Genomic DNA, 56,520 nt, shown 5'->3' on the forward strand with positions numbered 1-56,520 from the left:
CGGTCCCGTCGAACAGCCCCGCACCAGTAGCCGTTCACCATCTGGTCCGGTCCCGTCGAACAGCCCCGCACCAGTAGCCGTTCACCATCTGGTCCGGTCCCGTCGAACAGCCCCGCACCAGTAGCCGTTCACCATCTGGTCCGAGTCGGTCGCGCGGCCCCCCGACGGTAGCCGTTCCCAGGCTGGTCCGGTCGCCTCACCGGCGCCCGCGGGCGCTCGGCAGCACGGTCGGGGCGAGGACCGACGGGGCCGCGTAGAGGCGGGCGGAGCCGAGGGCCGCGAGGCGTGGCTCACCGCGCGCTGTTGAGGCGTTACCGGCGAGCGTGCCATGGGTGACTGGTGCCATGGGTGACTGGTGCCACGGAGCACTGACCATCCCCCCGGCACCGGGTGCTCAGGCGTCGCCGGCGACCAGCGCGTGCAGATGCAGATCGTGCCAGCCGTCCGCGTGCAGCAGGGCGCTGCGCAGGGTCCCCTCGAACGCGTAGCCGACCTTCTCCGGCACCCGGCAGGACGCCGGATTGGCGACCGAGTGGCACAGGGTCAGGGGGTGCAGGCCGAGGTCGTCCAGGGCCCATCGGCTCAGGCGCCGGGTGGCCTCGACGGCGGTGCCGCCTCCGCGCGCCTCGGGCAGCACCCAGTAAACGACCTCGGCCCAGCCGCCCGCGAGGTCGACGTCGTTGAGTCCCGCGAGCCCGACGGCCGCGCCGCCGAGCGGGGCGATGGCCCAGATGGCAGCGGTCTCGGCCCGTCGGCGCTGGTGCAGGCGCTCGATCCGGCCGCGGGCCTCCTCGCGGCTGCCGACGCAGAAGAGGTTCCACCGGCTGATCGCCGGGTCCTGCCCCGCGGTGAGCAGGGTGTCGGCGTCGGCCTCGTCCAGGCGCCAGGGTCGCAGTTCCAGGCCGCCGGGCAGCGCGAGTACGGGCTGGCTCTCGTCGGCGAGGCGGCCTTCGGGTACGACGGCGGGTATGCGGGAACCGGAGATTCATCGCGGCAGCGTGCCACAGGCACGCTGACGCTGGGGCAGGCGGTGCAGGGTGAGGTCGGTGAGCGCGCCGTCGGCGAGGGTCGCCGTCAGGTAGGTGCAGTGCGGCTGGCGGCGGCGGTCGGTCGGGGAGCCGGGGTTGAGCAGCCGCAGCCCGCCGGGGGCGACGGTGTCCCAGGGGATGTGGCTGTGCCCGAAGACCAGCACGTCCAGGTCGGGGAAGCGGGCGGCGCAGCGGGCCTCACGGCCCTGCGCGGCGCCGGTCTCGTGCACCACGCCGAAGAGCAGGCCGCCCAGTTCGGCGTACGCCACCTCGGGGAGCCGGGCACGCAACTCGGGGCCGTCGTTGTTGCCGTACACACCGATGAGCCGGCGGCTGCGGCTCTCCAGCAGGTCGAGGGTGGCGGTGTCGACCCAGTCGCCGGCGTGGAAGACGACGTCCGCGTGCGGGAGTTCGGCGAGCAAGGGGTCCGGGAGCCGCTTGGCGCGCTTCGGCAGGTGGGTGTCGGACATGATGAGCAGTCGCACACCGCCAGCCTAGGGACTTCAGGAGGCCAGCCGGCGGATTCCGCGCACGGCGCCCAGTACGGCGACGCCCGCGCCGAGGGCCGTGGCGGCCGGGTGCCGTACCAGGGTCTCCAGCCAGGAGCGGGCGTGGGCGCTGTCGTCGAAGGAGCCGTGCGCGCCCTGGTCCTCGGCAGGCTCCCGGTCGGCCGGTTCGAAGAGGTTGCCGACGCCGGTGGGCGGGATCCGGTCGGTCTGCTGGGAGTCGAAGCCGGTGCGTGCCAGGTAGCGGTCGAGCAGGGCCGGCGCCAGCCGGTTGGCCCAGATGGTGGCCACGGTGGTCGCGCCTATGTAGTACTGCTTGCGGCGCGGGTGGTCGGCCGCGTACGCCACGCCGCGTGCGGCGACCTCCGGCTGGTAGATCGGCGGCACCGGCATCGGGTGCTTGGACAGCCGGGAGCGGACCCAGTCGAACTGGGGTGTGTTGACCGCCGGCATCTGGGCGACGGTGACGTGCACGTTGCTGCCGCGGTGCAGCAGTTCGACGCGGAGGGCGGAGGTGAATCCGTTGATGGCGTGCTTGGCGCCGCAGTACGCCGACTGCAGCGGGATCGACCGCTCGCCGAGCGCGGAGCCGACCTGCACGATGGTGCCCCGGTCGCGGGGCAGCATGCGCCTGAGCGCCGCGCGGGTGCCGTTGACGAAGCCGAGGTAGGTCACGTCCGTGATCCGCTTGTACTCCTCGGCACCGATCTCGTCGAACGGTGCGAACACGCTGGAGAAGGCGCAGTTGATCCACAGGTCGATCGGGCCGAACTCCTTCTCCGCTGCCTCGGCCACGGCCTCCATCTGTGCCGGGTCGGCCACGTCGGCGGTCTGGACGAGCGGGCGTCCGCCGAGCGCCGCGACCTCGTCGGCCGCCGACTCCAGTCCGCCCCTGCCGCGGGCGACCAGCACGACGTCGGCGCCGCGTCGGCCGTAGAGGCGGGCGGTGGCACGACCGATGCCGGCGCTGGCGCCGGTGATGACGACGGTGGGGGGCATGGTCCTCTTCTCCCTTCGCGCGACTCTCGCACGATTCGCGTTGCTCACGGTGATGCTCACTCCACGCGGTACGGCCGCGCCCGCTCCTCTGCCAGGGTGAGGCCGAGTCCCGGCGCGCCGTCGGCGCCCGGCGTGATGCTGCCGCCGCCGGGAGCGAGGACGCCGTCGAAGAGGAGCCGTTCGATGCGGACGTGGTCGTGGAACCACTCCAGATGGCGCAGGTTGGGGACGGCGGCGGCGACATGGGCGTGCGCGTGGGGTGCGCAGTGGCCGGAGACGTCGGTGCCGCGCGCGTGGGCGAGGGCGGCCGCGCGCAGCCAGACGGTGATGCCTCCGCACCGGGTGACGTCCACCTGGAGGCAGTCGACGGCGCCGGCGGCCAGCATGTGCTCGAAGTACGGCAGCGTGTAGCCGTACTCGCCGGCCGTGACGTCCATCGGGACGCGGCAGCGGATGTCCGCGAGCAGGGTGGGGTGGTCGGAGGAGACCGGTTCCTCGAACCAGGTCACGCCCTCGTCCGCGAGCGCGTGCGCGACCCGTACGGCCTGCCCGCCGGTGTAGCCGCCGTTGGCGTCCACGTACAGCTCGACCGCGTCACCGACGCTCGCCCGGGCGCGTGCGACACGTTCGAGGTCACGGGCCTCGCGGGCGCCCCACGACTCCCCGATCTTGATCTTGACGCGGGGGATGCCCTCGTCCTCGGCCCAGCCGCGCAGCTGGCGGTCCTGGCGGTCGGCGTCATAGGTGGTGAAGCCTCCGCTGCCGTAAACGGGCACGTCGTCCCGGGCGGCGCCGAGCAGGTCGACGAGGGGCAGGCCGAGGAGGCGGGCCTTCAGGTCCCACAGGGCGATGTCGACGGCGGCCACGGCCTGGGCGGCCACGCCCGGCAGTCCGGCGTTGCGCACGGCCCGGCACATGGCCTCGTTGGCACGCGGTACGTCGTGGGCGGGCGTCCCGGTGACGGTACCGGCGAGAAGTTCGCGGACGAGGTGGGCGGTGGCCGCGGGCGCGTAGGTGTACCCGAGCCCCGTGGTGACACCGCAGCGGACGGTGACCAGGACCAGCGTGGTGCTGTCCCAGGCGAGGGTGCCGTCGGCCTCGGGGGCGTCGGTGGGCACGGTGTACACGGCGGTGTCCACCGCTTCGCCGGTCGGCCGGTCGCTCATGGTCACCTCCTCAGGTACGGCGCCGCAGCCGCAGGGCGGCCCCGGTGCCGGCCGCCGCGGTGACGGCCGCGGCGACGGCGGTCGTCGCCCACCGGGCGGTACGGGACGGCTCGGGCGGACGCACGGCCAGACGTTCGGGGTGGCTGCTGGGCAGATTGCCGTCGAGCGCGAGGGCCAGGGCCTCGGCGAGGTGCAGGGCGCGGCGGCCGGTACCGCCTTGCTCGATCTGGGTGCGGCAGCTGAAGCCGTCGGCGAGGACCAGGCTGCCCGGCGCGGTGTCGCGGACGGCTGGCAGGACGCCCAGCTCGGCGACGGCCATGGAGACCTCGTGGTGGCCGCGTTCGAAGCCGAAGTTTCCGGCCAGGCCGCAGCAGCCCTCGTCGAGGACGTCGGCGTCCAGGTGGGCGCGGCGCATCAGTTCGCGGTCGGCGTCGGACTTCATGACGGCGTGCTGGTGGCAGTGGGTCTGCACGGTCGCTCGCCGGGCGAGCTGCGGCGGGCGCCAGCCGTCGGGCGCGTGGTGGACGAGCTGCTCGGCGAAGGTGCGGACCTGTCCGGCCAGCCGCTGCACGTCCTGGTCGGCGGGGAGCAGCTCGGGGGCGTCGGAGCGGAAGACGGCGGTGCAGGAGGGTTCGAGGCCGATGACGGGGGTGCCCGCCTCCAGGTAGGGGCGCAGCGCCCCGAGGGTGCGGTGCAGCACCTTCTTGGCGACGGTCAGCTGGCCGGTGGAGATCCAGGTCAGGCCGCAGCACACCGGCTCGGTGGGGACGGCGACCCGGAAGCCGGCGTCCTCCAGGACGCGTACCGCCGAGATCGCGATCGAGGGGTGGAAGTAGGTGCTGAAGGTGTCGGGCCACAGCAGCACGGTGCGCGGGTCGGCCGGGTCGGGCTCCTCGCTGTCGCGGGCCCGCCACCACTGCAGGAAGGACTGCTCGGCGAACACCGGTGCCGTGCGTGCCTCGGCGATGCCGGCCAGCCGCTTGCCCGCGCGGGCCAGACCGGGGGCGTGCAGCGCGGTGTTGACCAGGGCCGGGGAGACGCGGGACAGCCGCGCCCACACCGGGAGCCAGCCCATCGAGTAGTGGGCGGCGGGGCGCATCCGGCCCTCGTAGTGGTGGGAGAGGAACTCCGCCTTGAGGGTCGCCATGTCGACACCGGTCGGGCAGTCCGACTTGCAGCCCTTGCAGGCCAGGCACAGATCGAGTGCGTCGTGGACCTCGGTGGAGCGCCAGCCGTCCTTGATCGCCGAGTCGGCGTGTCCGTCGAGCATCTCGAACAGCAGCCGGGCGCGGCCGCGGGTGGAATGCTCCTCCTCCTTGGTGGCCCGGTAAGAGGGGCACATCACGCCGCCGGAGTGGCCGCGGCAGTTGCCGACGCCGACGCAGCGCATCACCGCGCGGTTGAAGGAGTGCTCGTCCTCAGGGAACTGGAAGTGGGTGGCGGGCGTCGCGGGGCGCCAGGAGGGGCCGAGGCGCAGTTGGCCGTCGAAGGGGTTGGGGTGGACGACCTTCCCGGGGTTCATCCTGTTGTTCGGGTCGAACAGGGCCTTCAGCTCGCCGAAGGCGGTCACGAGCCGCTCGCCGAACATCCGGGTGAGCAGCTCGCCCCTCGCCTGGCCGTCGCCGTGCTCGCCCGACAGGGAGCCGCCGTAGGAGGCCACGAGGTCGGCCGCGCGTTCCAGGAAGCGGCGGAAGTCGGCGACGCCCTCGGCGGTCTGCAGCCCGAACGGGATACGGGTGTGGACGCAGCCCTGCCCGAAGTGGCCGTACAGGGACGGGTGGTCGTAGTCGAACTCCTCGAAGAGCTTCTTCAGGTCCCGCAGGTAGTCCCCGAGCCGCTCCGGCGGGACGGCGGAGTCCTCCCAGCCCTCCCAGGTCTCCCGGTCGTCCGGCGGGCGGGCGGTGACGCCGAGTCCGGCCTCGCGGGCCTTGAGCATCTTCTGCTCGCGCTCGGGGTCGTCGGAGAAGGCGACGTTCGCGTCCTTCTCGGCGCGGCCGACGGCGCGCAGCAGCGCGTGTGCCTGCTCTTCGACGTCCTCCTGGCTGTCAGCGCTGTACTGCACCATCAGCCAGCTGTCCCCCTCGGGAAGGTTGTTGAGGGAGTCGAGGTAGGCGCCCTCCTCGCGCATCAGCTGGGCCATGCGCCCGTCCAGGGCCTCCAGCTGGGAGGGTGAGCAGTGCTCCAGCAGGTGCGGTACGTCGTCGGCGGCGGCGCAGATGTCGTCGTAGCCGAGGACCAGCAGGGACTGGTACGCCGGCACGGGGACGAGGTCGAGTTCGGCCCGCAGGACGGTCACCAGGGTGCCCTCGCTGCCGACCAGCGCCCTGGCCACGTCGAAGCCGTTCTCGGGCAGCAGGGAGTCGAGGTTGTAGCCGGAGACGCGGCGCGGGATCTTCGGGTAGCCGCGGCGGATGTCCGCCAGGTACACGGTGGCGATGCGGTCCAGGCCGGCGTAGATCTCGGCGAGCCGGCCGCCCGCGGCGGCGATCCGGGCACGCTCGTCGGGCGGCGTGGGACCCACCCAGGCACGCTGGCCGTCGTAGGTGAGGATCTCCAGGCGACGCACGTTGTCGACGGTCTTGCCGTAGGCCTGGGCCGAGGCGCCGCAGGAGTTGTTGCCGATCATGCCGCCCAGGGCACAGTGACTGTGGGTGGACGGCTTCGGCCCGAACTGCAGCTTGTGCACTGCCAGTTGGCGGTTGAGTTCGTCCAGGACGATGCCCGGCTCGACCACGCAGGTGCGCCGGTCGGGGTCCACGGACAGCAGGGTGTGGCAGTACTTGGTCCAGTCGATCACCACGGCCGTATTGGTCGACTGCCCGGCGAGGCTGGTGCCGCCGCCCCGGGACAGGACCGGGGCGGCGAAGCGGGCGCACACCGACACCGCCCGGGCGCCCGCCTCCACCGTGCGGGGTACGACGACGCCGAGCGGGACCTGACGGTAGTTCGAGCCGTCCGTGGCGTAGGCGCCGCGGCTGCCCGCGTCGAAGCGGATCTCGCCGTCCACTTCGGCGCGAAGGGCCGCCTCCAGGCCGGACGTGTCCGGAGAGGTCATTCCGCGCTCCCTGAGATCACCGACGAGCTGCGCTGGCTGCGGCGAGCCGGGTACCCGGGAACTGTCCAGGCAAAACTGAACAGGTAAACTCAGCAGCCTGGGCTGGACAGTTTGGGCTGACGGTCCTAGGCTGACGGCATGGTGCACATCTCCGACTCCGCGGTCCACGCGGCGCGTGACCTGCGCGTGGTGTTCAGCCGGCTGCGGCGCCGTATCCGGGAGGTCGCGCAGGACTCCGACCTGACCCCGTCGCAGGAGTCGGCGCTCTCCCTGGTCGGCAAGCACGGCGCGGCCACGGCCAGCGCCCTGGCCGCGGCGGAGGGCGTGCGGCCGCAGTCCATGGCGGCCACGCTGGCCGCCCTGGAGCAGCACGGGTTGATCCGGCGCGCCCCCGACCCCGACGACGGCCGCCGCCAGCTGGTCACCCTCACCGAGACCGGCCGGGCCCGCGTCGAGGGCAACAGGCAGTTGCGCGAGGAGTGGCTGGCCCGCGCCTTCGAGGACCGCTACACCGAGGAGGAGCGGCAGACGGTCCTGAAGGCGCTGGAGCTGATGGAACGGCTCTCCCGGCCGTGATACCGAGGCTCACCCGGCGCACCGCACGCACCGTACGCCTTGCCGAGCCGCTCGTGGACTCCGTGCCGCAGCTCGCCCGCAGCGCCGTCCTGCTCCTGGTCGGTGGGGACAGCCCGCTGTGGCTGCTCCTCGCGGTCGCTGCTCTCCTCGGCACCCCGCGGTGCCTCATCGGCCTTGCCGCGCGGAACGCCCTGTACCGCCGGGCCCACCCCGAGCGGATCGCCTCGGCGCCCGGGCTGCCACGGACCTTCATGTGCCTCCGCGCGCACAGTGCCTCCGCCGCCACCGCGGCGTTCCGTCCGCACCGCGCGGGCACGGCCGGGCTGCACGGCCCGGCCGCGTTCATGCTCGCCGACTCGGACCCGGCCCCTTCATGCTCGCCGGCTCGCTTCTGCCGGCGTTGACCCTCCCCGACCGTTCACTCGGCCGGCCCACCTCTCGAAAGGCCTGACCGACCCATGTCGCTCACCACCCTCGACCCCCGTACCGCCCTCGTCGCGATCGACCTGCAGAACGGCATCGTAGGCATGCCCACCGAGCCGCACGCCGCGGCCGACGTCGTGGCCCGCACGGCCGAACTCGCGGCGGCCTTCCGGGCCCACGGCCTGCCCGTGGTCCTGGTCCGGGTCTCCTTCGCGCCCGACTGGGCCGACGCCGTCCCCGGCCGGACCGAGCGCCAGGCACGCGGTCTCGCCTTCCCGGACGGCTGGGACGTCCTCGTCGACGAGCTGTCCGGCCACCCCGGCGACATCCGCGTCACCAAGCACAACTGGAGCGCCTTCCACGGCACCGACCTGGATGTCCAGCTGCGCCGCCGCGGCATCACCCAGATCGTGCTGACCGGCATCGCCACCAGCATCGGCGTCGAGTCCACCGCCCGCGACGCCTACGCCCACGGCTACCACGTCACCCTCGCCACGGACGCCATGGCCGACAGCGACCCCGAAGCGCACCGGGGCAGCGTCGAGCGGATCTTCCCGCGGCTCGGCGAGAGCGGCACGACGGCGGAGATCCTGGAGCTGCTGGCCAAGACGCACAACTGACCGGCCGGTCCGGCCCCTTGTGCGTGCGGGCGCTCGCCCGCACAAGGGGCCGCGTTAACATTCGGCCACGCGCACCGTGCCGCCCAGGCCACGGAATGCGAACCAAGGGGGCTTGGAAGCCGGATGCCGGTCAAGGTCAGCGTCGTCGTACCCGTGTACAACCCCGGCCCGTACATCGAGGACTGCGTCGCCTCGCTGCTGCGGCAGTCGCTGCCCCCCGACGAGTTCGAAGTGATCTTCGTGGACGACGGCTCCACCGATGCCACCCCGGCCCGGCTGGACGCTCTCGCCGCCGAGCACCCGCACCTCAGCGTCATCCACCAGGAGAACTCCGGCTGGTCCGGCACGCCCCGCAACGTGGGCATCGAGGCCTCCCGGGGCGAGTTCGTGATGTTCGTCGACAACGACGACCACCTCGGCGACGAGGCCCTGGAGCGGATGTACGAGTACGGGGTCGCGCACAAGGCCGACGTGATCGTCGGGAAGATGGCCGGGAAGGGCCGCCCGGTGCCGGTGGAGCTGTTCCGCAGCAACCACCCGCACGCCACGGTGGACAACACCCCGCTGATCGACAGCCTCACCCCGCACAAGATGATCCGGCGCTCCTTCCTGGACCGCACCGGACTGCGCTTCCCCGAGGGCCGGCGGCGCCTGGAGGACCACGTCTTCATCGCCGAGGCCTATCTGCGCGCGGACAACGTGTCGGTGCTCAGCGACTACGTCTGCTACTACCACGTCAAACGCGAGGACGCCTCCAACGCCGGCTTCCAGCGCTTCGAACCGGTCGGCTACTTCAAGAACCTCCGCGAGGCCCTCGACGTCGTCGAGCGGTACACCGAGCCGGGCCCCCTGCGCGACCGGCTGCTGCGCCGCTGGCTGCGGGTGGAGATGGTCGAGCGGATGAGCGGGCGCCGGCTGCTGGCCATGCCGGACGACTACCGGCGTGAACTGTTCCGGGAGATGCACGCGGTCGTCGTGGAGCGCTTCGGCCCCGGCGTCGCCCCCGGGCTGCGGCCGGACCAGCGGATCGTCGCCGCGCTGATCCGGCAGGACCGGTACGACGACCTGGTCGCCTACGCCGAATGGGAGACCGGCGTGCGGCCCAAGGCCGCGCCGGCGGACGTCGAGTGGCACGAAGGGGCGCTGCGCGTCCACTTCACCGCCGAGTACCACGGCGCCGACGGCGCCCTGACCGTGGACCCGGACGGGCCCCGTCCCCCGGCCGACGGCGCGCCCGCCGACCTGGCCGAGGCGGCGGCCCGGCTGGCCGCGGCGGCCGCAGACGGCTTCGACCACGCGACCGCCGATCTGGTCCTGCGCGACCGGGAGACCGCCGCCTCCTTCTTCCAGCGGGTGGAGGTCACCCGCGAACGGCTCCCGGCCGGGGACGGGCGCACCCGGCTGGTGCTGCACGGTACGGCCACCGTCGACCCCGTCACCGCGGCGGGCGGCGGACCGCTGTACGGCGGACTGTGGGACGCCTGCGTCCGGGTCTCGCTCGGCGGCTGGACCAAGGAATGCCGTCTGGGACCCGCCCCCGCGCAGGGACCCGCGCTGCCGCCGGCCGGCATCTTCGCCGGCCGGGTGGTGCTGCCGTACTGGACGAAGCAGTACCTCAACCTCTCCCTGGACGTGGACCGGGCTGTCAGGTCGCTCGGCCTGCACCGGCTCACCGCGGCGGACGCGACGGTGTCCGACGCCGAGGTGCTGACCGTCGCGCTGCCGCTGTACGTCCCGGACACCGCCCGGGTCACGGTCCGGCTGACCGACACGGCTTCGGGCCGGACGCACGACCTGACGGCCGTGCTGACACCCGTCGACGGCGCCCACTCGCTGCTGGAGGCCGGGCTGCCGTCGCACGAGCTGCGGAACACCACATGGCGGACGCAAGTGCGCCAGGCCGACGGCCGGTTCCTCGGGCTGCCGTTGCTGCTGAAGGTCGGCCGCACCCCTGGTGCCGTCGAGGTGACCCGCACCCCGGCGCCCGGACCGCTGCGGCGGGTGGTGCGCGGGGCGCGCCGCGTGCTGGGCGCCGTACTGGGCAAGACGACGACACGAAAGGCCTGACCGCATGCGGCAGTTGGAGATGGCGGACGCCTGGGTGCTGGAGCCCAAGGTGTTCCCGGACGAACGGGGCAGCTTTCACGAGTGGTACCGGGGCGAGGAGTTCCGCGAGGCCACCGGGTACGACATCGGGCTCGCCCAGGCCAACTGCTCGGTCTCCCGGCGGGGAGTAGTGCGCGGCATCCACTTCGCCGACGTACCGCCCGGGCAGGCCAAGTACGTCACCTGTGTGCGCGGTGCCGTCCTGGACGTGGTGGTGGACATCCGGGTCGGCTCACCCACCTTCGGCCGGTGGGAGGCCGTACGCCTCGACGACGACACCCGGCACGCCGTGTTCCTCGCGGCGGGCCTCGGGCACGCCTTCATGGCGCTGACCGACGACGCCACCGTGGTGTACCTGTGCTCGACCGGGTACGCGCCCCGGCGCGAGCACGGGGTGCACCCCCTCGATCCCGGCCTGGCCATCGCATGGCCGCAGGACATCGAGCCGGTACTGTCGGCGAAGGACGCCGAGGCGCCCACGTTCGCCGAGGCGGAGCGGTCCGGGCTGCTGCCGAGCTACGCGGACTGCTCCGCCCACTACGAGCGGCTGCGCGGCCGGTAAGGCCGCGGGGTTCAGCGGCTGACGCCGTACGAGGACACCGCGCGCCGCAGCGGTTCCCAGCCACGCGAGCGCCCGGTGCCCCGGTTGCGGGCCGCGACCAGCGGCTTCCAGAAGCCGGCGCCGAGGAACTCCTCGGGCGCGATGGCGGTGGTGCGCTCCAGGACGGACTCGGGGACCTTCTGCGGGTCGGGGACCTCGAACTCCGCGATGATCTCGTCGTACTTGTCCTTGAGGACGGTGCTCCCCGGGTCGGCGCCGAACACCACCAGCTGGCCGGTGGGCGCGGTGTCGACCAGGACCGTCACCAGGTCGGGGCGGTACCGGTCGAGGATCTCGACCAGCTTGTAGACGTCACCGGTCCAGGCGTTGGTGTGCCGGTCACGGGCGGCCTCGTCGACGTTGCGCGGGAGCATGTCGTCGAAGACGACCACACTCGCCCAGTCCGAGTGCTTCTCGATGTTGATGAAGTCCCGCAGCGCGTACTCGAACAGGTGCATGCCGTCGATGAACGACAGGTCCAGCGTGGTGCGCCTGAAGTACCCGAACGGGCTGCGGTTGCGGGCCAGGTTGCGCAGGGGGTGGCGGCCGCCCCTGAGGTGCGCGAGGGGATTGTCACGGGCGAAGAAGTCGTCACTGGTCGCCTTCGCCAGATGCACGTCGCAGCGGATCTCCGTGACCACCTTGAACGCCGGGTCGATCGCGATGCTCGGCACCCGGGACAGCGTCAGGCTGCGGCCGTCGTTGACGCCGATCTCCAGGTAGTTGCGGTTCGCGGTGACCTTGTGGAGCTCCCGCAGGAACTCGTGCCGTTTCACTGGGACATCTCCTTGCGGATGTGAGGCAGGGCTTCGTACAGGTCGGAGCGCCAGTCCCCCCAGGTTCCGGACCCGCCACACACGCGCCACCGGGCGTGCCCGAGGGCGCTGCAGGCGGGTCGGGGCGCGGGCCGGGGGAAGGACCGGCTGCCGGTGCGGACGGTGTCGTGGCCGAGCATCCCGCCCGTGCCGGTGACCAGCCGCCTCATCGGGCGCTCCGCTGCTTCAGCGGCTCCCACCAGGCGCGGTTGTCCCGGTACCAGGCGACCGTCTCGGGGAGCCCGCTGGTGAAGTCGCGCTGCGGGCGGTAGCCGAGTTCGTCGCGGGCCTTGCTCCAGTCCACCGAGCAGCGCAGGTCGTGGCCCTTGCGGTCGGGGACGTACTCGACCCGGTCCCAGTCGGCGCCGCACGCCCCGAGGAGCAGCCCGGTCAGTTCCCTGTTGCTCAGCTCCGTGCCGCCCCCGATGTTGTACACCTCACCGGGCCGGCCCTTGGTGCGCACCAGGTCGATGCCCCGGCAGTGATCCAGTCCGGAGCACAGCACGGGTTTGTCGGCCACCGGCACCAGCTGTCTCGCCGATGTGTGCGTGATCGGACGCGGTCGGGTACCGGCCCTGCCGGAGAGCACCAGAGCCTTCATTGGCCATACCCTAACGGCGATTGTCCGGATCGGACCTTTGTTTGTCCTACTGGCTTGCTACGCCGTGTGGCTCTGGTGCCGCTACGGGTTCACCGGTCGGTGTTCCGCTGCCACGGGGTGCGCTGATTCGGGCCCATAGCGCTGTGCGTCTCCCCGCCGTTCAGTCCTCGCCCCGGACGATGTTGTCCTCGGCCACTGTTCCCGGCTTCGGAGCGGTGGTGCGCTCCACCACGGCCGCCAGGCAGGTACGCATGCCCTTGCCCCGTCGGCGCCGGGCCTTGGACCAGCCGGTCTCGGCGTAGGGAAGTGTGCTTTTCTCACCGGTGTGCGCGGTCACGGCACTTCATCTTCCTTCTGTTTCCTGCTGCTCCTGCTCGTTCCTTCTTGCTCCCGTGCCGGTCCGGCGAAGCCGCCCCGAGCCCGGCCCGTCGCGCGGGGGTGTGCCGCCCGGGTCCCCGCGCCACGGAGCACGCAAACCCGGGCGTGCTGCACCGTCTCAGGTCCGGCCGCCGCCACCGCCGCCGAAGGACCCACTGGATCCGGACGACCAGCGCGGCCGCCGCTGGTCCTCGGCGCGCCTGGTTCCGGCGTTCCCGAGCTGATGGGGGGTGAGCCGCTCGCTCTCGTCCGCGGCGCGGGGCACCTCGTCCGGTTCCCGCATCTCCTGAGTCTCCCGCACCGGCCCGGACGGCGGGGGCTTCGGCTGCTCGTCGGGCCGGGGCGGGGCCGGTTCACGCCGGCGCACCCTCATGCCCAGCCGGACGGCCCACACCAGCCCGGCGGTGATGGCGACGCCGGCGACGAGGATGAGGACGTACCCGAACACCTGACCGCCCGCGGCTGCTTCGTACGTGGCTGCGTTCATTCCCGCCGGGTACCCGAGGGTGCCCGCCGGATGCCTGTTCGGGGGCGCTTCAGCCGATCGGCGTAGTGGGCGGCGGACGCGACCGGGGGCGTACAGGGCGTGGCGCGGGCGGGCCTCCGGCCCCCGGGAGTAGCGTCGACGGCGATGACCGAGTCACCGGAAATGTCAGAGATCAGGGAGATCACCGCACGGTACACGGCCCCCGCCCAGCGGCCCGGCCGGGCCTTGCTGCGCTGGGCCTCCACGGCCGACCACAAGGTGATCGGCCGCCTCTACATGGTCACGGCGTTCTGCTTCTTCCTGGTGGCGGGGCTGCTCGCGCTCGGCATGCGCGCCGAACTGGCCCGGCCGGGCCTGCAGTTCCTCAGCGAGCAGGGCTACAACCAGTTCTTCACGATCCACGGCACCATCATGATGCTGCTGTTCGCGACGCCGATGTTCGCCGGGTTCGCCAACGCCATCATGCCGCTGCAGATCGGCGCCCCCGACCTGGCCTTCCCGCGGCTCAACGCGATGTCGTACTGGATGTACCTCTTCGGTGGGCTGATGGTGGTCTCCGGCTTCCTGGTGCCCGGCGGGGCGGCGGCGTTCGGCTGGTTCGCCTACGCGCCGCTGAACAGCGCCTACTTCTCCCCCGGCGCCGGTGGTGACCTGTGGGCGATGGGACTGGTGGTCTCGGGTGTGTCGACGACGCTCACCGCGGTGAACTTCATCGCCACGATCGTGTCCCTGCGCGCGCCGGGCATGACCATGTTCCGGATGCCGATCTTCACCTGGAACGTGCTGTTCACCTCGGTCCTCGTCCTGCCCGCCTTCCCGGTGCTCACGGCGGCACTGCTGGCGCTGGAGGCGGACCGGAAGTTCGGGGCGCACGTCTTCGACGCCTCGGACGGCGGCGCGCTGTTGTGGCAGCACCTCTTCTGGTTCTTCGGCCATCCCGAGGTGTACATCGTGGCCCTGCCGTTCTTCGGGATCATCTCGGAGATCATCCCGGTCTTCTCCCGCAAGCCGCTGTGGGGCTATCTGCCGATGATCGGGGCGACGATCGCGATCACCATGCTGTCGGCGGTGGTGTGGGCGCACCACATGTTCGCCACCGGCGCGGTGCTGCTGCCGTTCTTCTCGGTCATGTCCTTCCTGATCGCGGTGCCCACGGGCATCAAGTTCTTCGCGTGGATCGGGACGATGGTCAAGGGGTCGATCTCGTTCGAGACGCCGATGCTGTGGTCGCTGGGGTTCCTCGTGTCCTTCCTGACGGGCGGTCTGAGCGGGGTGCTGATCGCCTCCCCGCCGCTGGACTTCCATCTGACCGACTCGTACTTCATCGTGGCGCACCTGCACTACGTGCTGTTCGGCACGGTGGTGTTCGCGATGTTCGCCGGGTTCTACTTCTGGTGGCCGAAGTTCACCGGGAAGATGTTGGACGAGCGGCTCGGCAAGCTGCACTTCTGGCTGCTGTTCCCGGCGTTCCAGCTGACCTTCCTGGTGCAGCACTGGCTCGGCGAGGAAGGGATGCCCCGGCGGTACGCGGACTATCTGCCCTCGGACGGGTTCACGCTGCTCAACAGCATCTCGTCGGCGGGGGCGTTCCTGCTCGGTGTCTCCACCCTGCCGTTCCTCTGCAACGTCTGGCGCACCGCCACCAAGGCGGAGAAGGTCACCGAGGACGACCCGTGGGGATGGGGGCGTGGCCTGGAGTGGGCGACGTCCTGCCCACCGCCGCGGCACAACTTCGTGGCGCTCCCTCGGGTGCGGTCGGAGTCACCCGCCTTCGACCTGCACCACCCGGAGGTCGAGAACCCGCCCGGGGAGGTGGAAGCGCGATGAAGGCGGAAGCGATGCTGTTCGGCGGCGTGGCGCTGTTCTTCGGTGGCTCCGCCGCCCTGTACGGGGCGTGGTCGCATGACGAGACGGGCACGACCGCGCTGGTCGTCGCGTTCGGGATGGCAGCGCTGGTCGCCTTCTTCTGCCTGATCCAGTACCGGCGCCGGGGCGCACGGGCGCAGGACCGCACGGACGCGGAGGTGGCGGACGCGGCCGGGCCGGTGGCGTTCTTCCCGGACGAGAGCGTGTGGCCGATCGTCACCGCGCTGGGTTTCGCGGTGACGGCGACCGGTGTGGTCTACGGGCTGTGGCTGTTCCTCATCGGTCTGGGCGTTCTGGCTCGCGGTGTGTTCGGGATGGTGTTCCAGTACGCGTACCGGTGAGCGGCCTGCGCGGCGCTCCGGGGCGGAACGTCTCGACGGACTCGTGGTCGGTCTCGTAGCCGCCGGTGACGCTCTGACGGATCTCGCCGGTGGGCACGCCCTCGGCGAGGCGCTCACGCTCGGCCTCCGTCAGTGCCCGGCACAGCCAGCGGGTCACCAGGAAGGCGAGTACCGGCGCCGCCACGAGCGCGATGCGCAGCACCCAGGTCAGGCCGTTGACGGAGATGCGGAAGCTCTGGGCGATGACGTCATTGGCGCCGGCCAGCAGCAGCACGCCGTAGAAGACGGTGCCCGCCACCCCGAGGCCGGTGCGGACGGGACGCTCGCGCGGCCGGTCGCACAGGTGCTGCTCGTGGTGCCACTCCCCGGTCAGACGCTGCTCCACGAACGGATAGGCGTACAGCACGGCGAACAGCAGGCCGGGCAGCACGACCGCCGGAAGCAGCACGTTCCACATGAGGGTGTGCCCCGCGACGTTGGTCTCCCACGGCGGCACCAGCCGCAGCGCACCCTCCAGGAAGCCGACGTACCAGTCCGGCTGGGATCCGGTGGAGTCCACGTCCGGGCGGTAGGGGCCGTAGTTCCAGACCGGGTTGATCTGGGCGATGCCGGACAGCAGCACCAGGAGGCCGGAGACGCACAGGGACAGGCCCACGGAGGAGGCGGTGAACTGCGGGACGAGCGGCTTGCCGAGGACGTTGCGGTTGGTGCGGCCGGGGCCGCGCCACTGGGTGTGCTTGAGGTGGAACACCAGGATCAGATGCACCGTCACCAGGGCGAGGAGCGCGCCCGGAAGCAGCAGGATGTGCACCGGGTAGAGCCGGGTGATGATGTCGTGGCCCGGGTACTGACCGCCGAAGACGAAGAAGGCCACGTACGTCCCCACCACGGGCAGGGACGCCATGATGCCCTGGGCGATGCGCAGCCCGGTGCCGGAGAGCAGGTCGTCGGGGAGCGAGTACCCCGCGAAGCCCTCGGCGAGCGCGAGGACGAACAGGGTGAGCCCGATCACCCAGTTCAGCTCGCGGGGCCGGCGGAAGGCGCCGGTGAAGAAGATCCGCAGCATGTGCAGGCCGATCGCGGCGACGAAGACGAGGGCGGCCCAGTGGTGGGCCTGCCGGATCAGCAGGCCGCCGCGCACGTCGAAACTGATGTGCAGGGTGGAGTCGAAGGCGGCCGACATGAGCACGCCGCGCAGCGGCACATAGGGGCCGGCGTAGACGACCTCGCGCATCTCCGGCTGGAAGAAGAACGTCAGCCACACCCCGGTCAGGATCAGCACGAGGAGGCTGTAGAGGGCGATCTCGCCGAGCAGGAAGGACCAGTGCTCGGGGAACGCCTTGCGCAGCAGCGCGCCGCCCTCCAGCACGGGCAGCCGGGCGTCCGCCGCGTCCACGAGCCGCTCCGCGCGGCGGCCGGCTCGGCTCACGTGTCCTCCGGTGCCGCCGCCCGGGCCACCTCGGCCTCCACATCGGCGCGCGGCCGGCCCGTCTGCCTCGCGTACTCGCTGACCGCGGTCTGCACGTCCCGGGCCAGGTCCCGCCAGGCGCGCAGCGCCGTCTCGTAGGTGCCCGACTGGGCCCCGGTCATCTGCCGCCCGGCAGGCGGGCCGTACGCCTCCCGCAACTCGTCGACCATGCGCTGTGCCGCGTCGGCGGCCCGCTGCTTCTCCACCAGTTCTTCGAAGGTATGTGCCACGTCAAGGACCCTAGGCACGGTCGGCGGACGGTGCCCTCCGACCTGCCGTGCGCGGTCCGCACCGATACCCGAGTGGCGGGTCAGTCGTCCGATGCGAGGTCCGCCCAGACCTGTTTGCCGCCGCTGACCGGCACCGTCCCCCAGGCCTCCGACACCGCCTCCACCAGCAGGATGCCGCGCCCGCCGGTGGCCTCCCAGCCGATGCTGGTGGGCTTGACGGGGCTGCGCGGCGAGCCGTCGGCCACCGCGAGCCGCAACCGGTGGTTGACCAGGCTGAGGTCGAGGCGGACCTGGCCGGTGGTGTGCACGAGGGCGTTGGTGACCAGCTCCGAGACCACCAGCAGCGCCGCGTCCATGGTGTCGCGCGACACGCCCCAGGTGCGCAGGGTGCGCCGGGCGAAGCGGCGGGCGTGCCGGACGGCTTCCGGGACCCGCCACACCGTCCAGCTCTCGCGCAGCGGGCGTACGGCCATGCCGTCGTAACGCATCAGCAGCAGGGCGACGTCATCGCCGCGGTGGGCGCCGGTGAGCAGGGCGTCGGCGACCAGACCGAGGTGGCCGGGATCGGCGGTGGCGAGCTCATGGGCGAGCCGGTCCATGCCGTCGTCGATGTCGGCCTCGGCGGACTCCACCAGTCCGTCGGTGGTGAGCGCCAGGACCGTACCCGGCTGGAGCCGGAGCGGGGTCATCGGGAACTCGGCCTGGTGGAGCACCCCGAGCGGCGGGCCGCCCTCGGCGTGGACGATCTCGGTGGACGCGTCCGGATGACGCAGCACCGGCGGCACATGACCGGCGCGTACACACAGGGCGGTGCCCTGCTCCATGTCGACGTCGACGTAGCAGCAGGTGGCGAAGAGGTCGGTCTCCATGTCCAGCAGCAGCCGGTTGGCGAGCGCGACGACCACGTCCGGGGCGTGGCCCTCGACGGCGTAGGCGCGCAGCGCGGTGCGCATCTGGCCCATCAGGGTGGCGGCACCCGCGTTGTGGCCCTGGACGTCGCCGATGACGAAGGCCACGTGGTTGTCGGCGAGCGGGATCACGTCGTACCAGTCGCCGCCGACCTCGAGACCGGCTGTGGTGGGCAGATACCGTGCGACGGCGACCGCGCCGGGCAGCCGGGGCAGGCGGCGCGGCAGCAGGGTGCGCTGGAGCATGCCGACGAGTTCGTGCTCGGCGTCGAAGGCGTGGGCGCGCAGCAGCGCCTGGCCGGCGAGGCCGGCGGAGGCGGTGAGCAGGGCGCGCTCGTCGGGGGCGAACTCGTGCGGCTGGTCCCAGCCGATCAGGCAGGCGCCGGCCATGCGGCCGCCGGCGGCCAGCGGCAGTACGGCGAGGCCGCCGGGGCCCACGTCGGCGAGCGCGGGCTCCAGCGGGCTGCCGGCGGGCCAGATGCGGGGGCGGCCCTCGCGCAGGGCGGCGGCGAGGGTGGGCATGGCACGCACCGGCGCGTCGGGCCACTCGGTGCGCCACTCGGTGCGCCACAGCTCGGGCCAGGCCTCGGGTTCGGGCGGGTCGAGGACGGTGACGACGAGACGGTCGTTCTCGAGTTCCGCCAGGGCGATGCGGTCGGCCTGGAGCGGTTGGCGCAGGGCGGAGACGACGGCCTGGCCGACGTCCTTGACCGTGCCGGCCATGGCGAGGGCGGCGGCCAGGCGCTGTACGCGGGCCACGTCGGTGACGTCGGAGCGCAGCGTGGAGGCGTCCGCGACGGTGCCGACGAGCCGGGCCGGGCGGCCCTCGCCGCCGGGCAGCAGCCGGCCGCGCAGCCGCAGCCACTTGGGTGGGCCGGAGGCCTGCAGGATGCGGAACTCCAGCTCACGATCGCCGATGGACATGTGGTCGGCCTCGACCACCGACATCAGGGCGGGCACGTCCTCGGGCACGGTATGGCCGAGCAGCGTCTCCACCTTGCCGTCGAACTCCTCCCGGCCGATCCCGAAGAGCCGCAGGATCGTGTCGCCCACCTCGACCCGGCCGGTGTCCATGGCCAGGCTGAACGTGTCCGCGGGCAGTTCGCCGGTGTCCGCGGCTCTGCCGGCCGGCGCGGGCACGGCGACCGCCCGGGCGATCAGCTCCAGGCAGGCGCGGTCGTCGGTGCCGAAGCCGCCGGGGTGCTCGGTGACGGCGAGCAGGCAGCCACTGCCGGCCGGGCCGAGCGGCAACGCGGCCAGGGAGAAGTCCCCGGACGGCGTCCGGCGTGCCTCCGGGCAGTCCGCCAGTTCGTCCGGGCCGAGCCACACGGGCCGCCCGGTGCGGTGGACCTCGGCGACCGGCGAGCCGCCCGCGGCCTGATAGCCGTCGCGCAGGCCGTACAGCGTGCGCGGCAGACCCGCGGACTCGGCCAGGATCAGCCCCGCGGGGTCGTATCCGGGCGCGTAGACCCCCACGAACGCCGCCCCGGCGAATACAAGCGCCTGTTCGAGAACCCGGCGCAGCCGATCGGGAGAGGCGGGCACGTCGATGAGCGTTTCAAGGGCGGTTTCGGCACGCTCGGTTCTCGTTCTGCGCACCGCAGCACCCTCACTGGCCACTTGGCCATTACAGCGCGTATGAGCCGCCTGCGCAGCCCCTGTGAACGCGTCACGCGCCGCGCGGGCCCGACTTCGCTCGAAAGCCACCGAACACATCTTTACCCATGCGTTCCGCACGGTGACCTCGTGACAGCCGTGACTTTCCGCGACGTTCCGCCTCCTGCGAGTGTCTGTCCGGGTCATCCAGAGAAAGGGGCGGGACGGGCATGGACAAGCGGTACGAGGTGTACGCGCTCGCCGACGGACACTTCTACGACACGCCCGACCGGCTCTCGGCGGACGGCAACGAGCCGGCGCCGCTGTTCGCCACGGCGCGTCGCGCGCTCCCGGACGGCTGGCACACGGCCCGCACCGGCGACTGGCTGACGCTGACCCCGCTCGGCGACGACGGCGCGCCGCTCCCCTCGCCGGCCCAGGGCTGGAAGATCCACTCCTCGGCGACCGCGGCGAACGCGGAACGGATCGCCGGGATCGTGTGGGACTACTGCGTGCCACGCCGGATCCCGTTCAAGTTCGTGCCGTCCCCGCATCTGCTGCACCTGCGCAACGCCAAGTACGCGGGCCGCGACACCAGCGGCAAGTTCGTCACCGTGTACCCGGCCGACGAGGAACAGCTGCACCGGGTGCTGCGCGAGCTGGGCGCGCTGCTGGAGGGCTGTGAGGGGCCGTACATCCTGACCGACCTGCGCTGGTCCGACGGTCCGCTCTACGTCCGCTACGGCGCCTTCGCGCGCCGGTACGTCGTCGACGAGCGCGGCTCGCTGGTGCCGGCGGTGACCGACGGCGAGGGGCGCCTGGTGCCGGACCGGCGGGCGCCGTCCTTCCAGGTGCCGGAGTGGGTCACGCTCCCGGAGTTCCTGCGGCCGCACCTCGAGGCCCGCAACACCACGACGGTGGGCGAACTGCCGTACCGCATCGAGAAGGCACTGCACTTCTCCAACGGCGGCGGGGTGTACGCCGGCACGGACACCAGGGACGGGCGCCGGGTGGTGCTGAAGGAGGGGCGCCCGCACGCGGGGCTGGCCGCCGACGGGGCCGACGCGGTGGCCCGGCTGGAGCGGGAGAGAGCCGCGCTGCAGCAGGCCGCCGGGACGGGCGTGGTGCCCGAGGTGCGGGACTGGTTCACGCTGGGCGACCACCGGTTCCTGGTGATGGACTTCCTTCCGGGCCGCCCGCTCAACTCGTTCTTCGCCGAACGGCATCCGCTGCTCACCCCCGACCCGGACCCCGCGGAGGTCGCCGCCTATACGGCATGGGCCCTGCGCATTCACCGGGCCGTGGAGCGGGCGGTGGAGGCGGTGCACGCGCGTGGGCTGGTCTTCAACGACCTGCACGTCTTCAACATCATGGTCGACCCGGACGAGGAGACGGTGTCCCTGATCGACTTCGAGGCGGCGGCCCCGGCCGAGGAGAACGGTCGGCAGACCGTGGCGCACCCCGGCTTCTTCGCCCCGCCGGACCGCCGCGGCAAGGACGTCGACCGGTATGCGCTCGCCTGTCTGCGCCTCGCCCTGTTCCTGCCCGTGACCACGCTGTTCGTGGTGGACCGCGGCAAGGCGGCACACCTGGCGGACGTGATCGCCGAGCAGTTCCCCGACGTGCCGCGCGCCTTCCTCGACGAGGCGGTCGCCGAGATCACCCGGGACACCGCGGACGGCCGCAGCCGCCGTACGTCCGCGCCCCTGGTGGTGCCGGGCGACTGGCCGTACAGCCGGGACTCGATGGTGAAGGCGATCCTCGCCTCCGCCTCTCCGGAGCGCGACGACCGTCTCTTCCCCGGCGACATCGCCCAGTTCTCCGACGGCGGCGGCCTCGGGCTCGCGCACGGCGCGGCCGGGGTGCTGTACGCGCTGGAGGTCTCCGGCGCCGGCCGGTACGAAGAGGGCGAGCGCTGGCTGCTGGACCACACGGCACCGCCGCCGCCCGGCACCCCGCTCGGCCTGTACGACGGTCTCGCGGGCGTGGCCCTGGTCCTCGACCTGCTCGGCCACCGGCAGCGGGCACTGGACCTGATCGACGGCATTCTGCGGGAGAACTGGCGCAATCTCTCCTCCGACCTGCACGGCGGCCTGGCCGGTCTCGGCCTGGTCCTGGGCCGCTTGGCGGAGTCGACCGGCGAGACGGAGCTGCGCGACGGTGCCGCCGAGGCCGCCGGGATCCTCGTACGACGCCTCGCCGAACCGGCCCCGGACACGCCCCGGCCACGGGCCGGGCTGATGCGGGGCGCCGGCGGGCCCGCGCTGTTCCTGCTGCGGCGGTACGAGGAGACGGGTGAGGCCCGCATGCTCGCCGCGGCGGCCGAGGCACTGCGCCGCGACCTGGCCTGCTGCGTCGTCCAGGAGGCGGGCGGCGGCCTGGAGGTGGACGAGGGCTGGCGGACGCTGCCGTACCTCGGTGACGGCAGCGTGGGGATCGGCCTGGTCCTCGACGACTACCTGGCGCGGACGGGCGACGGCGGGTCGCTTCTGCGGGCCGCCGGCGACGGCGGCCCGCTCGCCCGGGCCCCCGAGGACGACCGGGAGGCGGCTCTCCTCGCCCACGCCGCCGATGCCGCGAAGGAGTTCGAGCGGGCCCGGGCCGGCATCCTCACCGCGGCCACCTCCCGCTTCTACGCGCAGCCCGGTCTCTTCCAGGGCCGCGCCGGAATGGTCCTGCACCTCGCCCGCAGCTCCGCGCCGGGCGCCGGCCGCGACCGGCTGGAGCAGCAGATCGCGGGGCTCGGCTGGTTCGCGATGGCCTACCAGGGCCAACTCGCCTTCCCCGGGCACCAGATGATGCGGCTCTCCATGGACCTCGCCACCGGAACGGCAGGCTGTCTGCTGGCGCTCGCGTCGGCCCTCGACGCCGAGCCCACCGCGCACCTGCCCTTCCTCCCGCCGCCACCGGCGGCCCACACACGCGGCTCCGCGAGCTGACGGAGTCGTGACCCAACCCCCGTCCCCGAACAGGGAAAGGACACAACATCATGGCACTTCTCGACCTGCAGACCCTCGAGTCCGACGAGCACACCCACACCGGCGCGAGCACGGCGAGCCTGCTGTCCTGTGTCTCGGCGGCGAGCGTTCTGCTCTGTCTCTGACCAGGCCGGTCACGCCACGGCTCCGGGCGGCCCTCTCCCCTTGCGGGGAGGGGCTGTCCGGGGCCTTCCCGTCCGCACGGGAGGGGCCGTACGGAGCCTTCCCGTCCGATCCGACGCGAGGCCGCAGCCGATGACGACCCGTTGCGACGCCCCCGATCGTCTGTCGCGTGCCGTGCTCCGGCACTGCGGCGCCCGCTGCGCCGCCCTGTGCGCCGTGACCACGGCCGGCACGGCCGCCGGACTGCTGCTGCCCGCCGCACTCGGCCGGACCCTCGACCTCCTGCTCGCCCGCGCTCCGGCGGCCCGCTGGGTGGCCTGCTGCGCGGGCCTGGTGCTGCTGCTCGCCGTACTGGACGGGTGCGCGAGCGTGCTCACCGGCACCGTCGACGCCCGGTCCACCGCATGGCTGCGGCACCGGATCACCGGACACGTTCTGGCCCTGGGCCCGCGGGCGGGCGCCCGGTTCGGCACCGGTGACCTCATGGCCCGGCTGATCGGCAGCGCCGCGCAGGCGGGGACGGCGCCGGGTGCGCTGGCCGCGCTGCTCGCGGCACTCGCCGGGCCGGTCGGGGGCGTGGTGGCGCTCGGCCTGATCGACCCGTGGCTGGCTGCCGTCTTCCTGGCCGGAGCGCCGGTGCTGGGGCTGCTGCTGCGCGCCTTCGCCCGGGACACGTCGGCGTGCGTGGAGGACTACCAGCGGATGCAGGGGCGGATCGCGGCCGCTCTCGCCGAGGCGATCGGCGGCTTCCGCACAATCCGGGCCGCCGGAGCGGAGGACCGGGAGACGGCGCGTATCCTCGCGCCGCTGCCCGGACTGTCCCGCGCCGGGCACCGCATGTGGCGGGTGCAGGGGCGGGCCGCCGCCCAGGCGGGCACCGTGGCACCGCTGCTGAACCTGGGCGTGGTGGCGGTGGCCGGCCTGCTGCTCGCCCGGCACCGCCTGTCGGTGGGCGAGGTGCTGGCCGCCTCCCGGTACGCGGTGCTGGCCACGGGGGTCGGCGTGCTGGTCGGACAACTGGCCGCGCTGGCGCGGGCCCGCGCGGCGACCGGGCGACTCGACGAGGTGCTGGCCGAACCGGTGCCCGGGTACGGCACCCGCCGCCTGCCACCCGGCCCCGGGCGGCTGGAGCTGCGGGGCGTGACGGCCCGCCGGGGCGGCCGCACGGTCCTGGACGGCGTCGACCTGCGCGTCCCGGGCGGCTCCACCCTCGCCGTCGTCGGCCGCTCCGGGACCGGCAAGTCCCTGCTCGCCGAACTCGCCGGACGGCTGGCCGACCCGGACACGGGCGAGGTCCTCCTCGACGGGGTCCCGCTGCGCACCTTGGCCCACGCCGACCTGCGCCGTGCGGTCTCCTACGCGTTCGAACGCCCCGCCCTGCTCGGCAGGACCATCGAGGACACGATCGCGTTCGGGCTCACCGCTCCCTCCCCCGCCCGGATCCGGTCGGCCGCGCGCACGGCCCGGGCCGACGCCTTCGTCCGCCGCCTGCCCGACGGCTATGCCACCCCCTGCGCCGACGCCCCCCGCTCCGGCGGCGAGTCCCAGCGCCTGGGCCTCGCCCGCGCCTTCGCCCACGGCGGCCGCCTGCTGATCCTCGACGACGCCCTCTCCAGCCTCGACACGGTCACCGAGCACCAGATCACCGAGGCCCTGCTGGCCCCCGGAGCGGGGCCGACCCGTCTGCTGATCGCCCACCGCACGGTCACCGCGGCCCGCGCCGACGCGGTCGCCTGGCTGGACGGGGGCCGGGTGCGGGCGGTGGGTCCGCACACCGAACTGTGGCGGGACGCGGAGTACCGGGCGGTGTTCGGGGCGTGAGCGCGCGGACGAGGGCGTTGCGGTTGCTGCGGGGGCGGGGGCGGGCGCTGCTCCGACTCGGCCTCTGGTCCGTCCTGGAAGCGGGGCAGACCTTCCTGGCCGGCTATGCGCTGGCGCGGGCGCTGGACGCCGGGTTCCTGGCCGGGGACGCTCGGACCGGTCTGCTGTGGCTCGGGGCGGCCGGGCTCGCGGTGGGCGCCGGGGCGTACGGGACCGGACGGGTCTATGGCGTGGTCGCCGCGCTGGTGGAACCGGTACGGGACCGGCTGGTGGCGACCGTGGTACGGCGCGGGGTGCGGGAGGCGGACGCCGGGGCGCTGTCCGGTCTCACCCAGCAGGTGGAGATCGCCCGGGACACCCTCGCGGGCCTGGTGATGGTCTCCCGGTCGTTCCTGTTCACCGCGGCCGGTGCGCTGATCGGCCTCTGCTCGCTGGCTCCGCTGCTCCTGACGGTCGTCGTGCCTCCGCTGCTGGCCGGGGTGTGCCTGTTCACGGCGACGCTGCGGCCGTTGGCCCGGCGCCAGGAGGCCTTCCTCACCGCGGACGAAGCGCTCGCCGAGGACCTGGGGGCGGTGTGTCCGGGCCTGCGGGACGTCACGGCCGCCGGTGCCGGGGCCCAAGTGGCGGCGAGCACCGGCCGGTTGATCGAGGCGGAGCAGCGGGCCGCCCGCGCACTGGCCCGCTGGAGCGTGACCCGCGTGGCCGCTCTCGCGGTGGGCGGCGAGCTGCCCGTGGTCCTGCTGCTCGCCACCGCGCCCTGGCTGCTGGGCCACGGCGTGAGTCCGGGTGCGCTGGTCGGGGCCCTCGCCTATGTCACCCAGTCCCTGCTCCCCGCCCTCCACAACCTCGTACACGGCCTCGGCACCAGCGGCTCCCGCCTCACCGTCGTCCTGCGTCGCCTGACCCCGGCGACGGGCCCGGGGGCACCGCGGCCGGCCGACCGGCCCGGTCCGCCCGGGACGAGGGAGACCGGATCGCCGCACGAACAGCCGAAGCGAGACGACTCGCCCGAGCCGCACTTCCCACGCGTGCCGCGGGGCGCGCCCGATACCCGTGAGCACCGTGTGCCCCACGGCGTCTTTGATGCGCACGAGCAGCAGATGCTCCACGGCGTCTTCGATACGCACGAGCAGCGGCCTCACGGCGCGCCCCATGCACACCAGCAACGCGTGCCGCACAGTGCGCCCCATGCCCACGAGCAGCCCCTGCCGCACGGCGCCCCCGGTGCCCACGAGCAGCCCCTGCCCCACGGCGCGCCCGATGCCCACGAGCAGCGGCCTCACGACGTGCCCGATACCCCCGAGCAGCGCCTGCCCGACGGCGCGCCCGGTGCCCACGAGCAGCCCCTGCCCCACGGCGTCTCCAATGCCCCGCTGGTGCCGGACCACCCGACCGGGCCGCACGACTCGCCGGAGCCGCACGACTCGCCGGGCCCGCACCACCCGCCCGAGGCGCCCACCCCGGCCACGGGCGCTCCGCCGCCGGTCGCGGGCACTCTTCCGGTTGCGAGCACTACCCCGGACACGACCACTCCCCCGCTTACGAGCACTCCTGCCCTCGCGCTCACCTCCGTCACCTTTGCCTACGGGCCCGCCAGTGAGCCCGTGCTCGACGGGCTCGACCTCACCGTCCCGGCCGGCGGCCACCTCGCCGTCGTCGGACCGAGCGGGATCGGGAAGTCGACGCTCACCGGGCTGGTCGCGGGGCTTCTGGAGCCCCGGGAAGGGGTGATCCGGGTGTACGGGCACACCGTGCCGGGGCCGGCGGCGGCCACGTTGCGCGTGCTGATTCCGCAGGAGGCGTACGTCCACGGCGGCACCCTCGCCGAGAACCTTGGCCTCTTCCGCCAGGACCCGGTGCCGGAGGCGGAACTGCTGGCCGCCGCCGAGGCGCTCGGGCTGACGCCGCTGGCGCGGGCGCTGGGCGGGCCCGCCGGCCGGGTCGACCCGGCCGCGCTGTCGGCGGGCGAGCGGCAGCTGATCGCGCTGACCCGGGCCTATCTCTCACCCGCGCCGCTCGCCCTGCTCGACGAGGCGACCTGTCATCTGGACCCGGAGGCGGAGGCCCGAGCCGAGCGGGCGTTCGCGGCGCGCCCGGGCGGCACACTGGTGGTCGTCGCCCACCGCATCAGCTCCGCTCGGCGCGCCGGCCGCGTCCTGGTGATGGACGGCCCGCGCACCGCCTGCGGGACGCACGACGAACTGCTGCGGACCTCGGCTCTGTACCGGGATCTGGTCGGCGGCTGGACGATGGCGCCGACCACGCCGGTCGGCTGATCACAGCCACCCTTCCCCCTGCGATATCCGTATCGCGTCGATGCGGTTGCGCGCCCCGGTCTTACGGGTGATCGCCGCCATGTAGTTGCGCACCGTGCCGTGGGACAGGTGCAGGCTCCCGGCGATCTCCGCGATGGACGCGCCGTCGGCCGCCAGGGACAGCACGCTCAGCTCACGTCCGGTCAGCGGCATCTGGGCCGCCTTGAGGAATCCGAACCCCAGCGAGGCGTCGACGAAACGTTCCCTCTCCGCAGCACAGCGGATCGCGCGCACCAGCCCGTCCGGTGAGCCCGCCTTGTCGACGAAGCCGAGCGCCCCCGCCTCGGCAGCCCGCTTCAGCAGCCCCGGTCTGTCCGCACTCGCAAGGACCACGAGTGCCGGCGGTCTGCCGCCCGTGCCCGGCGGGCACAGGTCGCCGAGCGGCGGCCCGCCCTGCCGGTCGCCGCAGTCCAGGTCCGCGGCGCACACGTCCGGACATAAGGAGCGCACCCGTGAGGGCGCGGCACGCCATGGCGTGTCTTCGACCTGCAGACCGGGTGCCCTCCGCAGCCATTCGGCCAGAACCGATCGCACCAGACACGCGTCGTGCACCAGAAGTACCCGGATCACTGCCCGCCCCTCCAGTAGGCCGTACTTCGCCCTGCATCGCCGTGCTCTTGTCTTCAGGTGTTCAGCGCTCTTGTCTTCGGGTGTTGAGCGCGTGCCCCATTCTTGGCCGGTGTCACCGTTCGCGGGCGCGGAGATCCGGCCATCAGGGTGCGCGGGGGCGCACACCGGGCGCCCGTACGCCGCCTCGCGCTTCAGCTACGGGGGCATGGGACGGGCCGGACGGGGTATCCGTGCGCATCCGGGGGGGACGGTGCTCCTTCGCAGGTGAGCGCTGCCGCCCACGGCATGCGAGAGGTGCTCGCCGTGCGCCGGGTGGCCCCACGAGAGAGCCTTGACCCCGGGATGCGAGGCGCGGCCGTACGAGGAGGTGGTCGGCGTGTCCGACGGGCCAGGGCCGGCGCAGGCACCGGCGGCCGCCAGAACGTCGGCCGGCGAGCTGCTGCTGTCGCTCGCGCTGGCCGCGATGCTCGAGGACGTGCACGCGCACTCCGGCGCGGTGTACCTGCTCCGGTCCGACGAGCCGGTCCTGGAGATGGCGGTGATGGCGGGCATGCCCCGGGCGTTCGCGGCCCCGTGGGAGCGGGTCGGGCTGAGCGCGCCGATCCCGGTCGCGGACGCGGTGCGGGAGCGGCGCCTGGTGTGGGTGGGCGGCGAGGAGGAGATGGCCCGCTCCTATCCCCGGATCGCCGTGGTGCTGCCGTACCCGTTCGCGCTGGCGGCGCTGCCGGTGGCGACGGCGGGCACCGTGTACGGCGCCGTGTTCGTCACCTGGCCCGGTGCGCATGCGCCGGAACTGTCCGACTGGGAGCGCGAACATCTGACGGCGGCCTGCGAACGGCTGGCCCGGCGGCTGGCCCGGGCCGCCGCTGAGGAGCGGCCGCTCCGGCCCGAGCGCGATCTGCTGGCGACGCCCGTGGCCGGCGTGGCGGGCACGCTGGGGTCGGTGGAGGCGGTGCGGATGGTGTCCCGGCTGCCGTACGGGCTGGTGTCGCTGGATCTGCACGGCCGGATCACCTTCGCCAACGCGGCCGCCGCCGACCTGCTCGGCAGACCAGCCGGCGAGCTGCTCGGCACGCTCCCCTGGGTGTCGGTACCGTGGCTGAACGACCCCATGTACGAGGACCGTTACCGGGCCGCGCTGATCAGCCAGCACGTGACGTCGTTCGTGGCCCTGCGCCCGCCGGGCGAGTGGCTCTCGTTCCGCCTGTATCCGAGCACGACCGGGCTGAGCGTGCGCATCGGCCGGGCCCGGGCGGTGGCGGACATGGCGCGCACTGCGCCGCAGTCGGAGCGGGGGCCCTCGCGGCTGGTGTCCATCTCCCAGGTGCTGAGCCTGGCCGGGGCGCTGACCGAGGCGGTCGGCGTGCAGGACGTGGTGCAGTTGGTGTGGGACGAGGTGGCCCCGGCGGTCGGCAGCCAGGCGATGGTGATCCTCGGTTCCCAGGCCGGGCGGCTGCACGTGCTGGGGCACCGCGGGTACGCGGACCCGCACGTCGTGGAGCGGTTCGACGGGCTGCCACTGAGCGAGCGCAACCCGGGCACCCAGGCCCTGAACAGCGGGGTGCCGGCGTTCTTCGACTCGCCGGAGCAGCTGGAGCGGCTGTATGCGAACCGGCACGAGACACCGGGCGGGTTCGCGGCCTGGGCGTACCTGCCGCTGATCGCGTCCGGGCGGCCGGTCGGCACGTGTGTGCTGGCGTACGCCGACCCGCATGTCTTCCCCGCCGACGAGCGGGCGGTCCTGTCCAGCCTCGGCGGCCTGATCGCGCAGGCCCTGGAGCGCGCCCAGCTGTACGACGCCAAGCACCGGCTGGCGCAGGGGCTGCAGGAGTCGCTGCTGCCGCACTCGCTGGTGCGGCTGCCCGGCATCGAGGCGGCGGCCCGCTATCTGCCGGCCACTCAGGGCATGGAGATCGGCGGCGACTTCTATGACCTCGTGCCGGCCCGGCCGCTGGCCGCGGCGGTGATCGGGGACGTCCAGGGGCACAACGTGACCGCGGCGGCGCTGATGGGGCAGATCCGCACCGCGGTACGGGCGTACACCACGGTGGGTCAGACACCCCAGGAGGTGATGCGCAGCACCAACCAGCTGCTCGTCGACCTGGGCGCCGAACTGTTCGCCAGCTGTCTGTACCTGCGGTTGGACCCGGCGCGCGGGAAGGCCGTGATGGCTCGCGCCGGGCATCCGCCGCCCCTGCTCAGACGCCCGGACGGACGGGTCCGGGTGCTGGACCTCGCCGGGGGGCCGCTGCTGGGGATCGACGCGTCGGCCACGTATCCGACGACCGAGGTGTCCCTGGCTCCCGGCTCGGTCCTCGTCCTCTACACCGACGGTCTGGTCGAGTCGCCCGGCGTGGACATCGAGGACTCCCTGGTCGACCTCGGCGCGCTGCTCGCGGAGATCGGCGACCAGCCCCTGGAGACCCTGGCCGACGAGCTGGTACGGCACAGCGCGACGGCACGGGAACGGGTGGACGACGTGGCGGTGCTGCTGCTGCGGGCCCACGACACCGGCTGAGCCGCCGGACCCGACGACCGCGGTCCGGCCCTCCCGCCGGAGGGCCGGACCGTCCCTGCCGGCCGGAACCGCGGTGGGCCGGTCAGGGAGTCTCGGGGACGGCGCGACCGGCCCCTGGTGAAGGGGCCCTGTGGGTCCACGGGTCCCGCGGGTCCCGGTGAAGGGGCCGCGCGCCAGATGCCGTTGCGGGACGATCCGGTGTCCCGTCGCGCCACGGCTCAGTGGGTCCCGGTCAGGACGACGAGCCGTCGCCCGCGCCCTCGCCGGACTGGTTTCCGGTGCCCGCGCCGTCGCCGGTGCCGCTCTGGTCGCCGGTGCCGCTCTGGTCGCCGGCCGTGGCGGACGGGTCGGCGGTGCCGCCGATCTGGTCACCGCCTGCCTGGTCCCCGGCACCCGACTGGTCCCCGGCCGAGGCCGAGGGGTCGGCGGTGCCCGCCTGGTCGCCGGCGCCCGACTGGTCCCCGGCCGAGGCCGAAGGGTCGGCGGTGCCCGCCTGGTCGCCGGCGCCCGCGCCGTTGCCGCCGCCGCCGAGGGTCGCGCCGGTGGCCTGCAAGGCGGTGGTGACCGGCTGGAAGAAGGTCTCGCCGCCACTGGTGCAGTCGCCGCTGCCGCCGGAGGTGAGGCCGACCGCGCCGCCGTCCTGGGTGAACAGGGAGCCGCCACTGTCGCCGGCCTCGGCACAGACGTTGGTCTGGATGAGGCCGGTGACGGTGTCGACGCCGTTCGGGTCGGTCTCGCTCTGGAAGTTGACGGTGGCGTCGAGGCCGGTCACCTGACCGTTGTGCAGACCGGTGGTGGAGCCCATCCGGAACACGGTCTCGCCGACGGTGGCGTCCGCGGCCTGATTGATCTGCACGGTCTGGCCGTTGCCGGCGTTGACCTCGCTGGGCGCCTGCGTGTTGGGGTCGTTGTACTTCACCAGCGAGAAGTCACCGTTGCCGGGGAAATTGGCCTGGTCGACGGTGGCGATGGGCTGGCCGGTCTGGGAGTCGGACCAGTCCTTGGCGGCGACGCCGCAGTGACCGGCCGTCAGGAAGGCGGGACTGCCGTCGGACGCGGTGACGTTGAAGCCGAGGGAGCAGCGCACGTTGCCGCCCTGCACCTGGGAGAAGATGGCGTCGCCGCCCGAGACGAAGGTCTTGAAGGTACCGGCGGACTTCTTCAGGGTCGCCTTGCCCGAGCCGAGGCTCTGCACGGTCGACTGGAGCCGGTTCCACTTGGCGCCGGTGACGCTGGAGTCGGCGGTGACCACGACCTTGTCGGTGCGCGGGTCGACGGCCCAGGCGGTACCCGGGATGGTCGCCTTGGTCTTCAAGGTCTGGGCGGCGGCCTTGAGTTCGGAGGTGCTGTTCTCGACCTGGCGGACGGCCGCGCCGGCCTTCTTCGCCTGGACGATCACGTTCTTGTCGCCGCCGACCACGTTCACGACCAGTTGCTGCTTGGCGCTGTCGTAGTAGGACCCGGCGAGGGCGTCACCGAGCAGCTTCTGCAGCTGCGCGGCGAGATTCGAGGCGTCCGCGGCCTTCAGGGTCTTCGCGGTGCCGGTGGCGCCCGAGGCCTGGTCCTTGTCCTGGGACGCGTTGGCGTTGGGCAGCAGAAGAGCCGCCGCTCCGAGCGCCGCGACACCGCCCACCGCTATCGCGGCTTTGCGCTTGGGCATTCGCTTGTGACTCAAACTTCTCGACCTCCTGGGGACGGGGGCCTGCCGCTGTCGGGCAGTCGTAGGGGGCGCCTGGATGGCTGTAGGTACGGGCGGGTCACACGGCGCGTTCAATTCCGTTTGCCAACTTCCCTGCCGGAACGGTGAATCGGCCATGCTCCGCGTGTCGCGCCACACGGCCGGGAACAATCGCCCATATGACGATGACCACCACCGAAGCCGACAAGATCCTCTCTGCCCACTTCGCCCCCTGGGTCCTCGACCTCGGGCTGTCGGTCCAGGCCGTGGGCGAGGATCGCGCGATCCTGCGTCTGCCCTGGTCGGACCGGCTGGTCCGGGAGGGCGGCGGGTTGTCGGGGCAGGCCCTGATGGCGGCAGCCGACACGGCGACGGTGATCGCGGTCTCGGCCGCGCGGGGCGGTTTCGTGCCGATGACGACCGTTCAGCAGTCGACGTCCTTCCAGCGGGCGGTGACCGGTTCGGATGTCCTGATCGAAGCGGTCCTGACCAAGCTGGGCCGGCGGATGGCATTCGCGGACATCGCGCTGAGCGACGCCGGGTCGGGTGCGCTCGCGGCCCGCGCGAGCACGGTCTACGCACTGCTGGGCTGACACGCTCAGCCACCGGTCGGTGGCGGTCCGTTCCGAACGCGTACCGGAATCCCTGCTTCAGGGAATCTGCACATTGAATACCCAAGCAGCTCACCACCGTCGGCAGATCTGCACATCCATGCGCCCCCCGTCACGCCTTTGGTGCGGAGTGCCGGATTCGCCGTCCGGCGGGCAAGGGCCTGATTGCGCCGATGCCGTGCGGCATGTGAAGGAGTCGCCGACATGCCGTGCGCGGGCCTGCACGGATGAGTCGCTCAATGAGTCAAGTGCGCTGGTGAGAGGCCTGGTTGATTGGAAGCGCGGCCCGCGTGCGTGCTTTGATCCATCGCACCGCGGGGGTCCCCCGGGCTCCCGGAGACGGGTGCCCGGCACCTGCGGTCGCGGCCGTCCGTCTGTCCCCAGAGGGGGCCGCTCCCCCCTTGTGAAATATCCATACGAAGGGAAGTTCCACCATGAACTCCACCCCCCAGGTTGAGACCGTCGAGATCTCGGACGCCGAGCTGGACAACGTCTCCGGCGGCCTTTCCGTGAACGCCCTCAACACCGCCACCGGCGCCCTGAACGGCGTTGCCCCGGTTTCCGGCGCGGTGGACACCGTCGTCGGCACCGTCGAGGGTGTCACCGGCCTGAACGTCGCCCCGGTCACCAGCCTGGTCGCCGGTCTCTGACCGCACCCCGGTGTCACCGAAGTCCCGGAGCCTCCCCCGGTTCCGGGACTCTCGGATGCCCCGAAGCATGCCGTGACGATGTCTCTCCTCGGGTGAGGGAAGTTCCGTGCAGTTCCGCCAACAGGCCCTCGCCAAGCTCCAGTCGCCGGAGGAGCTGGACCTTCCGGTGCGGCTGGCCCGCCCCCAGGGCTGGCTCGCGCTCGGCGTCACCGTCGTCGTCATGGCGGCGGCCGCCGTGTGGGCGGTGACCGGTTCGGTCGCCTCCACGGTGAGCGCGCAGGCCGTCCTCACCCACGGGCAGGGCAGTTATGTGCTGCAGAGCCCCGTGGCCGGCCAGGTGACCGCCGTGCTCGCGAAGCAGGGCGACCGGCTGCCGGCCGGCACCGCCGTCCTCAAGGTGCGTACGAGTCAGGGTGACACACTGGTCCGCACGGTCGCCGCCGGCCGCGTCACCGCGCTCGCCGCCACCATCGGCCAGATCATCCGGACCGGCGCCGACGTGGCCGCCGTCGAGAAGGTCGCCCACGCCTCCGACCCGCTCTACGCCACCGTGTACGTCCCCGCCGAGAACGCCGCCGTCATCCCCGCGCACGCCTCGGTCGACCTGACCGTGTCCTCCGTACCGACACAGCGGTACGGCGTGCTGCGCGGGCATGTGAAGTCGGTGGACCGCACCGCCCAGTCCCCCCGGTCGATCTCCGCCTTCCTCGGGGACAGCCAGCTCGGCGAGCAGTTCACGCGCAAGGGACGCCCGGTGGCCGTCCTGGTGGCCCTGGACAAGTCGCAGGTCACGAAGAGCGGTTACCGGTGGTCCACCACCGAGGGTCCGCCGTACCGGCTCGACTCCATGACCCTGGCCACCGGTTCGATCCGGCTGGCCGACCAGCGTCCTGTCGATTGGCTGCTCCCGTGACCGTTCAGACCGCAGGGGCCCGGGAAACCCGCGGCCGCAGAAGGGCCGCCCCGGCCAAGCGGCCGGTGCCCAAGTCCCGCGGCGGCACGGTCCGTACACCCACCGTGCTCCAGATGGAGGCCGTGGAGTGCGGTGCCGCCTCCCTGGCCATGGTGCTCGGCCACTACGGCCGGCACGTGCCGCTGGAGGAGCTGCGCATCGCCTGCGGTGTCTCCCGCGACGGTTCGCGCGCCAGCAACCTGCTGAAGGCGGCCCGCAGTTACGGCCTGACGGCCAAGGGCATGCAGATGGACCTGGCCGCCCTCGCCGAGGTGCAGGCCCCGGCCGTCCTCTTCTGGGAGTTCAACCACTACGTCGTCTACGACGGCATGGGCCGCCGCTTCGGCCGCCGCGGGGTGTACATCAACGACCCCGCCAAGGGCCGCCGGTTCGTGCCCATGGAGGAGTTCGACGGCAGTTTCACCGGTGTGGTGCTGGTGATGGAGCCGGGTGAGGGCTTCACCAAGGGCGGGCGAAGGCCGGGCGTGCTCGGCGCGATGCCGGCCCGGCTGCGCGGCACCGCGGGCACCCTGCCCGCCGCCGTACTGGCCAGCCTGCTGCTGGTGGCGGTGGGCGCGGCCGTACCCGCGCTCAGCCGCACGTACATCGACGTGTTCCTCATCGGCGGACAGACCTCGCTGCTCGGCGTCCTGTTCGCCTCGATGGCCACCTGTGTGCTGCTGACCCTGGTGCTGACCTGGCTGCAGCAGGCCAACCTGCTGCACGGCCGGATCATCTCCTCCACCCTCTCCAGCGCCCGGTTTCTGCGCCATCTGCTGCGGCTGCCGGTGACCTTCTTCGCCCAGCGCAGCCCGGCCGACCTGGTGCAGCGGCTGCAGTCCAACGACCAGGTCGCCGAGACCCTGGCCCGGGACCTGGCGGCGGCGGGCGTGGACGCGATCGTGGTCGTGCTGTACGCCGTCCTGCTCTACACCTACGATCCGCAGCTGACCTTCGTCGGCATCGGTGTGGCCCTGCTCAACGTGGTGGCGATGCGGCTCGTCGTACGGCTGCGCGCGACCCGGACGGCGAAGCTGCGCGCGGACACCGCACGGCTCACCAACACGTCCTACACCGGCCTTCAGCTGATCGAGACGATGAAGGCGACCGGCGGCGAGGACGGCTACTTCCGCAAGTGGGCGGGGCAGCACGCCACCACGCTGGAGGAACAGCAGCGGCTCGGCGTGCCGAGCGCCTGGCTGGGTGTGGTCGCGCCGACGCTCGCCACGCTCAACAGCGCGCTCATCCTGTGGATCGGCGGCCTGCGGGCCGTCGAGGGGCACATCTCGGTCGGCCTGCTGGTCGCCTTCCAGGCACTGGTCACCCGCTTCACCGCCCCGCTGACCCGGCTCAACGGCGTCGCGGGCCGCATCCAGGACTTCGCGGCCGACGTGGCCCGGCTGAAGGACGTGGAGAACTTCCAGGCCGATCCGCTCTACGCCCGCCCCGGTGCGGGCGACTCCACGCGCCGGCTGCACGGACATGTCGAGCTGGAGAACGTCACCTTCGGCTACAGCCCGCTGGACAAGCCGCTGCTGACCGGGTTCGACCTGATGGTGGGCCCCGGTCAACAGGTGGCTCTGGTCGGCGGCTCGGGCAGCGGCAAGTCGACGGTGTCACGGCTGATCTCGGGTCTGTACGCGCCCTGGGACGGCGTGATCCGCATCGACGGCCGCCGTCTGGAGGACATCCCGCGCGGCGCGCTCGCCGCCTCCGTCTCCTTCGTCGACCAGGACGTGTTCCTCTTCGAGGGCTCGGTCCGCGACAACGTGGCCCTGTGGGACCCGTCGATCCCGGACGAGGCCGTGGTTGAGGCGCTGAAGGACGCGGCCCTGTACGACGTGGTGATGCGCAGGCCCGGTGGCATCCACAGCAAGGTCGAGCAGGACGGCCGCAACTTCTCCGGCGGGCAGCGCCAACGCCTCGAGATCGCCCGGGCGCTGGTGCGGCGGCCGAGCATCCTCGTCCTGGACGAGGTGACCAGCGCACTGGACGCGGAGACCGAGCTGGTCGTGATGGACAACCTGCGCCGGCGCGGCTGCGCCTGCGTGGTGATCGCCCACCGGCTGAGCACCGTCCGGGACAGCGACGAGATCGTCGTGCTCCAGCACGGCACGGTCGTGGAGCGCGGGCGGCACGAGGAGCTGGTGGCGCGCGGCGGCGCGTACGCCGTGCTGGTCAGGGAGCGATGAGATGACGTCCGTGCACGAAGGCGACCTCGTCCTCGGCGCGCTCGGCTCGCTGGGCACACGGGTCGACTGCGCCGGGTTCAACCGCCTGGACCTGGAGGGTCCGCAGGTGCTGTGGCTGGTCTCGGCCGGCGCGCTGGACCTGTTCGCGGTGGACGCGGCCCAGCAGGGCCACTGGCACCACCTCGGCCGGCTGGAGGCGGGCGCGCTGCTGCTCGGCCCGGTCGCCGGGCCCCAGCACACGCTGGTGGCGCGCCCGGTGCGGGACTGCGTGGTGCACCGGATCAACCTGCGCGAGCTGTACCAGCCGGCGAACACCCAGACCTGGTCGTACGACGAGTACGGCAATCCGCAGTACGTTCCGCCGGCTTCGAGCCCGCTGGAGTACGCGGTCGCACTGGGTGTGGGGCGGGGCCTTTCCGTCCTCTTCCAGGCCCCGATGGCCGAGGAGCGGGCGGCCGCTCCGTCCGACGACGACGTGTTCTGGATGCAGGTGCCGCCGGGCAGCGTGCAGTACGGCTCCCTGTACGGCGCGGAGGCCGCCGCCGACCTGCTGACGGACCCCGCGCTGTGGCAGAGCATGGTGGACCAGCAGTACCGGCTGCTGACCGCCCTGGACCGGTGGATCGAGCAGCTGGAGCGCACCCACGAGACGCGCACGGCCGCCGGGATCAAGGCCGGTGAGGCGGTGCGCGCCCAGGCCGACCAGACCCTGCTCGCCTCCATCGGCAAGCGCTCGGCCCGCCGCACGACGGCGGCCGACGCCGACGCCACCTACGCGGCCTGCGGGCTGGTCGCCGAGGCGGCCGGAATCACCCTCGCCGCACCCGCGCAGAGCGGCACCGAGAGCGAACGCCTCGACCCGGTCGAGCGGGTGGCCCTGGCCTCCCGGGTGCGTACCCGTGCCGTACGCCTGGACGGGCGCTGGTGGCGGGAGAACGTGGGCCCGCTGATCGGGCACCGGGCGCTGTCCGGGGCTCCGGTCGCGCTGCTGTGGCGGCGCGGCGGCTATGTGGCGGTCCATCCGGGCACCGGCCGCGAGACGCCGATCGAGAAGGCGAACGCGGAGGAGTTCGAGCCGCGCGCGGTGATGTTCTACCGGCCGCTGCCCGAGCGCCGTCTCACCCCGTCGGCCCTGCTCCGGTTCAGTCTGCGCGGCACGCGCGGCGACCTGCTCAGCCTGATGCTCGCCGGGCTGGTGACGGTGGCGATCGGCGCTCTGGTGCCGGTGGCGACGGGCAAGGTGCTGGGCGAGTACGTGCCGAGGGCCGAGGAGGGACTGATCGTCCAGGTCTGCCTGGCGGTGATGGTCAGCGGGGTCGTATCGGCCGCGTTCACGCTGCTGGAGAACCTGACCATCCTGCGTCTGGAGGGCCGTATCGAGGCGGCGCTCCAACCGGCCGTCTGGGACCGGCTGCTCAGGCTGCCGACCCGGTTCTTCACGCAGCGCTCCACCGGTGAACTCGCCAGTGCGGCCATGGGCATCAGCGCGGTCCGGCGGCTGCTGGCGGGCGTCGGCCCGGTGGTCGCGCAGTCGGTGACGGTCGGCGCGATGAACCTGGGGCTGCTGTTCTGGTACAGCGTGCCGATGGCCATGGCGGCGATCGGCATGCTCGTCGTCATCGCCGCCGTGTTCCTCGGGCTCGGGCTGTGGCAGGTGCGCTGGCAGCGGCGGCTCGTGGTGCTCGGCAACAAGCTCAACAACCAGGCGTTCCAGACGCTGCGGGGCCTGCCGAAGCTGCGGGTGGCGGCGGCGGAGAACTACGCGTACGCCGCCTGGGCACGGGAGTTCGCGCGCAGCCGGGAACTGCAGCAGAAGGTGGGCCGGATCAAGAACCTCACCACGGTGCTGGGCACCGTCTACCTGCCGGTGTGCACCCTGCTGATGTTCATGCTGCTGGCGGGGCCGGCGAAGGGCGCCATGTCGGCGGCTGCCTTCCTCACCTTCAACACGGCGGTCACGATGGTGCTGACGTCGGTCACCCAGCTCACCGGTTCCTTCGTGTCCGCGGTGGCCGCGCTGCCGCTGTTCGAGGAGATCAAGCCGGTGCTGGACGCCACGCCCGAGGTTCGGACGGCGAGCACCCGCCCGGGCCCGCTGTCCGGCGCGGTGGAGGCACGCCGGCTCTCCTTCCGGTACGCCGACGACGGCCCGCTCGTCCTGGACGACGTGTCCTTCGCGGTCCGCCCGGGCGAGTTCGTGGCGATCGTCGGCCCCAGCGGCTGCGGCAAGTCCACCCTGCTGCGGCTGCTGATCGGCTTCGACAAGCCGGTCTCGGGCAGCGTCCTGTACGACGGCCAGGACCTGGCGGCCCTCGACCAGTCGGCGGTCCGTCGCCAGTGCGGAGTCGTGCTCCAGCACGCGCAGCCCTTCACGGGCTCCCTCCTGGACGTCATCTGCGGCACCGAGCCGTACACGCCGGAGGAGGCGATGGCCGCCGCCGAGATGGCGGGGCTCGCGGAGGACATCAAGCGGATGCCGATGGGCCTGCACACCATCGTCGCGGGCAACGGCGCGATCTCGGGTGGGCAGCGGCAGCGGCTGATGATCGCCCAGGCACTGATCCGGCGTCCGCGCATCCTGTTCTTCGACGAGGCCACCAGCGCCCTGGACAACGACACCCAGCGCACGGTCATCGAGAGCACCCGCAAGCTCAACGCCACGCGCATCGTCATCGCCCACCGCCTGTCGACGGTGCTGGACGCGGACCGGGTCGTCGTCATGGAGGACGGCAAGGTCATCCAGCAGGGGCCGCCCGCGGACCTGCTCGCGGACACCGGGGGGCGGCTGCACGAGCTGGTGCGGCGGCAGCTGGCCTAGGCCCAAGCCCGGCTGTCCCCGGCCGGCCGGGGGGACGATCCGCGCGGCCCTGTCCCCGGTGTTCGCCGTCCCGGCGGCCGGCGGTCAGTCCACGCCCGGTACGGGCGCGCCCGACGGCACTCCGGCCCCGACGTAGCCGTCGTAGAACTCCTTCCACCGCGCGCCCGCCCCGGCGTGCGGCCCTTGCGACCGCTCGCCGCCGGCCCTGGCGTCCAGGGCGGCCAGGCAGACCTCCCAGCCCGCGCTGTTGCGCGCGGCGGTGTTCTCGGCGGCGAGGACGTTGGTGAGCGTGAACCGGGTACGCCCGCCGTCCGCCTCCGCCAGATCGAAGTGGAGTTCGTCGCCGCCCCACTCGAAGGACAGGTGGCGGGGCGGGTGGAGGGCGAGCACCGTGCCGGTGGACTCCGGCATGTTCGGGTCGCCGCTGAACCGGATGACGCCGCCGGGGCGCAGGTCCATGTCGGGGCGGGAGGGGAACCACTGGGCGAGTTCGTCGGGGTCGGTCACGAACCGCCAGACGCGTTCGACGGGATGGTCGTGGACGCGGCTGAACCGGACGGCGGGGCGGCCGTCGTCGAGCGTCAGGTAGGTACCGGTGAGGTCGACGGACATGGTGCTTCGGTCCTTGCGGCGGGGGTCTCGGGGCTCGGCCGACGTCTCGTCCGGGCTGCGGCCCAGGGCGGCGCCTCGACGGTCTGGAATATACAGCGAGCGCCACCCCTCCAAAACGAAACGTTGCCGTTTCGCTGAAACTGTTCCAGCCTCGCGCTGTACGAAACGGTTTCGTTTACCTGCCTCGGCTTCAGCCCGACGAAGACCGGTGTGGCGTTCCTGCCGATGGTCGGCGCGCTGATGGTGACCGCGCAGGTCGGCACCACGGTCCTGATGCCCCGGATGGGCCCTGAGGCGGTCATCCCGCTGGGCTTCGCCATCGCCACGGCCGGCATGGCCTGGCTGACCGGCATCGGCCTCGGTTCCGCCTACATGCAGCAGGTGGGCGGTTCGATCGGCCCCGCCCTGCTGAACACCCTCGCCGCGAGCGCCGCCGCCGACTACCTGTCGGGGCACAACCCCGCGAGCAAGCCGGTGCGGGCGCAGGCGACGATCGAGAGCTACACCACCGCCTTCTGGTGGTCGGCGGTCTTCTTCGCCGCGGCACGGTCATCGCCTTCCTGCTCTACCGGCGCGGGGCGCCGGAGCAGGATGCGGGCGCGGCACCGGTCGTCCGCATGTGAGCCGCCGCGTCGAACCACCGCGTCCGGACCGAGGGGCCGCCGTCAGCAGGGAGACGGCGGCCCCTTCGCGCTGTCATGGTGTGGGAGTGCGCAAGGTGTCGGCGGCGCTGGGCAGCGCCCTGTTCCTCGTCGTGGTCTCGGGCAGCGCGGCCGTGCTGGTGCCGTGGTGGCTGACCGGAGGCTGGCGGGCCGGTGACTGGTGGCTGCCCCTGCGGCTGCTCGGACTCGTCCCGCTGGCGGCCGGCGCCGTCGTCGTCCTGGAGGCCTTCACGCGGTTCGCGCTGGAGGGCCTCGGCACCCCGGCGCCCGTGGCACCGCCCGCACGGCTGGTGGTGAGTGGCCCGTACCGCTACGTGCGCAATCCGGTCTACGTCGCCGTCGTCGCCGTGCTGTCCGGACAGGGCCTGCTGCTCGCCCGGCCGGTGCTTTTCGGGTACGCCGCCGGGGCGTGGGTGCTGACCTGGGCGTTCGTTCGCTGGTACGAGGAGCCGGGGCTGGTGCGCCGGTTCGGCGCGGAGTACGAGCGCTACCGGCGGGCGGTGCCGGCGTGGTGGCCGCGGCGGACGCCCTGGCGGGACGCTTGAGACGGCGCCGGCGGGTAACCCGAAGTGGATCAGTACGAGGCCGACGGAAGGAGACGCCATGGCGGGCGGGAACGACAACCACGAAGAGCGGCCCGATACGGCCCTGGGAGAGGTGCTCCAGGAGATCGAGGAAGCGGAGCAGCGCGACGAGGACAGCCATGGCGGAGGCGAGGCCGCCGACGCCACCACCCCCAACGCCGAGGCGCAGGAGCAGTCGCAAGGGGAGTGAACGGCCGGGAGGTCGTCCGGGCGGTGTGCCCGCCGGGCGCCGCGCCGGTCAGCGGCCCGGTGACCTCTTCGGGGGTGCGGTTGATCACTGGTGCCTTCGCGAGGTGCGGGTACCCGAGGCCCATGAACAACCACCACCGAGGACCCCAGCTGCCCCCGTCCCGCGGACCGCTCTCCACGGCCGTCACCGCGTACCTGCGCGGCACCGGCCCGCTCCCGGGCGCCGCCGAGGCGGAGTCGGCCGACCCCTACGGCGACGACCTCCAGCTGGCCCTGTACCTGTGCTACGAGCTCCACTACCGCGGCTTCGCGGGCGTACCGGCGCGGCGCGAGTGGGACCCGGACCTGTTGCGCGTGCGTGCCGCGCTGGAGCACCGCTTCCTGGGCGCGCTGCGCGCGGACACCCCGGGCCACGACAGCCTCGACGCCGCGCTCGCCGCCCTCCTGGTCGAACCGGCCGAGGGCACGGGAGTCACCCACTTCCTGCGCGACGAGGGCGAGTTGTGGCACCTGCGCGAGTACGCGGCCCAGCGCTCCCTGTACCACCTGAAGGAGGCCGACCCGCACGCGTGGGTGCTGCCCAGGCTGTGGGGCCGGGCCAAGGCGGCGATGGCGGCGGTGGAGTACGACGAGTTCGGCGCCGGCCGGGCCGAGCGGGTCCACGCCCAGCTGTTCGCCGAGCTGATGACGGACCTCGGCCTGGACACCACGTACGGGTACTACCTGGACGCGGCCGGCGCCGAGATGCTCGCCGTCGTCAACCTGATGTCGCTGTTCGGGCTGCACCGCGAGCTGCGCGGCGCGCTGGTGGGCCACTTCGCCGACGTGGAGATCACCTCCTCGCCCGGTTCGCGTCGGCTGGCCGAGGCGATGCGCCGCACGGGCGCCGGTCCGGCCGCGGAGTTCTTCTACGACGAGCACGTCGAGGCGGACGCCGTGCACGAGCAGGTCGTCCGCCACGACGTGATCGGCGGACTGCTCGAGGAGGAACCGGAGTCGGCGGGCGACATCGCCTTCGGCATCGACGCGACCGAGTACCTGGAGGACCGGCTGGCGCGGCGGCTGCTCACCGAGTGGCGCGCGGGACGGTCGTCGCTTCGCGTACCGCTTGCCCCTGAAATGGCCCATACATCCTGAAGACGGGGGTACCCGCGCGATGTGATCTCACTGGTGCTTCCGGGCGTTTACGCCCCTCAGGACGACACGGCATTGCTGATCGAGGCCCTCCACGAGGAGGCGCCTGCGCCGGGCGCGCACGTGCTCGACGTCGGCACCGGAAGCGGTGCGCTGGCATTGGCAGCCGCCCGCTACGGCGCCGAGGTCACCGCGGTGGACGTGTCACGGCGGGCGGTGTGGACGGCGCGGCTGAACGCGTGGCTGACCGGGCTGCCGGTCCGCATCCGGCGCGGCAACCTCTTCGGCCCGGTGCGGGGCCGCACGTACGACCTGGTCCTCGCCAACCCGCCCTACGTGCCGGCGCCCGGCGCGGGGCGCGGGCCGCGCGGCCGGTCCCGGGCCTGGGACGCGGGCCGCGACGGGCGGCTGCTGCTGGACCGGATCTGCCGGGACGGGCCCGGGCTGCTGCGGCCCGGGGGTGTGCTGCTGATCGTCCACTCCGCACTGAGCGGACCCGAGCGCAGCCTTCAACTGCTGCGCGGGGCGGGCCTGAAGGCCGCGGTGGTGCGGCGCCGCTGGATCGCCCTCGGTCCGGTGCTGCGCTCCCGGGAGGACTGGCTGCGCCGGAGCGGTCTGCTCACGGCCGCCGACGACAAGGAAGAGCTGGTGGTCATCCGTGCCGAACGACCCTGCTGACCGGCCCCGTCGGATCCGGGTGCAGCGGCGGGGGCCGCTGCTGGTGGAGGGCCCGGTGGAAGTCGAACTGGAGGACGGCACCACGGTCACCTCCGACCGTTTCCGTGTCGCTCTGTGCACGTGCCGACGCAGTCGCTGTTACCCCTGGTGCGACACGAGTCACCGGCGCAAGGCCTAGCCACCGGTTGAAACCGGTTGTTTTTCGCCGCTCCCCGGAAGGCCCCCCACGGGCCTGTCCGGGGAGCGGCTGTGTGCCCGGAAGCCGGCGGGAGGCCCCACTCCGCCCGTCGGCCCCGGTGCGAGATCGCAGGTCCCCGCTCCAGGGGCCGCACTCCCCAGTTGCGGGCCTGATCCGGCGTTACGGGGGCCACGCGATCCCGGTCCCTAGAACGCGAAGACGCTGCTGTTCAGAGCGTCCTTCACGCACGAGTTGCCGAAGGTGCGCTCGTAGGAGACGCGCTTGCCCTGCCAGACGCCCTGGACCGTGACGACGACGGGGTCGTACAGCTTGGTGCACCAGACGTCGTCGCGGGCCTTGAGGGCCTCGAAGTCGCCGCCGACGCCGCGCAGTTCGGCGCAGGCCTGGGCGGCGGCCGGGTGCGTGCCGGAGGCCGTCGGGGCGCAGTTCAGGGTGACGGCGCGCTCCGGGGTGGCCGTGGCCGCGTTGTCGCCGTGGCCGGTGGTGAGCACCAGCGCCGAGGGTGCGTAGAGCGACGACGGGGCGGCGTCCGGTGCAGCGGTGGCGGCCCCGGTCAGGGGTCCGCAGACGGCGGCGGCCGTGAGGCCGAGGGTCGCTGCCCAGCGCGCGGTGTTCCGCATTGTGTGCATCCTTCCGCTCGAATAGACGGGTGCCTGACTCCAGCCGGGTGCGGCCGGAGCGGCGAGCGCCACTCTGCCGAGTCCGCCGCCGAAACACACATCGAACCCACGGCTTTCAGTAACCTTGCGTATTGAAACAGTGGCGTGAAGTTACGGAAACAGTGCACGTCGACCGCACAACTGAGCGGTTCTTGATCGCGGATGGCCGTCCGATGGCTGAAAAACACCTCTTCGTTAATCGGCCTGAAACATTCCGACTCCGCCCTCGGCGAACCCCTTCGTGACGCCTTGTGTTCATGAACCAGTCGGAGTAATCGTCATTACATGATTACGACAGAGCAGAGAGAGAAGCTGCGCGGCTGGTTCGCCGACCGGCTGCCCGACGGCCTCTTCGAGGACCTGGTCGAGGTGACCGCCGACCGCGAGGAGATCACGGTGATCGGGCGCATCCCGGAGCCCCGGCTCGCCGAGGGCGCCTCGGACGCCGAGCGGGAGGCCGCCGTACAGGCGCGGATCCAGGAGTTCCGGGAGCGGACCCGCGAGGCCCGCATGGAGGCGGCCCGCGAGGGCGAGCACCGGTTCCGCCGCAAGGTGTCCTGGGGTGTGGTGTGCGGTACGGAGCGGGCCCTGTTCACGCATGTGGCGGCACCCGTCATGACCCGGCTGCGGCAGCCCGAGCGCCAGGTACTGGACACCCTCATCGCCGGGGGCGTCGCCCGCAGCCGCAGTGACGCCCTCGCCTGGTGCGTACGCCTGGTGCAGCGCCACACCGACGACTGGCTGACCGAGCTGCGGGAGTCCCTGGAACACGTCCAGCGGGTCCGGGCCCAGGGACCGGACAGCGAGGAGGTGGTCGATTCATCCACCGGCGACGGCGAAGATGGATGAAACACCCTCTGGCCGGGATTCCGGCCCGCGCCGTACCGTCGGCAGACCCCGCCAGGACGTTCCCCCGCCGACGTCGCACACCCCCGCGGCGCCGGCGGTCGTTCGCCGCCCGCCGCGCCACCAAGCGCTCCACCGCCGCATCCTCGCTGGAGCTCCTTTTGACCCCGCAGTCCCCCGGCTCGCCCACCGCGCCGCCGCCGTCCCTCACCGAGGTCGAGCCCTACGGTGTCGAGCGCATCCCCGACGCGGACCGCAGCGCGACCCCGCTCGACCTGTTCCGGGTCGCCTTCGGCGGCGCGAACACCTTCTCCACCTGCGTCCTCGGCGCCTTCCCGATCCTGTTCGGGCTCTCTTTCTGGCAGGGCCTCGCGGCCACCGTCCTCGGTGTCGTCGCGGGCGCGCTGATCCTGTGCCCGATGGCCGTGTTCGGCCCGGTCAACGGCACCAACAACGCGGTCTCGTCCTCCGCGCACCTGGGCGTGCACGGCCGGGTGGTCGGTTCGTTCCTGTCCCTGCTGACAGCCGTCGCGTTCTTCTCCATCTCGGTGTGGAGCTCGGGCGACGCCCTGGTCGGCGGTGCGCACCGGCTGTTCGGCCTGCAGCGCGGCACACTGTCGTACGTCGTCGCGTACGCCCTGTTCGCCGGGCTGGTACTCGCGGTGTGCGTCTACGGCTTCCGGTTCATGCTGTTCGTCAACAAGATCGCGGTGACCTCGGCGACCGTGCTGTTCCTGCTCGGCGCGATCGCCTTCGCCGGCGACTTCGACCCGTCGTACGCCGGTGTCTTCACGGCCTCGGCGGACGCCTCCACGCAGTCGCTGTTCTGGCCGTCGTTCATCGGCGCGGCGCTGATCGTGCTGTCCAACCCGGTGTCGTTCGGGGCGTTCCTGGGCGACTGGTCGCGTTACATCCCGGCCGGCACCCCGCGCCGCAAGGTGGTGGGCGCCGCGTTCCTCTCCCAGCTCGCGACCCTGCTGCCGTTCGTCTTCGGGCTGGCCACCGCGAGCATCATCGCGACGAAGGCCCCGAAGTACGTCGACCCCGCCGCGCCGGACTTCGTGGGCGGGCTGCTGGCCATCTCACCGGCCTGGTTCTTCCTGCCGGTGTGTCTGCTCGCCCTGATCGGCGGCATGTCGACGGGCACCACCTCGCTGTACGGCACCGGCCTGGACTTCTCCTCGGTGTTCCCGAAGCTGTCCCGTGTCCAGGCGACCCTCCTGGTCGGCGTGCTGTCGATCGCGTTCATCTTCATCGGCCGGTTCGGTCTGAACCTCGTGCAGTCGATCTCGACGTTCGCCACGATGATCGTCACCTGCACCACGCCCTGGATGGTCGTGATGATGCTCGGCTTCCACACCCGGCGCGGCTGGTACGACCCCGACGCGCTGCAGGTCTTCAACCGCCGTCAGCGCGGCGGCCGGTACTGGTTCGCGCACGGCTGGAACTGGCGCGGTATGACGGCCTGGTGGGTGGCCGCGGTGATCGGCGTGCTGTTCACCAACATCCCGGGCCAGTTCGTCGGCCCGCTCGGGGACCTGGCGAACGGCGTCGACATCAGCCTGCCGCTGTCGCTCGCCGTGGCCGCCGTTCTGTTCCTGGCCCTGCTGCGGCTGTTTCCCGAGCCCCGCGCGGCGTACGGCCCCGAGGGCGCGCGACTGGCCCGTACGGTCGATGCGCCGGTGCCGCCGATCACCGGTCCCGGCGCCCCGGCGGACGACGCCCCGCCCGCGCTCGCGGCCGAAGGCGGCCGATGAGCGACTGGCTCGACCTTTCGGTTCCCGTGGTCACCGGGATGCCCGTGTATCCCGGTGACCCGGGGGTCACGGTCTCCCCGGCCCTGCGGGCGCCGGCCGACGGCGTCAACGTCCTAACCCTGCATCTGGGTTCGCAGTCCGGCACGCACGTCGACGCGCCGTACCACGTCGACGACGCCTGGCCCCGCCTGGACGAGCTTCCGCTGGACCGGTTCGCCGGGCCCGCGGTCGTGGCCGACGTCCGGGGGCTCCCCGCCCGGTCACCGATCACGCCGGACCGGCTGGCCCCCGCGCTCGCCGCCCTCGCGGCGGCACCCGGCGCACTGCTGCTGCTCGTCACGGGCTGGTCGGAGCACTGGGGCACCGACGCGTACCTCGCCCACCCCTGGCTGACTCCCGAGGCCGCCCGGGCGTGCCTCGAGGCCGGCGCCCGCACCGTGGCCGTGGACGCGCTCAGCGTGGACCCGACGCCCCAGCCCGGTGATTCCGACGCCGACGTCGGCCTGCCGGCCCATCGGGTGCTGTGCGGCGCGGGCGGGGTGATCGCCGAGAACCTCACCGGTCTCGACCGGCTGGTGGGTGCGCGGGCGGTCGAGGTGTTCCTCTTCCCGCTGCGGCTGCCCGGGGCGGACGGCGCTCCGGTGCGGGCGGTGGCCCGCACCGTCTGACACGGCGCGCGGGACACTCCCGGTGGACGGCCCCGCACTTACCCGCGAGTATCGTCGGCACGCGCGGGAGCGGCGGCGAGCGGCGGGAGGGATCGATGGCGAAGCACTGGGCGGACTTCCAGTACGAGATCTATCTGAACGGGATGACGGGGGCCGTGCCCCGGCTCCCCACCGATCCGACCCGGCTGGAGGAGCTGGCCGAACACCGGCTGGGACCGGGCCCGGTGGGATACGTGGCGGGCAGCGCCGGCGACGGCAGCACGGCACGGTCCAACCGGGCCGCGCTCGCCCGGCGCCGGATCGTGCCGCGCATGCTGCGGGACGTGCACGAGCGGGACCTGTCGGTCGACGTGCTCGGCCGTGCGCTGCCGGCACCGCTCGCCCTCGCACCCGTCGGCGTGCTGTCGATCATGCACCCGGACGCCGAGTCCGCCGCCGCCCGGGCCGCCGCCGCGCAGGGGGTGCCGTACATCCTGTCGTCGGCGTCGAGCACGCCGATGGAGCAGGTGGCCGAGGCGATGGGCGACGCCGAGCGGTGGTTCCAGCTGTACTGGGGCAAGGACCGTGAGGTGACACAGAGTTTCCTCGCCCGGGCGAAGGCGGCCGGGTTCTCGGTGCTGGTCGTCACCCTGGACACTCCGCTGCTGTCGTGGCGGCCGCGCGACCTGGACCAGGCGTATCTTCCGTTCCTGCACGGGGTGGGCACCGCCAACTACTTCACCGACCCGGCCTTCGGGGCGGGCCTCGCCAAGCCCGTGCACGAGGACCCGAACGCGGCGGTGCTGCACTTCCTCGGCCTGTTCGGGGACGCCGGCCACACCTGGCCGGACCTGGCCTTCCTGCGCGAGCACTGGGACGGGCCGATCGTCCTCAAGGGCGTCCTGCACCCGGACGACGCCCGGCTCGCCGCGGACGCCGGGATGGACGGCGTGGTGGTCTCCAACCACGGCGGCCGGCAGGTGGCCGGATCCGTCGCGGCGGCCGACGCCATCCCCGCGGTCGCGGACGCGGTCGGCGACCGGCTGACGGTGCTGTTCGACAGCGGGGTGCGCACCGGCGACGACGTGTTCAAGGCCCTCGCCCTCGGCGCGCGGGCGGTGCTGCTGGGGCGGCCGTACGTCTACGGGCTCGGTCTGGACGGACAGGCGGGCGTCGAGCACGTCATCCGCTGCGTGCTCGCGGAGCTGGACCTCACGCTGGCCCTGTCCGGGCACTCCACGCCCACGACGGTCACCCCGGACGACCTCGTCGAGGCGGTCGGCTGACAGCCTGTGTCCCGCCGCCGGCCGGCGGCGGGACACTTTGGAGGTGGCTATGTGCCCGTCCGCGGCAGCCGCGCCGGCCGGGCGGACGGCCCGTCGCTGCCGGCGATCGACAGGGAGCCGGGGCTCGCCGACGGCCCGTCGGTCCGCCAGCGCTGCCCGGCTGAGTCGTCCCGGACCATGACGACGATGTCCGAGCCCGCCTTCTCGCCGGCCGGGGCGAGGGCGAGGGTCTCGTCCCAGCGGGGCAGCAACTCGCCCTGCACCGTGAGGTCGTAGCGCACGTCGTCGCCGCGCCGCGCGTCGGCGTCGGCGCAGGTGCCGAGAATGACGACGCCCGCGTCGGCGTGCGAGTCCAGGCACAGTCCGGAGTCGGCGACGCTGTGCAGAAGCCCGTCCGCGTCGTACGTCCACTGCTGCGTGGCCGCCGAGGAACAGACGGCGAGCACCGCGCCGGCGCCCGCCTCGGGCTTGCCGTCGATGTCCAGGCACAGGTCGGCGGCGCCGTTGTGCAGCCGGCTCGGCCGGCCGGCCGTGGGCAGGCCCGCGGTGCCGGGTGTGGTGGCGGAGACGCGCGGGGACGGGGACCGGACGTCGGTGCCGGGGGCGGCGCCGGTGGAGGCGACCGGACCGGTGCCGTCACCGCCGTCCGGCCACACGCTGAGGGCGAGGACGATCGCGAGCAGCCCGGCCGAGGCGACGCCGACTCCGGTGAGCAGCGTCCTGGACGACCAGCCGGCCCCGGGGGCGCGCCGGTCGAGCGACTTGGGCTCCGCCCCGGCGCGCCGGTGTCCGCCGGGCACCGGGATCCGGGTCAGCAGCCCGGGCCTTCCGCCACCGCGGCGGCGGCCGCCGGAGCGCCGCGAGGTGCTGCGGGCAGGGCCGGGCCGTCTGCGGCCGGGGCGCGAGTCGAGGTAGCGGCGGGCGCCCCAGCCGAGCACCGCCTCGGCGAGGAGCACGCCGAGTCCGCCCTCGATCCGCCCCAGTTGCTCGGCGGCGTGCCGGCAGTAGGGGCAGGCGGCGAGATGCTCCTGGACGTCCGGCAGCAGCGCGCCGCCCCGACGGATCGGTACGTCGAGAAGACGGTTGTAGTGGCGGCAGTCGGTGCTCGGCGCGAGTTCCCGGTGCGCACGGACACAGCCTTCCCGGAATTTCTCCCGGGCCTGTTCCAGTGCGGCCGCCGCGCTGTCGACGTCCAGCCCGAGCAGCCCTGCGGGAACGTTTATCGGCTCGGCCTCGACCTCGGCGTGCCACAGCAACGCCTGTTCGAGTCGGGGAAGACTATGGAATGAACGTTCGGACAGCGCACGGTTTTCCGGTATCAGGGACTTCGCCATACGCATACCGCGGCCCCCGGCGGGTTTCCGCAGTCCCGGGAGGACGGCGGTTATCCGGTCCGTGGCGGACCAGTTCACCACCGTGTCCCGCACCGCCACCAGCAGACGGGGCCGTAGCGCCTCGGCGGGTTCGCCGAGCGCGAGCCGGTCGAGGACCTGGTGGAAGGCGGTGGCGCCGACCATGTGGGCGAGGGGTCCGGGCGCGGCCAGGCAGATGACCGAGTAGTCCTGTACCGGCTGCCAGTGCCGGGCCATCAGCAGGGCGGCGGACCGCGAGGCCTCGGCGTCGGAACCGGCGCGCAGTGAAGCGGCGAGCGACTCGTCGGACTCCCCCGGATCGCCCCCGAGGGGCGGGTAGGGGGGACGAGGAGGGTGGGGGGTGGGCACTGAGGGCATTCCTTTGTGCGTACGGAGCGTTGGTCCCGCTCTCCGGGACGCGTGCGGAGAGCGGGAATTACCGGTGCCGTAACAGCCCGGTTCCCAACTGCCGAAAGAGGCCCGCCGATTATCCCCCGCACGGGTGTGTCAACCCTTGCACAACTTCCACACACGCAACAAGGCGCTCGTGCGACATCGACAGGTTTGAAGGAAAGTCAGAAAACGGGCCGGGCGGCTGGTCCGGTACGGCGGCTTTCGGTTTTCCGCGCGCCCCGTGTGAAGCGTGTGCACGCACCGGACGGACGCGCACGCTCCCGGGGTGCGCGGCCCGGGAGTGGACTGGGATCCGGCCCTCTCGGAAGGCCCCGCGCAGGACGGCGGCTCTCCCGCGCGAAACCGGCCGCCGGCCCCGTTCCTCCCGCCCTCGGCCGGCGGCCTCGTCATCGGCTCGACGCCCCCCGGCCGGCGGCCACGGCGGCTTCCCCCGCCCGTCGGGGTGGTGTCAGATCTGCCAGGAGCGGAGCCGGTCGGCCGCGCCGTACACATCGGTCTTGCCGGACATCAGGTCGCGGGCGAGGTCCACCAGGGCGCCGTAGGGCGGGTCGATGCCGACGCCGCTGACGAACATGTAGGCCACGGCGGTCGCGGAGGCGAAGCGGGCGTTGGCCGCGGGCAGCGGCTTGAGCAGCGCGAGGGTGTGCAGCAGGGCGGCGGCCCGCCAGGCGGGGTCGGAGTCCACGCCGAGCCGGGGCGGGTCGACACGGTGCCGGGCGACGGCGGCGACCAGCGCGGAGAAGTCGTCGACCGTGGGCTGATCGGGCAGGACCTCCTCGTGGCGCTGGAGCAGCCAGGGGACGTCGATATGGATGACGGAGGGCATCGCTCAGGCGGCCTCGCCCTTGGCCTGGGGCTCGTCGTCGGGGAACGCGGCCGCGAACTCCTCGGCGTGGGCGGTGAAGAAGCTCCGGAAGGCCTCCGCGCCCTCCTGCAGCGCCCGGTGCCGGGCGATGTCGGCGGCGGCGGCCTCGCGCACGAGGGCCTTCATCGACGTCCCTCGCTCCTTGGCGATCTGCCGCAGGTCCTCTAGTTCGCGTTCGCTGAACTCCACGTTGAGAGCTGGCATGCCCCTCACGGTACCGCGCGGGTACTTACCCGTAAATATCACCAGGTCAGGCGCCCTTTTCCCCGGTACCTGGGGGACGTCGGCACCCTGTCCGTTCTCCGCCGGTGACGCGGGGCCCGGCGCGGCAGACTCGACGGCGAACCCCTCGGCAGTCAGGAGATCCGATGACCACGCACGCCGTCCACACCACCTGCCCGAGCCCGCTCGGGGAGCTGCTGCTGACCGGTGAGGAGTCCGGCGGCCTCCTCACTCTCACCTCGCTGTCCCTGCCGGGGCGACACGGCGCGCCCGCCGTCCGCGCGGAGGACCGGCACGACCGGCCGTTCGCCGAGGTGCGCCGTCAGTTGGACGCCTACTTCGCCGGCCGTCTCACCCGCTTCTCCCTGCCGCTCGCCCCCGCCGGCACCCCGTTCCGACTCCGGGTGTGGCAGGCGCTGGAGGACGTCCCGTACGGCACCACGACCAGCTACGGCGAGCTGGCCGCGCGGCTGGGCGTCCCCCGCGCCGAGATCCGCGCGGTGGGCCGGGCGCTCGGCGCCAATCCCCTCCTGCTGGTGCGCCCCTGCCAGCGGGTGATCGGCGCGGACGGCTCGCTGCGCGGGTACGCGGGCGGCGTGGAGCGCAAGGTGTGGCTGCTCACGCACGAGGGCGCGCTGCAGCCGGCCCTGGCGTGAGGGATGCGAGGCAAGGAGCGGTCATGAAGCTCACCCGGGCCGAGGCCCGCCACCGCGTGGCCGGCACCGACTGGTCCGCACTCGCGGCCGAGTCGGACGAGCACGGCAGCGCGCCCACGGGCCCCCTGCCGACCCCACGGGAGTGCGCCGGCCTCGCCGCCCCGCACGACAGACCGGAGCTGTTCCGCACCACCCTCGATCTGGCCCGGCACCGGTTCGGCTCCGGCGCGTACCGCTACTTCACGCACGACCTGCCCACCCCCGTGGCCGCGCGCGCGCCGCCCTCCATCCGCGCCTGTTGCCCATCGCCCGGGACTGGGCGGCCCACCTGGCCCGCCCGGCGCCCTGGCCTGACTCCCTGGCCGAGTGGCTGCAGCGTTGCCACGCCGCCGGCCAGGACCGGTCGGCACAGATCCTGCTCAGCTACGGCCCGGGCGACTGGAACGCCCTGGACCGGGACGTTTTCGGGGAGCTGGTCTTCCCGTTCCAGGTGGTGATCGCCCTGGACGCGTACGGCACCGACTACACCGGCGGCGAGTTCCTGATGGTCGAGCAGCGGCCACGCGCCCAGTCCCGCGGGACCGCGACGGCCCCGGAGCAGGGGCACGGCCTGGTGTTCACGACCCGCGACCGCCCCGTGCGCACGCGCCGCGGCTGGTCGGCCGGGGCGATGCGGCACGGGGTGGGCACCGTACGGTCGGGCCGCCGGCGCACCGTGGGGCGGGTGTTCCACGACGCCTCCCGAAACGGTGGGTCACCCGGCGCCCTTCGACACCCGACACCATCAGACGCGCCGCCGCAGATCCCTCACATATGAGCGCAAAACGTGTCTTATTTCCTTCATGCACACACCTTCGCGGCGTACCCTGCTCCGTGCCCCGATCGCTGCTGCCGGCGCGGGACTCCTGGCTGCCTGCACCGATTCCGGCTCCCGCTCCCCCGTCCGCTCCGGTCCCCAGGGCACGGCGGCCGGCCAGGAGGACTTCGTTCCCCTGGGGCCCAAGGGATATGTCGACCCGTCGGGTCCGGAGGTCCATGCCGCCGAGCGCAAACGCGGTTCCGGCCCGGTGCGCATGCTGAGGTTGACCGCGGCCGAGAACACGCTGGATCTGGGCGGGCGGTCCGTGCGGACCTGGGCCTACCACGAGGAGTTGCCCGGGCCGCTGGTGCGCGTCACCGCCGGCGACGTCCTCAGTCTCACCCTCGCCAACCGGTTGCCGACCACCACCACCCTCCACTCCCACGGCGTGCGCATGCGCTGCGACATGGACGGCGTCCCGGACCTGACCCAGAGAGCCATCGATCCGGGAACCGACTTCACCTACCGGTTCACCGTCGCCCATCCGGGCACCTTCCTGCTCCACTCCCATGTCGGACTCCAGCCCGACCGCGGGCTGTACGCCCCGTTCATCGTCGACGACCCCAAGGAGCCGCTCGCCTACGACAAGGAATGGATCATCGTCCTGGACGACTGGGTCGACGGTGTGGGCGGCTCCACCCCCGAGCGGGTGCTCGACCAGCTCACGCCCACGGGCATGAAGATGGGCAGCATGGCCATGGGCCCCGGACCCGGCAGCCCCGGAGCCCGCACATCGGCGGCCCCGCACGCCTCACACTCCCACAAGGCGACCGGCCCCTCCCGCGTCTTGCGCGGGTCGCACAGCCGCATGCTCCACGGGGAGGCCGGCAGCGTCGACTATCCGTTCTACCTCGCCAACGGCCGCACACCCGCCCAGCCCACGACGTTCCGGTGCCGGCCCGGCGACCGCATCCGGCTGCGCATCATCAACGCAGGCTCCGAGACCGCCTTCCGCGTCGCACTGGACGGCCACACCATGACCGTCACGCACACCGACGGCTACCCCGTCCAGCACAAGGAGACCGACGCACTCCTCCTCGGCATGGCCGAGCGCTACGACGTCCTCGTCACGGCCAAGGACGGCGTCTTCCCCTTCGTCGCGCTCGCCGAGGGCAAGAAGGGCCAGGCCGTCGCCCTCCTGCGCACCGACAAGGGGAGGACCCTGCCCCCTGCCGACGTCCGCCCGGACGAGCTCGACGGGGAGGTCGTCCCCGCCCGGCGCCTCCGGCCCGCCGACTCCGTGGCCCTCGCGGACCACGAACCCGACCGGGAGATCCGGATCAGGGTCACCGGCACCATGGAGAAGTACGACTGGGGCTTCGATCACCGGTCCTACGACGTGCGTCAGCGCCATCCGGTCCGGGCCGGTGAGCGGGTACGGCTGACCCTCATCAACGCCACCGACATGTGGCATCCCCTGCACCTGCACGGCCACACGTTCGCCATCACCGGCCTGGACGGCTTGGGCGCGCGCAAGGACACCGCGATCGTGCTGCCCCACCGCAAGCTGGTCGTGGAGTTCGACGCCGACAACCCCGGCCTGTGGATGCTCCACTGCCACAACCAATACCACTCGGAGAGCGGCATGATGACCATCCTCGGATACCGCAAGTGACGCGGTGAACCGGGGAAGCCTTGCGCACCACTCTCAGCCTTGGTCCGCCACGAACGAGGCCATCCAGGCCGGCGCCGCGTTCCAATTGACGGCCGTCTCGTTGGTGGACCAGGACTGGATGTCGTCGATGGAGCAGAACTGGCCCGTGCAGCCCTGCAGTCTGCTCTGCGCGTACGGGTCCTGGATGCTCGAGTTGGCGCCTCCCGCGAGGGTGCCCTTGGGCGGGTCGGGGAGGTTCGGGTCGAGTTCGTGGGCGTACCAGGGGCTGTGCTGGTGGTGGGATGCCACCTCGCCGTAGCCGGTGACGTACGAGATGTTCAGGGCGTTGCGGCCGAGGAGGTAGTCCATGCTCTCGACCGCGCCGTCGCGGTATTCCGTGGCGCCGGTGAGGTCGTAGGCGGTGGCGACGACGTGCGCGCCGTTGAGGACCTGGGCGTTGGACCCCCAGTCGTAGAGGTTGCCGTCGGGGGCGTACGGCATGCCGTAGGGCTGGGGCGCGGCCGTCGCCAGGTAGCGGTCGGCGGCCTCGATCACCGACCGGCGCAGCTTGTCCCGGCCCGGCAGAGCGCTCGGCACGGTGGCGAGGTCGAGGCGACCGGCCGCGGCCGTACGGCCCCAGTCGAAGCCGAGGGGCCCGAAGACGTCGGCGGTGTGCACGGGAGACGTGAGCACGTGGTCCGCGAACGCACGCTCGCCCGTGGTGAGGGGCGCCCAGGAGTGCTCCGGTCGCGGGCGCTGCCGTGGCCGCGACCAGAACCGATCCGCGCGTGACCGTCATGGCGGCTCTCCCGCATCAGGACCCAGAAGTACTCACAACTGACCGTGAACAAACAGATTCTGACGACCTGCCACACGCGATCGTCAAGGGTGCGGGTCCACACACCTGCCCGGGTCTCCACATCGGCCGAAATTCCCCCTTGACGATGTTCGACGGGTCGGCCGGGATGCAGGGGGTCGCGGTTCACGGGAGAGCGGGACGCACTACGCTGGACGCAAGTGGTGCTACCTGTTCACTGTGAGTGTGCGCTTGGGAGCGGCGACGATGAGCCGGGTCTATCCGTTCGACGATGCGGCGACGGCCCGGGCTGTCATCGACGACGACGGAACGCTGGTGGAGTGGAACGAGGGTGCGCGGCGCCTGCTCGGCCACCCGGCCGACGCCGTCGTGGGCCGCCCCGCCGCCCAGTTGCTGGCCGGGAACGGCACGGCCACCCTGCCGGGCGGCCCGCGCTGGGCGGGAACGGTCGGATTGCGCCACCGGGACGGCCGTACGGTCTCCGTGTGGCTGCTCGCCCACCGTCGCCCGGCGCGCGACGGTAGCTGCGGCGACTGGCTCGTGGTCACCCCGCTGACCGGCCCGGACCCCGGCTCCCCGGACGATCCGCTCGGCCGGGCGGCCCTGATCCAGTCACCGTGCGCCCTCGCCGTGTACGACGAGGCGCTGCGACTGCGCCTGATGAACGACGCCATGGCCGAGGTCATCGGGCTGCCCGAGGAGCGCCTGCGCGGCCTGAGGCTCTCGGAGATCGGCGGCAAGCCGCAGAGCGAGGAGCTGGAGCAGGGCATGCTCCAGGCGCTCACCACGGGCCGGCCGCTGGACGTTCAGACGTTCATGCGCACCGGCGGCACGGACCGGGCACACGCCTGGCTGGCCCGGATGGCACCGGTCACCGACACCGACGGCCGGGTGCGGGGTGTGTGCATGGCGGCACACGACGTCACCGAGAACCACCGGGCCAGGCAGCGGCTGCAGATCGTGAACGAGGCGAGCGTGCGCATCGGCTCCACCCTCGACGTCACCCATACGGCGCAGGAGCTGGCAGACGTGTGCGTGCCGGCGCTCGCCGACTTCGTCACCATCGACCTGCTGGACCCCGACGAGTACGGCGGCGAGCCCCCGGCCCGCATCACGGCCCCGGTGAACCTGCGCCGGGTCGCGCACCAGTCGGTCCTCAGGGGCGTTCCGGAGGCGGTGGCCAAGCCCGGACTGGTGGAGGTGTACCCGGCCTTCTCCCCGCAGGCCGGCTCACTGACCGCCGGCCGCACCGTCCGGGCCTCGGTCGCCGGGGGTGACCTGGACCAGTGGCTGACCTGGAACCCGGCGCGCGGCGAGCGGGTGCGGGAGTTCGGCATCCACTCCTGGATGTCGGTGCCCATCCAGGCCCGCGGGCTGACCCTCGGGGTCGCCGTGCTCACCCGGCACCGGCGCGGGGATCCGTTCACCGACGACGACATGCTGCTGGCCGAGGAGATCACCGCCCGGGCCGCCGTCTGCATCGACAACGCCC

49 protein-coding genes and 5 pseudogenes (1 of these 54 running past the window's edge) are annotated in these 56,520 nt (G+C 72.8%); 31 read left to right on the forward strand and 23 right to left on the reverse strand.

The annotated features are described in order from the left end of the window. Positions 1-196: 196 nt before the first annotated feature. From ACFZDC_RS01775 to ACFZDC_RS01800, 6 genes are read right to left on the reverse strand one after another with little or no spacing between them, the layout of a single operon-like run. Positions 197-346, reverse strand: coding sequence for a hypothetical protein (locus ACFZDC_RS01775; protein ID WP_391319375.1), 150 nt, complete (start codon positions 344-346; stop codon positions 197-199). A gap of 48 nt (positions 347-394) precedes the next feature. Further along, positions 395-985 (reverse strand): GNAT family N-acetyltransferase, encoded by a 591-nt coding sequence (locus ACFZDC_RS01780; protein ID WP_391319707.1) that lies wholly within the window; start codon positions 983-985, stop codon positions 395-397. Then, complete coding sequence (locus ACFZDC_RS01785; protein WP_391319376.1) at positions 986-1,513, reverse strand: YfcE family phosphodiesterase; 528 nt, start codon at positions 1,511-1,513, stop codon at positions 986-988. Between the two features lie 18 nt (positions 1,514-1,531). Continuing rightward, entirely contained in the window at positions 1,532-2,533 is a 1,002-nt protein-coding gene (locus ACFZDC_RS01790) for an SDR family oxidoreductase (RefSeq protein ID WP_391319377.1), read from the reverse strand. 56 nt (positions 2,534-2,589) lie between these two features. Beyond that, positions 2,590-3,699 (reverse strand): enolase C-terminal domain-like protein, encoded by a 1,110-nt coding sequence (locus tag ACFZDC_RS01795; RefSeq protein WP_391319378.1) that lies wholly within the window; start codon positions 3,697-3,699, stop codon positions 2,590-2,592. Between the two features lie 10 nt (positions 3,700-3,709). Beyond that, entirely contained in the window at positions 3,710-6,754 is a 3,045-nt protein-coding gene (locus tag ACFZDC_RS01800; protein ID WP_391319379.1) for an FAD-linked oxidase C-terminal domain-containing protein, read from the reverse strand. 138 nt (positions 6,755-6,892) lie between these two features. On the opposite strand from ACFZDC_RS01800, the gene ACFZDC_RS01805 reads away from it, so the two are divergent. The 5 genes from ACFZDC_RS01805 to rfbC all read left to right on the forward strand — a co-directional run bounded on the left by ACFZDC_RS01805 (position 6,893) and on the right by rfbC (position 11,041). After that, positions 6,893-7,330, forward strand: coding sequence for a MarR family transcriptional regulator (locus ACFZDC_RS01805; protein ID WP_391319380.1), 438 nt, complete (start codon positions 6,893-6,895; stop codon positions 7,328-7,330). After that, positions 7,327-7,734, forward strand: a complete 408-nt coding sequence (locus ACFZDC_RS01810; protein WP_391319381.1) for a hypothetical protein — start codon at positions 7,327-7,329, stop codon at positions 7,732-7,734. The genes ACFZDC_RS01805 and ACFZDC_RS01810 overlap by 4 nt, the downstream gene beginning before the upstream one ends. A gap of 54 nt (positions 7,735-7,788) precedes the next feature. Next, a complete protein-coding gene (locus ACFZDC_RS01815) occupies positions 7,789-8,373 on the forward strand; it encodes a hydrolase (protein WP_391319382.1) in 585 nt (194 codons plus the stop codon). 123 nt (positions 8,374-8,496) lie between these two features. Further along, complete coding sequence (locus tag ACFZDC_RS01820; RefSeq protein WP_391319383.1) at positions 8,497-10,440, forward strand: glycosyltransferase; 1,944 nt, start codon at positions 8,497-8,499, stop codon at positions 10,438-10,440. 4 nt (positions 10,441-10,444) lie between these two features. Further along, the gene (rfbC, locus tag ACFZDC_RS01825; protein WP_391319384.1) at positions 10,445-11,041 is read left to right on the forward strand and encodes a dTDP-4-dehydrorhamnose 3,5-epimerase; all 597 of its coding nucleotides are present in this window, start codon (positions 10,445-10,447) and stop codon (positions 11,039-11,041) included. 11 nt (positions 11,042-11,052) lie between these two features. On the opposite strand, the gene ACFZDC_RS01830 is transcribed toward rfbC, so the two are convergent. The 6 genes and pseudogenes from ACFZDC_RS01830 to ACFZDC_RS01855 all read right to left on the reverse strand — a co-directional run bounded on the left by ACFZDC_RS01830 (position 11,053) and on the right by ACFZDC_RS01855 (position 13,361). Then, entirely contained in the window at positions 11,053-11,856 is an 804-nt protein-coding gene (locus tag ACFZDC_RS01830; protein ID WP_391319385.1) for a class I SAM-dependent methyltransferase, read from the reverse strand. Next, complete coding sequence (locus ACFZDC_RS01835) at positions 11,853-12,065, reverse strand: hypothetical protein (protein WP_391319386.1); 213 nt, start codon at positions 12,063-12,065, stop codon at positions 11,853-11,855. Before ACFZDC_RS01835 ends, ACFZDC_RS01830 begins: the two co-directional genes overlap by 4 nt. Then, positions 12,062-12,382, reverse strand: a pseudogene (locus ACFZDC_RS01840) (dTDP-glucose 4,6-dehydratase); the annotation flags it as partial. The gene ACFZDC_RS01835 and the pseudogene ACFZDC_RS01840, both read right to left, overlap by 4 nt. Further along, positions 12,383-12,496 (reverse strand): annotated as a pseudogene (locus ACFZDC_RS01845) (sugar phosphate nucleotidyltransferase); the annotation flags it as partial. A gap of 160 nt (positions 12,497-12,656) precedes the next feature. Continuing rightward, the gene (locus tag ACFZDC_RS01850; RefSeq protein WP_391319387.1) at positions 12,657-12,833 is read right to left on the reverse strand and encodes a hypothetical protein; all 177 of its coding nucleotides are present in this window, start codon (positions 12,831-12,833) and stop codon (positions 12,657-12,659) included. 159 nt (positions 12,834-12,992) lie between these two features. Further along, complete coding sequence (locus tag ACFZDC_RS01855) at positions 12,993-13,361, reverse strand: DUF6479 family protein (RefSeq protein ID WP_391319388.1); 369 nt, start codon at positions 13,359-13,361, stop codon at positions 12,993-12,995. A gap of 144 nt (positions 13,362-13,505) precedes the next feature. Here ACFZDC_RS01855 and ctaD point away from each other — a divergent pair, with 144 nt between their 5' ends. Together ctaD and ACFZDC_RS01865 are read left to right on the forward strand one after the other, a co-directional pair. Beyond that, the gene (ctaD, locus tag ACFZDC_RS01860) at positions 13,506-15,188 is read left to right on the forward strand and encodes a cytochrome c oxidase subunit I (protein WP_391319389.1); all 1,683 of its coding nucleotides are present in this window, start codon (positions 13,506-13,508) and stop codon (positions 15,186-15,188) included. Continuing rightward, on the forward strand, positions 15,185-15,568 hold the full coding sequence (locus ACFZDC_RS01865) for a cytochrome c oxidase subunit 4 (protein ID WP_391319390.1): 384 nt from the start codon (positions 15,185-15,187) through the stop codon (positions 15,566-15,568). Before ctaD ends, ACFZDC_RS01865 begins: the two co-directional genes overlap by 4 nt. Here ACFZDC_RS01865 and ACFZDC_RS01870 read toward each other — a convergent pair. The 3 genes from ACFZDC_RS01870 to ACFZDC_RS01880 form a co-directional block, all read right to left on the reverse strand. After that, on the reverse strand, positions 15,504-16,997 hold the full coding sequence (locus ACFZDC_RS01870) for a cytochrome b N-terminal domain-containing protein (protein WP_391319391.1): 1,494 nt from the start codon (positions 16,995-16,997) through the stop codon (positions 15,504-15,506). The genes ACFZDC_RS01865 and ACFZDC_RS01870 overlap by 65 nt on opposite strands. Further along, the gene (locus tag ACFZDC_RS01875; protein WP_391319392.1) at positions 16,994-17,266 is read right to left on the reverse strand and encodes a hypothetical protein; all 273 of its coding nucleotides are present in this window, start codon (positions 17,264-17,266) and stop codon (positions 16,994-16,996) included. Before ACFZDC_RS01875 ends, ACFZDC_RS01870 begins: the two co-directional genes overlap by 4 nt. Positions 17,267-17,346: 80 nt before the next feature. Then, positions 17,347-19,794 carry a SpoIIE family protein phosphatase gene (locus ACFZDC_RS01880; RefSeq protein WP_391319393.1) on the reverse strand — a complete coding sequence of 816 codons (2,448 nt, stop codon included), beginning with the start codon at positions 19,792-19,794 and terminating at the stop codon, positions 17,347-17,349. A 206-nt stretch (positions 19,795-20,000) separates the two neighbouring features. Between ACFZDC_RS01880 and lanKC the strand changes: the two genes are divergently transcribed. The 4 genes from lanKC to ACFZDC_RS01900 all read left to right on the forward strand — a co-directional run bounded on the left by lanKC (position 20,001) and on the right by ACFZDC_RS01900 (position 26,968). Continuing rightward, complete coding sequence (gene lanKC, locus ACFZDC_RS01885; protein ID WP_391319394.1) at positions 20,001-22,709, forward strand: class III lanthionine synthetase LanKC; 2,709 nt, start codon at positions 20,001-20,003, stop codon at positions 22,707-22,709. A gap of 50 nt (positions 22,710-22,759) precedes the next feature. Further along, the gene (locus ACFZDC_RS01890) at positions 22,760-22,873 is read left to right on the forward strand and encodes a SapB/AmfS family lanthipeptide (RefSeq protein WP_391319395.1); all 114 of its coding nucleotides are present in this window, start codon (positions 22,760-22,762) and stop codon (positions 22,871-22,873) included. A 130-nt stretch (positions 22,874-23,003) separates the two neighbouring features. Then, on the forward strand, positions 23,004-24,692 hold the full coding sequence (locus ACFZDC_RS01895) for an ATP-binding cassette domain-containing protein (RefSeq protein WP_391319396.1): 1,689 nt from the start codon (positions 23,004-23,006) through the stop codon (positions 24,690-24,692). Further along, positions 24,689-26,968, forward strand: a complete 2,280-nt coding sequence (locus ACFZDC_RS01900; RefSeq protein WP_391319397.1) for an ATP-binding cassette domain-containing protein — start codon at positions 24,689-24,691, stop codon at positions 26,966-26,968. Before ACFZDC_RS01895 ends, ACFZDC_RS01900 begins: the two co-directional genes overlap by 4 nt. Here the strand turns inward: ACFZDC_RS01900 and ACFZDC_RS01905 are convergent, their stop codons facing one another. Then, positions 26,969-27,577: a LuxR C-terminal-related transcriptional regulator gene (locus ACFZDC_RS01905; protein ID WP_391319398.1), complete on the reverse strand. Its 609-nt coding sequence runs from the start codon at positions 27,575-27,577 to the stop codon at positions 26,969-26,971. A gap of 376 nt (positions 27,578-27,953) precedes the next feature. Between ACFZDC_RS01905 and ACFZDC_RS01910 the strand changes: the two genes are divergently transcribed. After that, a complete protein-coding gene (locus ACFZDC_RS01910) occupies positions 27,954-30,095 on the forward strand; it encodes a SpoIIE family protein phosphatase (protein ID WP_391319399.1) in 2,142 nt (713 codons plus the stop codon). Between the two features lie 232 nt (positions 30,096-30,327). On the opposite strand, the gene ACFZDC_RS01915 is transcribed toward ACFZDC_RS01910, so the two are convergent. Continuing rightward, the gene (locus ACFZDC_RS01915) at positions 30,328-31,770 is read right to left on the reverse strand and encodes an alpha-lytic protease prodomain-containing protein (RefSeq protein WP_391319400.1); all 1,443 of its coding nucleotides are present in this window, start codon (positions 31,768-31,770) and stop codon (positions 30,328-30,330) included. A 182-nt stretch (positions 31,771-31,952) separates the two neighbouring features. Here ACFZDC_RS01915 and ACFZDC_RS01920 point away from each other — a divergent pair, with 182 nt between their 5' ends. The 5 genes from ACFZDC_RS01920 (at position 31,953) to ACFZDC_RS01940 (ending at position 38,996) form a co-directional block, all read left to right on the forward strand. Then, positions 31,953-32,366, forward strand: coding sequence for a hotdog domain-containing protein (locus ACFZDC_RS01920; protein WP_391319401.1), 414 nt, complete (start codon positions 31,953-31,955; stop codon positions 32,364-32,366). 452 nt (positions 32,367-32,818) lie between these two features. Beyond that, positions 32,819-33,034: a type A2 lantipeptide gene (locus ACFZDC_RS01925; protein WP_391319402.1), complete on the forward strand. Its 216-nt coding sequence runs from the start codon at positions 32,819-32,821 to the stop codon at positions 33,032-33,034. 106 nt (positions 33,035-33,140) lie between these two features. After that, positions 33,141-33,947 carry an HlyD family efflux transporter periplasmic adaptor subunit gene (locus ACFZDC_RS01930; RefSeq protein ID WP_391319403.1) on the forward strand — a complete coding sequence of 269 codons (807 nt, stop codon included), beginning with the start codon at positions 33,141-33,143 and terminating at the stop codon, positions 33,945-33,947. Next, positions 33,944-36,178, forward strand: a complete 2,235-nt coding sequence (locus tag ACFZDC_RS01935) for an NHLP family bacteriocin export ABC transporter peptidase/permease/ATPase subunit (protein WP_391319404.1) — start codon at positions 33,944-33,946, stop codon at positions 36,176-36,178. Before ACFZDC_RS01930 ends, ACFZDC_RS01935 begins: the two co-directional genes overlap by 4 nt. Position 36,179: 1 nt before the next feature. Continuing rightward, complete coding sequence (locus ACFZDC_RS01940) at positions 36,180-38,996, forward strand: NHLP bacteriocin export ABC transporter permease/ATPase subunit (RefSeq protein ID WP_391319405.1); 2,817 nt, start codon at positions 36,180-36,182, stop codon at positions 38,994-38,996. 84 nt (positions 38,997-39,080) lie between these two features. Here ACFZDC_RS01940 and ACFZDC_RS01945 read toward each other — a convergent pair whose 3' ends face one another. Continuing rightward, entirely contained in the window at positions 39,081-39,608 is a 528-nt protein-coding gene (locus ACFZDC_RS01945) for an SRPBCC domain-containing protein (RefSeq protein WP_391319406.1), read from the reverse strand. A 183-nt stretch (positions 39,609-39,791) separates the two neighbouring features. Between ACFZDC_RS01945 and ACFZDC_RS01950 the strand changes: the two are divergent. The 6 genes and pseudogenes from ACFZDC_RS01950 to ACFZDC_RS01975 form a co-directional block, all read left to right on the forward strand. After that, positions 39,792-40,231 (forward strand): annotated as a pseudogene (locus ACFZDC_RS01950) (MFS transporter); the annotation flags it as partial. Positions 40,232-40,317: 86 nt separating this feature from the next. Beyond that, positions 40,318-40,815 (forward strand): methyltransferase, encoded by a 498-nt coding sequence (locus ACFZDC_RS01955; RefSeq protein WP_391319407.1) that lies wholly within the window; start codon positions 40,318-40,320, stop codon positions 40,813-40,815. A 58-nt stretch (positions 40,816-40,873) separates the two neighbouring features. After that, positions 40,874-41,044 (forward strand): hypothetical protein, encoded by a 171-nt coding sequence (locus ACFZDC_RS01960; protein ID WP_391319408.1) that lies wholly within the window; start codon positions 40,874-40,876, stop codon positions 41,042-41,044. Between the two features lie 122 nt (positions 41,045-41,166). Further along, a complete protein-coding gene (locus ACFZDC_RS01965) occupies positions 41,167-42,180 on the forward strand; it encodes an iron-containing redox enzyme family protein (protein WP_391319409.1) in 1,014 nt (337 codons plus the stop codon). A 21-nt stretch (positions 42,181-42,201) separates the two neighbouring features. Next, the gene (locus tag ACFZDC_RS01970) at positions 42,202-42,855 is read left to right on the forward strand and encodes a HemK2/MTQ2 family protein methyltransferase (RefSeq protein ID WP_391319410.1); all 654 of its coding nucleotides are present in this window, start codon (positions 42,202-42,204) and stop codon (positions 42,853-42,855) included. Beyond that, positions 42,836-43,033: a CDGSH iron-sulfur domain-containing protein gene (locus ACFZDC_RS01975; protein ID WP_391319411.1), complete on the forward strand. Its 198-nt coding sequence runs from the start codon at positions 42,836-42,838 to the stop codon at positions 43,031-43,033. The genes ACFZDC_RS01970 and ACFZDC_RS01975 overlap by 20 nt, the downstream gene beginning before the upstream one ends. A 206-nt stretch (positions 43,034-43,239) precedes the next feature. Here the strand turns inward: ACFZDC_RS01975 and ACFZDC_RS01980 are convergent, their stop codons facing one another. After that, positions 43,240-43,674: a protease inhibitor gene (locus ACFZDC_RS01980; RefSeq protein WP_391319412.1), complete on the reverse strand. Its 435-nt coding sequence runs from the start codon at positions 43,672-43,674 to the stop codon at positions 43,240-43,242. Positions 43,675-43,998: 324 nt separating this feature from the next. Between ACFZDC_RS01980 and ACFZDC_RS01985 the strand changes: the two genes are divergently transcribed. The 4 genes from ACFZDC_RS01985 to ACFZDC_RS02000 all read left to right on the forward strand — a co-directional run bounded on the left by ACFZDC_RS01985 (position 43,999) and on the right by ACFZDC_RS02000 (position 48,249). Beyond that, positions 43,999-44,562 carry a hypothetical protein gene (locus ACFZDC_RS01985; RefSeq protein ID WP_391319413.1) on the forward strand — a complete coding sequence of 188 codons (564 nt, stop codon included), beginning with the start codon at positions 43,999-44,001 and terminating at the stop codon, positions 44,560-44,562. Continuing rightward, positions 44,559-46,316 (forward strand): cytosine permease, encoded by a 1,758-nt coding sequence (locus tag ACFZDC_RS01990; protein WP_391319414.1) that lies wholly within the window; start codon positions 44,559-44,561, stop codon positions 46,314-46,316. Before ACFZDC_RS01985 ends, ACFZDC_RS01990 begins: the two co-directional genes overlap by 4 nt. Further along, positions 46,313-46,984 carry a cyclase family protein gene (locus ACFZDC_RS01995; protein WP_391319415.1) on the forward strand — a complete coding sequence of 224 codons (672 nt, stop codon included), beginning with the start codon at positions 46,313-46,315 and terminating at the stop codon, positions 46,982-46,984. The genes ACFZDC_RS01990 and ACFZDC_RS01995 overlap by 4 nt, the downstream gene beginning before the upstream one ends. A 95-nt stretch (positions 46,985-47,079) precedes the next feature. Further along, positions 47,080-48,249, forward strand: a complete 1,170-nt coding sequence (locus ACFZDC_RS02000; RefSeq protein ID WP_391319416.1) for an alpha-hydroxy-acid oxidizing protein — start codon at positions 47,080-47,082, stop codon at positions 48,247-48,249. Positions 48,250-48,296: 47 nt separating this feature from the next. On the opposite strand, the gene ACFZDC_RS02005 is transcribed toward ACFZDC_RS02000, so the two are convergent. The 3 genes from ACFZDC_RS02005 to ACFZDC_RS02015 all read right to left on the reverse strand — a co-directional run bounded on the left by ACFZDC_RS02005 (position 48,297) and on the right by ACFZDC_RS02015 (position 51,084). After that, positions 48,297-49,970: a ricin-type beta-trefoil lectin domain protein gene (locus tag ACFZDC_RS02005; protein ID WP_391319417.1), complete on the reverse strand. Its 1,674-nt coding sequence runs from the start codon at positions 49,968-49,970 to the stop codon at positions 48,297-48,299. A 493-nt stretch (positions 49,971-50,463) separates the two neighbouring features. Further along, positions 50,464-50,841: a toxin Doc gene (locus ACFZDC_RS02010; RefSeq protein ID WP_391319418.1), complete on the reverse strand. Its 378-nt coding sequence runs from the start codon at positions 50,839-50,841 to the stop codon at positions 50,464-50,466. A gap of 3 nt (positions 50,842-50,844) precedes the next feature. Next, the gene (locus ACFZDC_RS02015; RefSeq protein ID WP_391319419.1) at positions 50,845-51,084 is read right to left on the reverse strand and encodes a hypothetical protein; all 240 of its coding nucleotides are present in this window, start codon (positions 51,082-51,084) and stop codon (positions 50,845-50,847) included. 164 nt (positions 51,085-51,248) lie between these two features. Between ACFZDC_RS02015 and ACFZDC_RS02020 the strand changes: the two genes are divergently transcribed. From ACFZDC_RS02020 to ACFZDC_RS02030, 3 genes and pseudogenes are all read left to right on the forward strand, one after another. Then, positions 51,249-51,758, forward strand: a complete 510-nt coding sequence (locus tag ACFZDC_RS02020) for a methylated-DNA--[protein]-cysteine S-methyltransferase (RefSeq protein ID WP_391319420.1) — start codon at positions 51,249-51,251, stop codon at positions 51,756-51,758. A gap of 23 nt (positions 51,759-51,781) precedes the next feature. Further along, positions 51,782-52,500, forward strand: a pseudogene (locus ACFZDC_RS02025) (2OG-Fe(II) oxygenase); the annotation flags it as partial. Positions 52,501-52,600: 100 nt separating this feature from the next. Continuing rightward, on the forward strand, positions 52,601-54,232 hold the full coding sequence (locus ACFZDC_RS02030; protein ID WP_391319421.1) for a multicopper oxidase domain-containing protein: 1,632 nt from the start codon (positions 52,601-52,603) through the stop codon (positions 54,230-54,232). A 33-nt stretch (positions 54,233-54,265) separates the two neighbouring features. On the opposite strand, the pseudogene ACFZDC_RS02035 reads toward ACFZDC_RS02030, so the two are convergent. Then, positions 54,266-54,937 (reverse strand): annotated as a pseudogene (locus tag ACFZDC_RS02035) (glycoside hydrolase family 9 protein); the annotation flags it as partial. 337 nt (positions 54,938-55,274) lie between these two features. On the opposite strand from ACFZDC_RS02035, the gene ACFZDC_RS02040 reads away from it, so the two are divergent. Then, a protein-coding gene (locus ACFZDC_RS02040) for a SpoIIE family protein phosphatase (RefSeq protein ID WP_391319422.1) crosses the window boundary here: on the forward strand, positions 55,275-56,520 show its 5' portion. It continues 1,136 nt past the right edge of the window; only the first 1,246 of its 2,382 coding nucleotides appear in the window; its start codon is at positions 55,275-55,277; its stop codon lies beyond the right edge, outside the window.

It is taken from the genome of Streptomyces sp. NPDC007905 (assembly GCF_042959345.1).
GTDB lineage: Bacteria > Actinomycetota > Actinomycetes > Streptomycetales > Streptomycetaceae > Streptomyces.

Bases quoted from the DNA above. Each gene is read 5' to 3' on its own strand.
- ACFZDC_RS01775 (WP_391319375.1), bottom strand. From the start codon at position 346: ATGGCACCAGTCACCCATGGCACGCTCGCCGGTAACGCCTCAACAGCG.
- ACFZDC_RS01790 (WP_391319377.1), bottom strand. From the start codon at position 2,533: ATGCCCCCCACCGTCGTCATCACCGGCGCCAGCGCCGGCATCGGTCGT.
- ACFZDC_RS01795 (WP_391319378.1), bottom strand. From the start codon at position 3,699: ATGAGCGACCGGCCGACCGGCGAAGCGGTGGACACCGCCGTGTACACC.
- ACFZDC_RS01800 (WP_391319379.1), bottom strand. From the start codon at position 6,754: ATGACCTCTCCGGACACGTCCGGCCTGGAGGCGGCCCTTCGCGCCGAA.
- ACFZDC_RS01805 (WP_391319380.1), top strand. From the start codon at position 6,893: ATGGTGCACATCTCCGACTCCGCGGTCCACGCGGCGCGTGACCTGCGC.
- ACFZDC_RS01815 (WP_391319382.1), top strand. From the start codon at position 7,789: ATGTCGCTCACCACCCTCGACCCCCGTACCGCCCTCGTCGCGATCGAC.
- ACFZDC_RS01820 (WP_391319383.1), top strand. From the start codon at position 8,497: ATGCCGGTCAAGGTCAGCGTCGTCGTACCCGTGTACAACCCCGGCCCG.
- rfbC (WP_391319384.1), top strand. From the start codon at position 10,445: ATGCGGCAGTTGGAGATGGCGGACGCCTGGGTGCTGGAGCCCAAGGTG.
- ACFZDC_RS01835 (WP_391319386.1), bottom strand. From the start codon at position 12,065: ATGAGGCGGCTGGTCACCGGCACGGGCGGGATGCTCGGCCACGACACC.
- ACFZDC_RS01855 (WP_391319388.1), bottom strand. From the start codon at position 13,361: ATGAACGCAGCCACGTACGAAGCAGCCGCGGGCGGTCAGGTGTTCGGG.
- ctaD (WP_391319389.1), top strand. From the start codon at position 13,506: ATGACCGAGTCACCGGAAATGTCAGAGATCAGGGAGATCACCGCACGG.
- ACFZDC_RS01865 (WP_391319390.1), top strand. From the start codon at position 15,185: ATGAAGGCGGAAGCGATGCTGTTCGGCGGCGTGGCGCTGTTCTTCGGT.
- lanKC (WP_391319394.1), top strand. From the start codon at position 20,001: ATGGACAAGCGGTACGAGGTGTACGCGCTCGCCGACGGACACTTCTAC.
- ACFZDC_RS01890 (WP_391319395.1), top strand. From the start codon at position 22,760: ATGGCACTTCTCGACCTGCAGACCCTCGAGTCCGACGAGCACACCCAC.
- ACFZDC_RS01895 (WP_391319396.1), top strand. From the start codon at position 23,004: ATGACGACCCGTTGCGACGCCCCCGATCGTCTGTCGCGTGCCGTGCTC.
- ACFZDC_RS01920 (WP_391319401.1), top strand. From the start codon at position 31,953: ATGACGATGACCACCACCGAAGCCGACAAGATCCTCTCTGCCCACTTC.
- ACFZDC_RS01925 (WP_391319402.1), top strand. From the start codon at position 32,819: ATGAACTCCACCCCCCAGGTTGAGACCGTCGAGATCTCGGACGCCGAG.
- ACFZDC_RS01940 (WP_391319405.1), top strand. From the start codon at position 36,180: ATGACGTCCGTGCACGAAGGCGACCTCGTCCTCGGCGCGCTCGGCTCG.
- ACFZDC_RS01945 (WP_391319406.1), bottom strand. From the start codon at position 39,608: ATGTCCGTCGACCTCACCGGTACCTACCTGACGCTCGACGACGGCCGC.
- ACFZDC_RS01960 (WP_391319408.1), top strand. From the start codon at position 40,874: ATGGCGGGCGGGAACGACAACCACGAAGAGCGGCCCGATACGGCCCTG.
- ACFZDC_RS01965 (WP_391319409.1), top strand. From the start codon at position 41,167: ATGAACAACCACCACCGAGGACCCCAGCTGCCCCCGTCCCGCGGACCG.
- ACFZDC_RS01980 (WP_391319412.1), bottom strand. From the start codon at position 43,674: ATGCGGAACACCGCGCGCTGGGCAGCGACCCTCGGCCTCACGGCCGCC.
- ACFZDC_RS01985 (WP_391319413.1), top strand. From the start codon at position 43,999: ATGATTACGACAGAGCAGAGAGAGAAGCTGCGCGGCTGGTTCGCCGAC.
- ACFZDC_RS01990 (WP_391319414.1), top strand. From the start codon at position 44,559: ATGAAACACCCTCTGGCCGGGATTCCGGCCCGCGCCGTACCGTCGGCA.
- ACFZDC_RS01995 (WP_391319415.1), top strand. From the start codon at position 46,313: ATGAGCGACTGGCTCGACCTTTCGGTTCCCGTGGTCACCGGGATGCCC.
- ACFZDC_RS02000 (WP_391319416.1), top strand. From the start codon at position 47,080: ATGGCGAAGCACTGGGCGGACTTCCAGTACGAGATCTATCTGAACGGG.
- ACFZDC_RS02010 (WP_391319418.1), bottom strand. From the start codon at position 50,841: ATGCCCTCCGTCATCCATATCGACGTCCCCTGGCTGCTCCAGCGCCAC.
- ACFZDC_RS02015 (WP_391319419.1), bottom strand. From the start codon at position 51,084: ATGCCAGCTCTCAACGTGGAGTTCAGCGAACGCGAACTAGAGGACCTG.
- ACFZDC_RS02020 (WP_391319420.1), top strand. From the start codon at position 51,249: ATGACCACGCACGCCGTCCACACCACCTGCCCGAGCCCGCTCGGGGAG.
- ACFZDC_RS02030 (WP_391319421.1), top strand. From the start codon at position 52,601: ATGCACACACCTTCGCGGCGTACCCTGCTCCGTGCCCCGATCGCTGCT.